Annotated in this window: 53 protein-coding genes and 1 tRNA gene (1 of these 54 running past the window's edge); 22 read left to right on the top strand and 32 right to left on the bottom strand. The window is 65.5% G+C overall.

The genetic code is table 11. The features are described 5' to 3' along the window. The first annotated feature begins 161 nt into the window (after window positions 1-161). Complete coding sequence (gene htpG / locus DVB37_RS24950) at window positions 162-2,060, top strand: molecular chaperone HtpG (protein WP_120157061.1); 1,899 nt, start codon at window positions 162-164, stop codon at window positions 2,058-2,060. Window positions 2,061-2,219: 159 nt separating this feature from the next. On the opposite strand, the gene DVB37_RS24945 is transcribed toward htpG, so the two are convergent. The 5 genes from DVB37_RS24945 to DVB37_RS24925 form a co-directional block, all read right to left on the bottom strand. Further along, window positions 2,220-4,451 (bottom strand): acetate--CoA ligase family protein, encoded by a 2,232-nt coding sequence (locus tag DVB37_RS24945; RefSeq protein WP_120157644.1) that lies wholly within the window; start codon window positions 4,449-4,451, stop codon window positions 2,220-2,222. 126 nt (window positions 4,452-4,577) lie between these two features. Continuing rightward, window positions 4,578-5,573: an acryloyl-CoA reductase gene (locus DVB37_RS24940; RefSeq protein WP_120157060.1), complete on the bottom strand. Its 996-nt coding sequence runs from the start codon at window positions 5,571-5,573 to the stop codon at window positions 4,578-4,580. Between the two features lie 89 nt (window positions 5,574-5,662). After that, window positions 5,663-6,826: an acyl-CoA dehydrogenase family protein gene (locus tag DVB37_RS24935; protein WP_120157059.1), complete on the bottom strand. Its 1,164-nt coding sequence runs from the start codon at window positions 6,824-6,826 to the stop codon at window positions 5,663-5,665. 149 nt (window positions 6,827-6,975) lie between these two features. After that, window positions 6,976-7,959: a tripartite tricarboxylate transporter substrate binding protein gene (locus DVB37_RS24930; protein ID WP_120157058.1), complete on the bottom strand. Its 984-nt coding sequence runs from the start codon at window positions 7,957-7,959 to the stop codon at window positions 6,976-6,978. A gap of 64 nt (window positions 7,960-8,023) precedes the next feature. Beyond that, entirely contained in the window at window positions 8,024-9,190 is a 1,167-nt protein-coding gene (locus DVB37_RS24925) for an acyl-CoA dehydrogenase family protein (protein WP_046806690.1), read from the bottom strand. 215 nt (window positions 9,191-9,405) lie between these two features. Between DVB37_RS24925 and DVB37_RS24920 the strand changes: the two genes are divergently transcribed. The 3 genes from DVB37_RS24920 to DVB37_RS24910 all read left to right on the top strand — a co-directional run bounded on the left by DVB37_RS24920 (window position 9,406) and on the right by DVB37_RS24910 (window position 12,471). Beyond that, entirely contained in the window at window positions 9,406-10,203 is a 798-nt protein-coding gene (locus tag DVB37_RS24920) for an IclR family transcriptional regulator (protein WP_120157057.1), read from the top strand. Next, window positions 10,193-11,125, top strand: a complete 933-nt coding sequence (locus tag DVB37_RS24915; RefSeq protein WP_240433996.1) for an IclR family transcriptional regulator — start codon at window positions 10,193-10,195, stop codon at window positions 11,123-11,125. The genes DVB37_RS24920 and DVB37_RS24915 overlap by 11 nt, the downstream gene beginning before the upstream one ends. A gap of 146 nt (window positions 11,126-11,271) precedes the next feature. After that, the gene (locus DVB37_RS24910) at window positions 11,272-12,471 is read left to right on the top strand and encodes an MFS transporter (RefSeq protein WP_120157056.1); all 1,200 of its coding nucleotides are present in this window, start codon (window positions 11,272-11,274) and stop codon (window positions 12,469-12,471) included. Between the two features lie 66 nt (window positions 12,472-12,537). Here DVB37_RS24910 and DVB37_RS24905 read toward each other — a convergent pair whose 3' ends face one another. The 5 genes from DVB37_RS24905 to DVB37_RS24885 all read right to left on the bottom strand — a co-directional run bounded on the left by DVB37_RS24905 (window position 12,538) and on the right by DVB37_RS24885 (window position 17,328). Continuing rightward, window positions 12,538-12,846 (bottom strand): DNA-binding protein, encoded by a 309-nt coding sequence (locus DVB37_RS24905; protein WP_046806687.1) that lies wholly within the window; start codon window positions 12,844-12,846, stop codon window positions 12,538-12,540. Between the two features lie 151 nt (window positions 12,847-12,997). Next, a complete protein-coding gene (locus tag DVB37_RS24900) occupies window positions 12,998-14,308 on the bottom strand; it encodes an MFS transporter (RefSeq protein ID WP_104141794.1) in 1,311 nt (436 codons plus the stop codon). 145 nt (window positions 14,309-14,453) lie between these two features. Next, on the bottom strand, window positions 14,454-15,602 hold the full coding sequence (gene dgoD / locus DVB37_RS24895; protein ID WP_046806685.1) for a galactonate dehydratase: 1,149 nt from the start codon (window positions 15,600-15,602) through the stop codon (window positions 14,454-14,456). Next, window positions 15,599-16,252 (bottom strand): 2-dehydro-3-deoxy-6-phosphogalactonate aldolase, encoded by a 654-nt coding sequence (locus tag DVB37_RS24890; protein ID WP_104141796.1) that lies wholly within the window; start codon window positions 16,250-16,252, stop codon window positions 15,599-15,601. Before DVB37_RS24890 ends, dgoD begins: the two co-directional genes overlap by 4 nt. Next, a complete protein-coding gene (locus tag DVB37_RS24885; RefSeq protein ID WP_120157055.1) occupies window positions 16,249-17,328 on the bottom strand; it encodes a 2-dehydro-3-deoxygalactonokinase in 1,080 nt (359 codons plus the stop codon). The genes DVB37_RS24890 and DVB37_RS24885 overlap by 4 nt, the downstream gene beginning before the upstream one ends. Window positions 17,329-17,659: 331 nt before the next feature. Between DVB37_RS24885 and DVB37_RS24880 the strand changes: the two genes are divergently transcribed. Next, complete coding sequence (locus tag DVB37_RS24880; protein ID WP_104141799.1) at window positions 17,660-18,478, top strand: IclR family transcriptional regulator; 819 nt, start codon at window positions 17,660-17,662, stop codon at window positions 18,476-18,478. Between the two features lie 16 nt (window positions 18,479-18,494). On the opposite strand, the gene DVB37_RS24875 is transcribed toward DVB37_RS24880, so the two are convergent. The 4 genes from DVB37_RS24875 to DVB37_RS24860 all read right to left on the bottom strand — a co-directional run bounded on the left by DVB37_RS24875 (window position 18,495) and on the right by DVB37_RS24860 (window position 20,971). Continuing rightward, window positions 18,495-19,115, bottom strand: a complete 621-nt coding sequence (locus tag DVB37_RS24875) for a glutathione S-transferase family protein (protein WP_120157054.1) — start codon at window positions 19,113-19,115, stop codon at window positions 18,495-18,497. Between the two features lie 19 nt (window positions 19,116-19,134). Then, the gene (gene ampD, locus DVB37_RS24870; protein WP_046806680.1) at window positions 19,135-19,713 is read right to left on the bottom strand and encodes a 1,6-anhydro-N-acetylmuramyl-L-alanine amidase AmpD; all 579 of its coding nucleotides are present in this window, start codon (window positions 19,711-19,713) and stop codon (window positions 19,135-19,137) included. A 144-nt stretch (window positions 19,714-19,857) separates the two neighbouring features. Then, window positions 19,858-20,127 carry a PP0621 family protein gene (locus tag DVB37_RS24865; protein WP_120157053.1) on the bottom strand — a complete coding sequence of 90 codons (270 nt, stop codon included), beginning with the start codon at window positions 20,125-20,127 and terminating at the stop codon, window positions 19,858-19,860. Between the two features lies 1 nt (window position 20,128). Next, the gene (locus tag DVB37_RS24860) at window positions 20,129-20,971 is read right to left on the bottom strand and encodes an inner membrane protein YpjD (protein WP_120157052.1); all 843 of its coding nucleotides are present in this window, start codon (window positions 20,969-20,971) and stop codon (window positions 20,129-20,131) included. Window positions 20,972-21,077: 106 nt separating this feature from the next. Between DVB37_RS24860 and ffh the strand changes: the two genes are divergently transcribed. Next, entirely contained in the window at window positions 21,078-22,484 is a 1,407-nt protein-coding gene (gene ffh / locus DVB37_RS24855; RefSeq protein WP_050445692.1) for a signal recognition particle protein, read from the top strand. A 120-nt stretch (window positions 22,485-22,604) separates the two neighbouring features. On the opposite strand, the gene lysM is transcribed toward ffh, so the two are convergent. The 4 genes from lysM to trmB all read right to left on the bottom strand — a co-directional run bounded on the left by lysM (window position 22,605) and on the right by trmB (window position 25,445). Continuing rightward, window positions 22,605-23,051: a peptidoglycan-binding protein LysM gene (lysM, locus tag DVB37_RS24850; RefSeq protein WP_046806676.1), complete on the bottom strand. Its 447-nt coding sequence runs from the start codon at window positions 23,049-23,051 to the stop codon at window positions 22,605-22,607. A 415-nt stretch (window positions 23,052-23,466) separates the two neighbouring features. Beyond that, a complete protein-coding gene (thiS, locus tag DVB37_RS24845) occupies window positions 23,467-23,667 on the bottom strand; it encodes a sulfur carrier protein ThiS (RefSeq protein WP_006222389.1) in 201 nt (66 codons plus the stop codon). Window positions 23,668-23,679: 12 nt separating this feature from the next. Next, window positions 23,680-24,621 (bottom strand): prolyl aminopeptidase, encoded by a 942-nt coding sequence (pip, locus tag DVB37_RS24840; protein ID WP_120157051.1) that lies wholly within the window; start codon window positions 24,619-24,621, stop codon window positions 23,680-23,682. After that, window positions 24,621-25,445, bottom strand: coding sequence for a tRNA (guanosine(46)-N7)-methyltransferase TrmB (gene trmB / locus DVB37_RS24835; RefSeq protein WP_240433995.1), 825 nt, complete (start codon window positions 25,443-25,445; stop codon window positions 24,621-24,623). The genes pip and trmB overlap by 1 nt, the downstream gene beginning before the upstream one ends. A gap of 183 nt (window positions 25,446-25,628) precedes the next feature. Between trmB and DVB37_RS24830 the strand changes: the two genes are divergently transcribed. The 3 genes from DVB37_RS24830 (at window position 25,629) to DVB37_RS24820 (ending at window position 27,618) form a co-directional block, all read left to right on the top strand. Next, window positions 25,629-25,702, top strand: a tRNA-Gly gene (locus DVB37_RS24830). Window positions 25,703-25,966: 264 nt separating this feature from the next. Further along, window positions 25,967-26,392, top strand: a complete 426-nt coding sequence (locus DVB37_RS24825) for a helix-turn-helix domain-containing protein (protein WP_370638736.1) — start codon at window positions 25,967-25,969, stop codon at window positions 26,390-26,392. Next, window positions 26,392-27,618 (top strand): type II toxin-antitoxin system HipA family toxin, encoded by a 1,227-nt coding sequence (locus DVB37_RS24820; RefSeq protein ID WP_120157050.1) that lies wholly within the window; start codon window positions 26,392-26,394, stop codon window positions 27,616-27,618. Before DVB37_RS24825 ends, DVB37_RS24820 begins: the two co-directional genes overlap by 1 nt. 26 nt (window positions 27,619-27,644) lie before the next feature. On the opposite strand, the gene DVB37_RS24815 is transcribed toward DVB37_RS24820, so the two are convergent. Continuing rightward, entirely contained in the window at window positions 27,645-28,403 is a 759-nt protein-coding gene (locus DVB37_RS24815; protein ID WP_223264681.1) for a Crp/Fnr family transcriptional regulator, read from the bottom strand. Window positions 28,404-28,552: 149 nt separating this feature from the next. Here DVB37_RS24815 and DVB37_RS24810 point away from each other — a divergent pair, with 149 nt between their 5' ends. Both DVB37_RS24810 and DVB37_RS24805 read left to right on the top strand, forming a co-directional pair. After that, entirely contained in the window at window positions 28,553-29,767 is a 1,215-nt protein-coding gene (locus tag DVB37_RS24810) for an ABC transporter substrate-binding protein (protein ID WP_120157642.1), read from the top strand. Between the two features lie 13 nt (window positions 29,768-29,780). After that, on the top strand, window positions 29,781-30,695 hold the full coding sequence (locus tag DVB37_RS24805) for a 3-keto-5-aminohexanoate cleavage protein (RefSeq protein WP_104141810.1): 915 nt from the start codon (window positions 29,781-29,783) through the stop codon (window positions 30,693-30,695). A gap of 50 nt (window positions 30,696-30,745) precedes the next feature. Here the strand turns inward: DVB37_RS24805 and DVB37_RS24800 are convergent, their stop codons facing one another. After that, window positions 30,746-32,014, bottom strand: coding sequence for an NAD(P)/FAD-dependent oxidoreductase (locus DVB37_RS24800; protein ID WP_120157049.1), 1,269 nt, complete (start codon window positions 32,012-32,014; stop codon window positions 30,746-30,748). 257 nt (window positions 32,015-32,271) lie between these two features. Here DVB37_RS24800 and DVB37_RS24795 point away from each other — a divergent pair, with 257 nt between their 5' ends. Genes DVB37_RS24795 through DVB37_RS24775 form a run of 5 tightly spaced genes read left to right on the top strand, consistent with a single transcriptional unit; the run spans window position 32,272 to window position 36,510 of the window. Continuing rightward, window positions 32,272-33,375 carry an ABC transporter ATP-binding protein gene (locus DVB37_RS24795; RefSeq protein ID WP_223264682.1) on the top strand — a complete coding sequence of 368 codons (1,104 nt, stop codon included), beginning with the start codon at window positions 32,272-32,274 and terminating at the stop codon, window positions 33,373-33,375. An 8-nt stretch (window positions 33,376-33,383) separates the two neighbouring features. Next, entirely contained in the window at window positions 33,384-34,382 is a 999-nt protein-coding gene (locus DVB37_RS24790) for an NAD(P)H-quinone oxidoreductase (protein WP_240433994.1), read from the top strand. Between the two features lie 51 nt (window positions 34,383-34,433). After that, window positions 34,434-35,054 (top strand): glutathione S-transferase, encoded by a 621-nt coding sequence (locus tag DVB37_RS24785; protein WP_120157048.1) that lies wholly within the window; start codon window positions 34,434-34,436, stop codon window positions 35,052-35,054. A gap of 12 nt (window positions 35,055-35,066) precedes the next feature. Then, a complete protein-coding gene (locus DVB37_RS24780; protein ID WP_120157047.1) occupies window positions 35,067-35,540 on the top strand; it encodes a type II 3-dehydroquinate dehydratase in 474 nt (157 codons plus the stop codon). Window positions 35,541-35,553: 13 nt separating this feature from the next. Next, window positions 35,554-36,510 (top strand): glyoxylate/hydroxypyruvate reductase A, encoded by a 957-nt coding sequence (locus DVB37_RS24775; protein ID WP_120157046.1) that lies wholly within the window; start codon window positions 35,554-35,556, stop codon window positions 36,508-36,510. Window positions 36,511-36,514: 4 nt separating this feature from the next. On the opposite strand, the gene DVB37_RS24770 is transcribed toward DVB37_RS24775, so the two are convergent. From DVB37_RS24770 to DVB37_RS24760, 3 genes are all read right to left on the bottom strand, one after another. After that, complete coding sequence (locus DVB37_RS24770; protein ID WP_046806665.1) at window positions 36,515-37,336, bottom strand: ABC transporter permease; 822 nt, start codon at window positions 37,334-37,336, stop codon at window positions 36,515-36,517. A 1-nt stretch (window position 37,337) separates the two neighbouring features. Further along, complete coding sequence (locus DVB37_RS24765; RefSeq protein ID WP_046806664.1) at window positions 37,338-38,192, bottom strand: ABC transporter permease; 855 nt, start codon at window positions 38,190-38,192, stop codon at window positions 37,338-37,340. 97 nt (window positions 38,193-38,289) lie between these two features. Beyond that, window positions 38,290-39,315 carry a PotD/PotF family extracellular solute-binding protein gene (locus DVB37_RS24760; protein ID WP_046806663.1) on the bottom strand — a complete coding sequence of 342 codons (1,026 nt, stop codon included), beginning with the start codon at window positions 39,313-39,315 and terminating at the stop codon, window positions 38,290-38,292. 223 nt (window positions 39,316-39,538) lie between these two features. Here DVB37_RS24760 and DVB37_RS24755 point away from each other — a divergent pair, with 223 nt between their 5' ends. The 5 genes from DVB37_RS24755 (at window position 39,539) to DVB37_RS24735 (ending at window position 45,693) form a co-directional block, all read left to right on the top strand. Continuing rightward, complete coding sequence (locus tag DVB37_RS24755) at window positions 39,539-39,952, top strand: RidA family protein (protein WP_120157045.1); 414 nt, start codon at window positions 39,539-39,541, stop codon at window positions 39,950-39,952. Window positions 39,953-40,070: 118 nt separating this feature from the next. Continuing rightward, complete coding sequence (locus tag DVB37_RS24750; protein WP_046806662.1) at window positions 40,071-40,742, top strand: DUF1028 domain-containing protein; 672 nt, start codon at window positions 40,071-40,073, stop codon at window positions 40,740-40,742. Window positions 40,743-40,849: 107 nt separating this feature from the next. Beyond that, window positions 40,850-41,827, top strand: a complete 978-nt coding sequence (locus tag DVB37_RS24745) for a LysR substrate-binding domain-containing protein (protein ID WP_104141821.1) — start codon at window positions 40,850-40,852, stop codon at window positions 41,825-41,827. Between the two features lie 131 nt (window positions 41,828-41,958). Next, window positions 41,959-43,950 carry a phosphatase PAP2 family protein gene (locus DVB37_RS24740; protein WP_120157044.1) on the top strand — a complete coding sequence of 664 codons (1,992 nt, stop codon included), beginning with the start codon at window positions 41,959-41,961 and terminating at the stop codon, window positions 43,948-43,950. A gap of 174 nt (window positions 43,951-44,124) precedes the next feature. Continuing rightward, on the top strand, window positions 44,125-45,693 hold the full coding sequence (locus DVB37_RS24735) for an argininosuccinate lyase (protein WP_120157043.1): 1,569 nt from the start codon (window positions 44,125-44,127) through the stop codon (window positions 45,691-45,693). A gap of 5 nt (window positions 45,694-45,698) precedes the next feature. Here the strand turns inward: DVB37_RS24735 and DVB37_RS24730 are convergent, their stop codons facing one another. Next, window positions 45,699-46,601, bottom strand: a complete 903-nt coding sequence (locus DVB37_RS24730) for a LysR family transcriptional regulator (RefSeq protein ID WP_120157042.1) — start codon at window positions 46,599-46,601, stop codon at window positions 45,699-45,701. Between the two features lie 235 nt (window positions 46,602-46,836). Between DVB37_RS24730 and DVB37_RS24725 the strand changes: the two genes are divergently transcribed. After that, a complete protein-coding gene (locus DVB37_RS24725; RefSeq protein WP_120157041.1) occupies window positions 46,837-48,213 on the top strand; it encodes an MFS transporter in 1,377 nt (458 codons plus the stop codon). Between the two features lie 23 nt (window positions 48,214-48,236). Here DVB37_RS24725 and DVB37_RS24720 read toward each other — a convergent pair whose 3' ends face one another. The 8 genes from DVB37_RS24720 to DVB37_RS24685 all read right to left on the bottom strand — a co-directional run. Next, window positions 48,237-49,646, bottom strand: a complete 1,410-nt coding sequence (locus tag DVB37_RS24720) for an FAD-dependent oxidoreductase (RefSeq protein WP_205571639.1) — start codon at window positions 49,644-49,646, stop codon at window positions 48,237-48,239. Window positions 49,647-49,815: 169 nt separating this feature from the next. Continuing rightward, window positions 49,816-50,178: a DUF805 domain-containing protein gene (locus DVB37_RS24715; protein WP_046806655.1), complete on the bottom strand. Its 363-nt coding sequence runs from the start codon at window positions 50,176-50,178 to the stop codon at window positions 49,816-49,818. Window positions 50,179-50,329: 151 nt separating this feature from the next. Further along, window positions 50,330-51,112: a cache domain-containing protein gene (locus DVB37_RS24710; protein ID WP_046806654.1), complete on the bottom strand. Its 783-nt coding sequence runs from the start codon at window positions 51,110-51,112 to the stop codon at window positions 50,330-50,332. Window positions 51,113-51,156: 44 nt separating this feature from the next. Further along, complete coding sequence (locus tag DVB37_RS24705) at window positions 51,157-51,903, bottom strand: FadR/GntR family transcriptional regulator (RefSeq protein WP_120157039.1); 747 nt, start codon at window positions 51,901-51,903, stop codon at window positions 51,157-51,159. Between the two features lie 44 nt (window positions 51,904-51,947). Beyond that, window positions 51,948-52,742, bottom strand: coding sequence for a nuclear transport factor 2 family protein (locus DVB37_RS24700; RefSeq protein ID WP_046806652.1), 795 nt, complete (start codon window positions 52,740-52,742; stop codon window positions 51,948-51,950). 13 nt (window positions 52,743-52,755) lie between these two features. Continuing rightward, complete coding sequence (locus tag DVB37_RS24695) at window positions 52,756-54,186, bottom strand: gamma-aminobutyraldehyde dehydrogenase (protein ID WP_120157038.1); 1,431 nt, start codon at window positions 54,184-54,186, stop codon at window positions 52,756-52,758. 203 nt (window positions 54,187-54,389) lie between these two features. Continuing rightward, complete coding sequence (locus DVB37_RS24690) at window positions 54,390-55,355, bottom strand: tripartite tricarboxylate transporter substrate binding protein (protein WP_120157037.1); 966 nt, start codon at window positions 55,353-55,355, stop codon at window positions 54,390-54,392. 110 nt (window positions 55,356-55,465) lie between these two features. Continuing rightward, window positions 55,466-55,553, bottom strand: the final stretch of a protein-coding gene (locus DVB37_RS24685) for a CaiB/BaiF CoA-transferase family protein (protein WP_120157640.1). The gene runs 1,160 nt beyond the window's last position; 88 of the gene's 1,248 nt are visible here — the last part of the coding sequence; the start codon falls outside the window, past its right edge; its stop codon occupies window positions 55,466-55,468.

Genomic DNA, 55,553 nt, shown 5'->3' with positions numbered 1-55,553 from the left:
AGCGGGGATCGCGCCGCTGCCGCGACGGGGCCTTGAAAAGTTCCCGATAGCCCCCACCTCAGTAGGGTTTCCCGGATTCCGCGCGGGCTCCTCGCCCCGGGATCCCGGTATTTGCGGTCCCTTTTTATTTGTCCCTAATTTTTTTTACTTCACGTAGAACCATGAGCCAAACCGCCACGTCTTCCACGTCCGAAACCCTGGGGTTCCAGGCCGAGGTGAAGCAACTGCTGCACCTGATGATCCATTCGCTGTACAGCAACAAGGAAATTTTCCTGCGCGAGCTGGTGTCGAACGCCTCGGACGCCTGCGACAAGCTGCGTTTTGAAGCCATCGACCAGCCCGAATTGCTGGAAGGCAATGGCGAGCTGGCCATCACGGTTAGCTACGACAAAGCTGCCCGCACCATCACCATCTCGGATAACGGGATTGGCCTGTCGCGCGATGAAGCCGTCGCCAACCTGGGCACCATCGCGCGCTCCGGCACGCGGGAATTCTTTTCCCAGCTGACGGGCGACAAGCAAAAAGACGCGCAGCTGATCGGCCAATTCGGCGTGGGCTTTTACTCGTCGTTCATCGTGGCCGACAAGGTCACCGTGGTCAGCCGCCGCGCCGGCGCCACGGACGCAATCCAGTGGGAATCCGACGGCCAGGGCGAATTCACGATTGCCGCCGCCGAGAAGGCCACGCGCGGCACCGACGTGACCTTGCACCTGCGCGCCGACGAAGATGAATTTCTGAACGGCTGGAAGCTGCGCGAAATCTTGCGCCGCTATTCCGACCACATCTCCTTGCCGATCCGCATGGCCAAGGAAGAGTGGGACCAGGAAAAGGGCGAGCAGGTCAAGACCGAAGAACTGGAAACGGTGAACCAGGCCAATGCGCTGTGGGCCCGCAGCAAGTCGGAAGTTACTGAAGAGCAGTACCGCGAGTTCTACAAGACGGTGTCGCACGACTACGACGACCCGTTGGCTTGGACGCACAACCGCGTGGAAGGCCGCAGCGAATACACGCAGCTGCTGTATGTGCCCAAGCACGCGCCCATGGACATGTGGGACCGCGACGGCCGCCACGGCGTGAAGCTGTACGTGAAGCGTGTCTTCATCATGGACGATGCCGATCAGTTGCTGCCGTCGTACCTGCGCTTTGTGCGCGGCGTGATTGATTCGGCCGATTTGCCCCTGAACGTGTCGCGCGAAATCCTGCAAGAAAGCCGCGATGTGCGCGCTATTCGTGAAGGGTCGGCCAAGCGCATTCTGTCGCTGCTGGAAGACCTGGCCGAGAACAAGCCGGAAGACTACGCCACGTTCTGGACGGAATTTGGCCAGGTGCTGAAGGAAGGCGCGGGCGAAGATTCCGCCAACCTGGAACGCATTGCCAAGCTGATGCGCTTTGCGTCCACGCATTCGGGCGACCAGGCGCAGACGGTGTCGTTTGCCGACTACGTGTCGCGCATGAAGGAAGGCCAGGACAAGATCTACTACGTCACGGCCGACACGTTCGCCGCCGCCAGCAACAGCCCGCATCTGGAAATCTTCCGCAAGAAGGGCATCGAAGTGCTGCTGCTGTCGGACCGCGTTGACGAATGGATGCTGTCTTACTTGCGCGAATTCGACGGCAAGTCGCTGGTGTCGGTGGCCAAGGGCGGCCTGGACCTGGCCGAGCTGGCCGACGAAGAAGAAAAGAAGCATCAAGCCGAAGTGGCTGAAGACTTCAAGCCCTTGGTCGAGCGCCTGCAAAAGACGCTGGAAGATCAGGTGAAGGAAGTGCGCGTCACGCTGCGTCTGGTGGATTCGCCGGCGTGCGTGGTGGTGGGCCAGAATGAACTCAGCCCGCACCTGCTGCGCATGCTGAAGGCCGCGGGTCAGGAAGCGCCGAACGTGAAGCCGGTGCTGGAAATCAACCCGGAACACCCGCTGCTGGCACGCATTCGTGCGGCTGAAGATGGTGAATTTGATCAGTGGGCGCGTCTGCTGCTGGATCAGGCCCTGCTGGCTGAAGGTGCACAAATTGCCGACCCGGCCGCGTTTGTGAAGCGCTTGAATGCCTTGCTGCTGAAGTAAGCGGCGGGGTGGTGGGATGAGAGGGCGCCTGAACGTAAGGCGCCCTCTTTTTTATTGCGCGAGGCTGCGAGGGAAGTGAATATTCCCGATCGGTAATTTTGGAGGCCTTCATGTCTGCTTGGGCTGGAAGTGCAGGTCGTGCCCAAGCGCCCAAGATTGTCATGACCGCCCAGCGCTGGGAATAAGCACCGCATCCAAGGCCAGCACCCCCTGCCCATCCGGCAGCGCCAACAAGGGGTTGATCTCCACGGAACTGAAATCTTCCCGGCGCGCATCCGCGAAACGCGACAGCGCCACCAAGGCATCCGCTAGCGCATGGATGTCGCAAGGCGGTGCGCCGCGTGCGCCTTGCAGGAGCGCGTAGCCCTTGATTTCGCGGATCATCGACAAAGCCTGAGCATGGCCAAAGGGCGCCAGGCGGAAGCTGACGTCTTTCAGTACTTCGACGAAGACGCCGCCCAGGCCGAACATGACGACGGGGCCGAAGACCGGGTCGCTGTGCATGCCCACGATGCACTCCACGCCTTTGGGCGCCATGGGCGCGACCAGCACGCCGTCGATGCGGGCAGTGGGGCAGTGCGTGCGTACGCTGTCCAGGATGGCGGCGTGGCCGTGGCGCACGGCGTCTTCGCCCGACAGGTTGAGCTTCACGCCGCCTACATCGCTTTTGTGCAGGATGTCGGGCGACACCACTTTCAAGACCACGGGGCCGGCCGCGCGGGCAGCGGCGGCCACGGCGGTGTCGGCGTCGGTGGCAAGCGTGCAGTCGGGCACGGGCAGGCCGGCTTGGCGCAGGACGTCCATCGCCTGCACTTCGTTGTAGGTGTCGCGCAGCGGCTCGGTGCTTGCATTAACAGACGGCACGGAGGCGTGGGCATTCGGGCCGGCGTTGGAGGTGCCGTCAGTGTTGCCGCTCGTGGTTCCTGTCGTGCTTCCATTCGTGCTGCTGTTCGTGCTTCCAGTCTTGCTTCCATCCGACGCAGCATCCGACGTGGCCCCCGACGCCGCAGCTAACCCCGCCACCGCGCCTATCGTCCGTATCGCGGCGCTGGGGTCTTCGAACACCAGCGTGCCCAGGCGTTCAAGTTCGCGTCGGCGCTCAGGCGGGAACAGCGCGCAGAAGGCCAGTGGCACGTCGGGGTGGCGGGCGCGCATTTCGCGGGCAAAGGTCTCGAAGGTGGGCCACAAGGCTTCCGACGACCCGGCGGCGGCCAGGAAGACCGCCAGCGCATCGTAGCGGCCGTCGGCCAGCATGTCGTCGGCGGTGGCCAGCAGCAGGCCGGGCTCGGACACCACCTGGCCGGTGACGTCGACCGGGTTGCGCGGGCCAGCGAAGGGCACGCGTTCCAGCAGCCGGGCCTGCGCGGCCGCGTCGGGTTCGGGTAGCGACAGGCCGGCTTCCTCGGCCTCGTCCGCCATCAAGGCGCCAACGCCGCCGGATATCGTGAAGATGCCCAGGCGCTTTCCATTGGGGCGTTGCTGCCAGGTGTCCAACGCATAGCCCAGGTTGAAGAAGTCTTCGATGCTGCGCGCGCGCAGCGCGCCGTATTGGCGAAACAGCGCGTCGTAGACGGCGTCATCGCCCGCCAGCGCGGCGGTGTGTGACGCAGCGGCCTGCGCGCCGGCCTGGGTGCGGCCGATCTTGGTGACGACCACGGGCTTGCCGGCGTCGCGCGCGGCGGCCAGTGCACCGCGCAGCTTGGCGCCGTCGCGGCAGCCTTCCATGTAGGCCATGATGACCCGCGTGTCGGCGTCGTGCGCCAGCCAGTTGATGCAGTCGGCCACGTCGATGTCGGCTTCGTTGCCGGTGCTGATCCAGTGCGACAGGCCGAGTCCGCGTTCGCGCGCCATGCAATAGGCATAGGCGCCGAACGCGCCGCTTTGCGACACCATGCCGATGCCGCCCAACGCCACGGCGCCGTTGGCGGGCGCGGGCGAGAACGTGGCGTAGACCTTGTGGCGCACGTTCATGTAGCCCAGGCAGTTGGGTCCCAGCAGGCGGATGCCGCGCTCGCGCGCGATGGCGCATAGCGCCTCTTGCATGGCGACGCCTTCCGCGCCCGTTTCCGAAAAGCCTGACGTGAATACGACCGCGCCGCCAACCTGACCAGGGCGCGCGCTTTGTAGCGCCTGGGCGGCATGCGCGGCGGGCACGGCCAGGATGACCAGGTCCACGTCGGTATCCAGCGCGGCCAGATCGGGCGCGGCGGGCAAGCCCTGGATGCTATCGGCGCGCGGGTTGATGGGCAGGATGCGGCCGTCGTAACCATGCTGACGCAGCAGGCTGACGGGCATGGCGCCGATCTTGCCGGGCGTGGCGGACGCGCCCACGATGGCGATGCTGCGAGGGGTAAACAGGCGCGTCAGCGAGGAGTCGGATTGCAGGGTCATGGTGGCGACGGATTCAGGTTTGGTGAGGACGGCGCGCCGCTTCAAACGAAGCGAAGCGCGCATGCTGTTCGCATTCGGGCGCACTCGCGCGCGCTCGTGTGTCGCCGCGCGCAGCCGAGGTTGCGTTCAAGAAAAGCGCACGACGGTGCGGCCGGTGCTGCCGCGTTCCAGCATCGCGGTCAGGGCGCGTGGCAGGTCCGCCAAGGCGATCTCGCGTGATGCCAGGTCCAGCCGCGTCGGGCGGTAATCGGTGGCTAGCCTTTGCCATAGCGCGCGGCGCAGCGGCATCGGGCTGTTGGCGTTGATGCCCAACAGCTTCACGCCACGCAAGATGAAGGGGATGACGGATGTGGGCAGGTCCGCGCCGCCCGCGTTGCCGAAGGCGGCGGCCACGCCGTCGGGGCGCAAGCCGGCCAGCGCATGCGCCAGCAAGGGTCCGCCCACGGAATCAATGACGCCGGCCCAGCGCGCGCTCATCAAGGGTTTGATGGGCGCGGACAAGTCGGGTGGGGCGATGACGTCGGCCGCGCCCAGGGATCGCAGGTAATCCGCCGCCTGCACCTTGCCGGACATGGCGCACACGCGATAGCCGCGTTGGCTCAGGATGTCGATGGCGATGCCGGCCACGCCGCCCGTCGCGCCGGTGACCAGCACGTCGCCTTGCTCCGGCGTCAGCCCGCAGTGTTCCATCCAGTGCAGCGACAGTGCGGCGGTGAAGCCGGCGGCGCCCAGCACGGCGGCATCGCGCAGGGTGATGCCGTCGGGCAGGGGCAGGACCCAGTCGTGCGGCACGCGCGCATATTCCGCGTAGCCGCCGTCGCAATCCACGCCGATGCCAAAGCCGTGCACGACAACTTGCTGGCCGGGCACTAGCGCAGGGTCGGCCGAGTGCACCACGGTGCCGCTCAGGTCGATGCCGCCGATGCGGGGATAGTCGCGGACGATGTTGCCGCGTCCGGCTTGCGCCAGCGCGTCCTTGTAGTTCAGGCCGGCGTACGCGACCTTGATGAGCGTGTCGCCGGGCGATAATTCGCCTTCGGACATCGTGTCGAATCGCCCCTGCGGCGAGGCCCCGTCGGGGCCGGCGTGCAAGCGGTACGCCTGGAATGTCGAGATGGGCATGCAAGTCTCCAAAACGGGTCGACAACGCGTGTCGACATGGCGGGTTCTCAGACCGGCAACGTCGATCCGCAACCGGTCCTGCACAACAATCATCGTGGCGCCAACAATCGCCGAGCCAGTGTTGCGCGGTGCAGTTCATTGGCGCCGTCATAGATACGAAACGGCCGCATCTCCTGCCAGATCATGGCCACGGGTGTGTCGTCCGACAGCCCCGCAGCCCCCATCATCTGCACGGCCCGGTCCGCCACGCGGTTGACGGCTTCCGACACGAACACCTTCGTCATCGCACTGTGCTGTTTGACGGACAGCCCTGCGTCCATGCGGGCTGCGCAGTCCAGCGTCATCAGACGGCTGGCGTGCAGGTCGATGTGCGAATCGGCGACCATGGCTTGAATCTGTTGCAGGTCGGCCAGGCACGCGCCGAAAGACTCGCGCTGCGTGACGTAGGCTTGCGCGGTGTCCAACGCGCGGCGGGCGCGGCCGATGTAGCGCATGCAGTGCGACAGGCGCGCCGGCTCCAGCCGCAGCTGCGCGTATTCCAGGCCACGGCCGGGTTCGCCCAGCACGGCGTCGTCGCCGACCTCGCAGTCCTGCAACTCGATCTCGGCGTGGCCGCCGATCTGGTAGCCGGTGACCATGCCGATGTCGCGGATGACGCGGTAGCCCTTGGTGTCGGCGGGCACGATGAAAAGCGTGGCGCCGGCATCGGTCTGCGCCAGCAGCAACGCGAAGTGCGCGCCGACGCCGCCGCTGATGTATTGCTTGTGGCCGTTCAACACCCAGCCTTGACCCCGCCGCGCGGCGCGGGTGCGCAGCATCGACGGGTCGGACCCCGCACCGGGCGCGGGTTCTGTCATGGCGAAGCAGGCGCGTTGTTCGGCGCGCACCAGCGGCAGCAGATAGCGCTCGCGCTGCGCGGGCGTGGCCAGCCGCAGCAGCGTCAGCATGTTGGGTTGGTCGGGGGCGGCGCAGTTCAGGGCAGCCGGCCCTAAGAAGCCGCGCCCGGCCGCTTCCAACACCTGGGCCAGCGCGCGCCAACCCAGACCCAGCCCGCCAAATTCGACGGGCAGTTGCGGCGCGTACAGGCCGGCATCCCGCGCCTTGAGGCGCAAGCGCGCCACGCATTGGTCCAGCGCCGCCACGTTGCGGGCGATGGCGGGCGATTCTTCGGGGATGGCGATGTCATCGACGAAGCGGCGGACCCGTTCGCACAGGTCTTGGATCGCGGCGTCGTCGTAGGGCTGGGCGGGCATGGGCTGTGTCTCTTGGCAGTGGCTTGCGAATAACGGCGAGCATGTGAAGGCACGCATGTGAAGGCATGCATGTGAAGGCGAGCCTGTGAGGGCACCCTCACGCAGGCATCGTCACGCAGGCACCCTCACGCCGGCACCTTGGTAGCGCCTTACTGGATACGCGTGTTGGTGGACTTCACCAACTTGCCCCACCACACGGTTTCGTCGGCGATCTGCTTGGCGAATTCCGCCGGTGTGCTGCCCAGCGGTTCAGCGCCCAGCTCCTGAAAGCGCGCGCGCAACTGCGGGTCTTGCAGCGCCTTCACAACGGCGGCATGCAGGCGGTCGACCACGGCGGGTGGGGTGTTGGCGGGCGACATCAAGCCCTTCCATGCCATCACTTCAAAGCCCGGCATGCCCGCTTCGGTAAAGGTGGGCACGTCCGGCGAGGCGGTGGCGCGCGCGTCGCTGGGTACGGCCAGCGCGCGCAGCGTGCCGGCTTTGACCTGTGGCAGCAGCGCGGGCATGTTGTCGATCATGAAATCGATGTGGCCAGCGACCAGGTCGGTGATGGCAGGGCCGGAGCCCTTGTAGGGCACGTGTTCGGCTTGCAGCCCGGCCTTCTGCTTGAGCAATTCGCCGGCCAGTTGCGCGGGCGACCCGTTGCCGGGCGAGCCAAAGGACAGCTTGCCGGGGTGGTTGCGGGCGTATGTCAGAAATTCCTGCAAGGTGGTGACGGGCATCGACTTGGTCACCACCATCAGGTTGTGTTCGCGTTCGATGCAGGTGATGGCCGTCAGGTCCCGCGCGGGGTTGAACGGCATGTTGGCGTACAGGCTGGGGTTGATGACGGTGGGGCCTGCCGCTGCCAGCAGCAGCGTGTAGCCGTCCGGCGCGGCGCGCGCCACGAAGTCCCCGCCGATATTGCCGCCGGCGCCCGGCTTGTTTTCCACGATGACCGGCTGGCCCAGGATGGGGTGCAGCGCTTCGGCCAGCAGGCGGCCCAGGATGTCGGTGGATCCGCCGGGGGCGAACGGGATGATCAGCCGAATCGGCTTGTCGGGGTAGGCGGCGGCCGCTTGGGGCGGCAGGGCAGCGCAGGCGAACGCGGCCGCCAGGGCGCCGATCCACTTCGGCAGGTGCTTGTGCAGCATGTCAGTCTCCTTGGGGTTGTGGGCCGCGCGCTTCTTGTGGCGGCGGTCCCGAAAACGCTCGGACCTAACGGCCGGGCGTGTAGCCGGCCTGCGCCAGCGTGTGCCGCGCGATGGTCAGTTGATGGATCTGGCTGGTGCCTTCGTACAGGCGAAACAGCCGCACATCGCGGTAGAAGCGTTCAATGCCCTGGTCCGCGATGTAGCCATAGCCGCCATGCATCTGCACGCAGCGGTCGGCCACGCGGCCGCACATTTCCGACGCGAAGTATTTGCAGATCGACGCGTTCATGGTCACGTCCTGGCCGGCGTCGCGCTCGCGCGCGGTTTGCAGCACCAGCGCCAGCGCCGCCTGGATGTCGGTCTGGCAGTCGGCGATCATGGCCTGGATCAGCTGGAAGTCCATCAACGCTTTGCCGAACTGCTGGCGTTCGGCCACGAAGCGCAGGGTGTCGTCCAGCATGCGAATCGCCGGGCCGATGCACAAGGCAGCCAGGTGAATGCGCTGCTTGTTCAGCACCTTCATGGCGGTCTTGAAACCCATGCCTTCCTGGCCGCCGATCAGGTTGGCGGCGGGCACGCGGCAGTCGTTGAAGTACACGGCGGACACGGGCGAGCCCGCCTGACCCATCTTGTCGTAAGGCTGGCCGGTGGTCAGGCCGGGGGTGCCCCGCTCGACGATGAAGGCCGAGATGCCCTTGGCGCCTGGCGCGTCGGGGTCCGTGCGCGCCATGACGGTAAACAGGCCGGCAATGGGCGCGTTGGTGATGAAGCACTTTTCGCCGTTCAGCACGTAGCTGTCGCCGTCGCGCACGGCGGTGGTGCGCAAGGCGGTGGCGTCCGAGCCCGCTTGCGGCTCGGTCAGCGCGAAGCAGCCGGTCAATTCACCGGACGCCAGGCGGGGCAGGTAACGGTCTTTCTGCTGTTCGGTGCCGTCGGCGACCAGGCCCTCGGAGCCGATGCCGGTGTTGGTGCCGACTCGGGCGCGAAACGCGACCGAGCATTGCGACAACTCGATGGCCGCCCGGATCAATTCTTCGGTGCTCATGCCCGCGCCGCCGTAGGCTTCGGGGATGGAATAGCCGAACATGCCCTGGGCGGCCATGGCGCGCACCAAGTCGTCGGGCACGGCATCCAGGCGCGCAACCTCGGCTTCGCGCGGAATCAATTGCTGCCGTACAAAGCGCCGTAGCGAATCGATGAAGGCGGCATAGCCTTCCGGGTCCCTGATCATGGGCTGTCTCCGATTGTTTTTTTGTGGGCCGGGCCGATATTTCACACCGGGCGGCGCGGAATCCAAGGTAGCAAAGCAGCGCGAAATGCGAGACAAGTGTTTTGATATCTTGAACGCTTTATGAGCGCGCGGGCTGCGGTGCAGGGGGCGCCTGCACTATCATCGACCTCACTGCCCGGCGCCTGTCCGCGCGCCGTCCCACCCGGAATGCGACCATGACCACGCCCTTGGGCGGCCGCCACCCCGACCCTGATTTCGCCACCACGCTGGCCCACGGCCTGTCGGTGCTGCAAACCTTTCGCCATGGCGAGCCGGCGCTAAGCAACCGCGAGCTTGCCGACCGCACCGGGCTGTCCAAAGCCACGATTTCGCGGCTGACGTACACGCTGGTGCAGCGTGGGCTGCTGCGGTATGACGCGGGCCTGCGCCGCTATCGCCTGGGCACGGCGCTGCTGTCGCTAAGTTATCCCTTGCTGGCCAGCATCAAGCTGCGGCAGATGGCGCGTCCGCTGATGACGCGGCTGGCCAACGCGGCGGGCGGGTCGGCGTCGCTGGGCATGCATCACGGCACGCACATGGTCTATGTGGAAACGTGCCGGGGCCATGACGCGGTGGCGTTTCGGCCGGACATCGGCGCCATGCTGCCGTTGCTGGCGTCCGCAATGGGCCGCGCGTGGCTGGCGCAGGCGGACCCGGCCGAGGCGCAAGCGCTGTTGCGTCAGCTGCGCGAACAAGACCCCGCTGCATGGCAACGGCATGCACCCGGCTGGGAAGAGGCGCAGCGGGATTACGCCGCGCATGGCTATTGCGTGGCCGAGGGTGAGTGGCACGCGGACGTGCACGCGGTGGCGGTGCCGATGCGGCGCCGCGTGGATGGCCAGGTGTTTGTCTTTAATTGCGGCGTGCCGACGCGGCGATTGCGCGCGGGCGACCTTCGGCGGCGCATTGCCCCCCGTCTGCTGACGCTGGTGGCGCGCGTGGAAAAAATGCTGGAGCGTTCGGATGCCGGTTGAACTTGACGGTGGCCACGAGCCCCGCCGTGACCGCAAGCGCGACCCCCATGGGGTCGGCGGCCAACATCAGGACGGCCCCCAACATCGGGACGGCTCCGCACATCGGGACGGCTCCGCACATCGGGACGGCAGCCAACACCGGGACGGCGTCGACCCCACCCGCGACCGCGACTTCGCCACCACGCTGGCGCACGGCATCGATATCCTGGGCTGCTTTCGGGCGGACCGACCCGAGCTGGCCAACAAGGACTTCGCGCAGCAGACGGGCCTGTCGAAAAGCGCCGTGGCGCGCTTGACGCATACGCTGGTCGAGCTGGGCTTCTTGCAACGCGTGGGCTCGCCCGCGCGCTACCGGCTGGGCGCGGCGGTGCTGGCGTTGAGCTACCCGTTGCTGGCCAGCATGCAGATCCGCCAGCTGGCGCGGCCGCTGATGAAGCAGCTGGCCGACCACGCACGCGGCGCGGTGTCGCTGGTGGTGCGCGACCGCCTGCAAATGGTGTACGTGGAAACCGCTCGCTCGAACGACGCCTTGCAGACCCGCCCCGATATCGGCGCGTCGCTGCCGCTGCTGTCCAGCGCGGCGGGCAAGGCGTGGTTGTGCCGCGTGCCGGATGCCGAGCGGGCGGTGGTGCTGAACCAGCTACGTGTGGCCGACGCGCGCCATTACGCCGAGCATTTTCCCAGCCTGGCGGCGGCGGCACGCGACCTGGAGCGCAAGGGGTATTGCGGCAACAACGTGCAGTGGCGTCCCGACGCGTATGGGTTTGCGGCCCCGTTGTGGCGGCCGTACCAGTCGCTGACGTACGTTTTCAACTGTGGCGTGCCTTCCGGGGACGGCCCCTTTCGTGAGCGCGCGGCCGATATCGGCTCCCGGCTGGTGGCGCTGGCGCGCGAGACGGAGCGCCTGTTGGGGCTGACCTAGCGCGGGGCTGTGCATCCCTGAACCCCACCCCGCGGATCGATTTGTGACCCCAAGTCAAAAGTGTTTGCCCGCCAGACGGCTTTTTCCGCAAGGATGGCGCCGTCATACTGCACGCCTGTCTTTCCGACGTGCTCCAAGGAATTCGCATGAACCCGCAAGATAATCAACCGGTCAAATCCGGACTGCCGCTACTGGCGCTGGCCGTCGGTGCGTTTGGCATTGGCGTGACCGAGTTTTCACCGATGGGTCTTTTGCCCGTTATCGCCGATGGCGTGGGCGTGTCCATTCCCAGCGCCGGCATGCTGATCAGCGCGTACGCCATCGGCGTGATGGTGGGCGCGCCGCTGATGACGCTGGTGTTTTCGCGCTGGTCGCGGCGCAAGGCGCTGATTTTGTTGATGTTGATCTTCACCATCGGCAACGTGCTGTCGGCCCTGTCTCCCAATTACACGACGCTGCTGCTGGCGCGGCTGGTCACCAGCCTGAACCACGGCGCGTTCTTCGGGCTGGGCTCGCTGGTCGCCGCCAGCGTGGTGCCGCGCCACAAGCAGGCCAGCGCGGTGGCCACCATGTTCATGGGGCTGACCATCGCCAACGTGGGCGGGGTGCCGGCCGCGACGTGGCTGGGGCAGGTGATCGGTTGGCGCATGTCGTTCGCCGCCACCGCCGTGCTGGGCTTGATTGCGATGTTGTCGCTGTGGTTCGCCTTGCCGGGGGGCGAAGCCGGACGCCGCCCCGACGTGCGCCATGAACTGGCCGTGCTAAAAAGCCCCGTCGTGCTGTTGGCGCTGTTGACCACGGTGGTGGGCGCGGGCGCGATGTTCACGCTGTACACCTACATTGCGCCCACGCTGGCCGAGATCACCGGCGCGTCGCCCGGCTTCATTACCGGCATGCTGGTGTTGATTGGCCTGGGCTTCACGCTGGGCAACGGCCTGGGTGGCCGCATGGCCGACCGTTCGCTGGACGGCACGCTGATCACGTTCCTGGTGATCGTCATCATCGACCTGCTGGCGTTCCCGTGGATCGCTTCCACCCAGATCGGCGCGGCAATTTCCCTGCTGATCTTCGGCATCGCCACCTTTGCCGTGGTGCCGCCTTTGCAGATGGGCGTGATGCGCGCGGCGACGGCGGCCCCGGGGCTGGCATCGTCGGTCAACGTGGGCGCGTTCAACCTGGGCAACGCGGTAGGCGCGGCAGCGGGCGGCGCGGTGATTTCGGCCGGGCTGGGCTACGCCGCCGTACCCATCGCCGGCGCCGTCATCGCCACCGCCGGCCTGGCCCTGGTGCTGGTGCAACGCGCCGGCAACGTGCGCCGCCGCAAGCTGGCGATGCAGGGCTGCTGAGGGGCGCGTCGACCATTAGCATTAGCTGGGCGGGTTGGGCGTTGTCGCCCAACCCGCCCATTCGCATTATCTGGCGCCCACGGGTGTCAGCGGTTGTACCGCCAGCCGCAGGCCCAAGGCTTTCAGGATTGCCGTCAGGCTGCTCAGCGCGGGGTTGCCCTGGGGTGACAGCGTGCGGTAGAGCTGGGTGGGATTCAGGTGCGCCTGCGCCGCCACGGCCTGCACGCCACCAAAAGCCTGCGTCAGTTGCCGCAGCGCGATCAAGAGCTCTGCCTGGGTCCCGTCTTCCAGCACGCTGTTGATCAGGTCAACGGCCAATGCGGGGTCATCACGGTACAGCTCGGCCATCGCTTCATCGTGGGGTCTGCTTTTCATGGTGTTCTCTGGTTCCAGTCTTGCCAAGCGCGTACCGCGCGCTTCGCTATATTCGTCTATAGACGAATATAGCTCAAGTTGACTACTTGCACAGCGCACAAAAAAAGGGTGCCGCTCGTCCGGCACCCTTCATCTCACGCACACACATCAATCAAGCCTCTATCCGTTCCACCTTGCCGACCAGCAGGATGTACGACAGCGCACCCAGCAGGGCTAGCGACGAAACGTAGACGATGGCAGGGGCGAAGTTGTCTTTGGACACCAGGAAGCCGATGACGATGGGTGTGCAGATGGACGACAGGTTGCCCACGAAATTGAACACGCCGCCCGTCAGGCCCAAGAGCCGCACCGGCGCCAGCGTTGACACCAGCGACCACGTGATGGATGCCAGGCCGTTGCCGAAGAAGGCCAGCGCCAGGAAGAAGATGACCCAGGGCGTGGAATCGGTGAAGTTGGCGCCGATCATCGACGTGGAAATCAGCAGGCCCAGGATGATGGGCAGCTTGCGCGCCAGGCCCACGGTGGCGCCGCGTCGCACCAGGAAGTCGGACAGCACGCCCGAGCACAACACGCCCACGAACGCGGCCAGGAAGGGCACGGATGCCAGGAAGCCCGACTTGATGAAGTCCATGCCGCGGTACTTCACCAGGTAAGTCGGAAACCACGTCAGGAAGAACCACAGCGTGGACGTCAGGCAGAACTGGCCCAGGTACACGCCCCACAGCTTGCGCTTGGACATGACCAGCCCCAGGTCATTCCAGTTGAACGGCGCCTTCTTGGCGCGCGCGTTGCGGTCCAGGTCGACCACGCCGCCGCCTTGCTGGATCAGTTCGATCTCGGCGGCGTTGGCGCCCTTGAACTGGCGCGGCTCGCGATAGATCAGGTACCACAGCACGCCCCAGACGATGCCCAGTAAGCCGGTGCTGACGAACACCATGTGCCAGCCGTAATGGTGTTGCAGCCAGGCCAGCACGGGCGTCAGAAAGGCCAGGCCCACGAACTGGCCCGACGTGTAGAAGCCGATGGCGGTGGCGCGTTCTTTTTCCGGAAACCAAGTGGTGACGACACGGTTGTTGATGGGGTAGGCGGGCGCTTCCAACGCGCCTACCGCCAGGCGCAACACGAACAGAATGATGAAGCTGCTGGCAAAGCCCATGAAGAAGGTTGCCGCCGACCACAGGATCAGCGCAACGGCATACAGCACGCGGGGCGATACGCGGTCCACCAGCCAGCCGCCGGGGATCTGCATGGCGGCGTAGGTCCAGCCGAAGGCGGACAGGATCAGGCCTTCATGCCAGGTGTCCAGGCCAAACTCGTCTTTCAGCGCGGGCGCGGCGATGGACAGGTTGCTGCGGTCCAGGTAGTTGATGACGACGGTGATAAACAGCATCACCATGATGATGTACCGGCTGCGCGTGGGGCGCTGGGTGTGTTGCAAGCCGGCGTGGGTGGCGGTTGACACGGATTGTCTCCTCGTGCGCCCTGCTAGGGGCGGGGGCCATCGGCTTGGATGCCGATGGGTTATCGATATAAAGAAGAAAAAAGCGGCGCTCGTGACAGAAGCAAGAGGCGCCGCATGGCGGTCAGTCAGCGTGATCGGGCTTGCCTTACCATTCGGCGAAGCTGCCGTCGGCGTGACGCCAGATCGGGTTGCGCCAGCGGTGGCCCACGGCGGCGCGCTCCTTTACGTATTCCTCGTTGACCTCGATGCCCAGGCCCGGGCCTTGCGGAATGGCGACCATGCCGTCTTCGTACTGGAAGACTTCGCGGTTGCTGACGTAGTCCAGCAGGTCGTTGGCGGCGTTGTAGTGAATGCCCAGGCTTTGTTCCTGGATGAAGGCGTTGTAGCAACCGGCATCGATCTGCAAGCAGGTGGCCAGGGCGATGGGACCCAGCGGGCAATGCAGCGCCAGCGCCACGTCATAGGCCTCGGCCATCGCCGCGATCTTGCGCGTTTCGGTGATGCCGCCCGCGTGGGACGGGTCGGGCTGGATGATGTCCACGTAGCCTTCGGACAGCACGCGCTTGAAGTCCCAGCGCGAGAACAGGCGTTCGCCCAGCGCGATGGGGGTGGACGTCAGCGGCGCCAGTTCCTTCAAGGCTTCGTAGTGTTCGCTCAAGACGGGTTCTTCGATGAACATCAGCTTGAACGGGTCCAGCTCTTTCATCAGGACCTTGGCCATGGGCTTGTGCACGCGGCCGTGGAAGTCCACGCCGATGCCCACGTTGGGGCCGACGGCATCGCGCACGGCGGCCACGTTCTCCAGGCACTTTTCAACCTTGTCGAACGAATCGATGAATTGCAGTTCTTCCGTGCCGTTCATCTTCACGGCGGTAAAGCCGCGGTCCACCGCGCTTTTGGCGGCGGCGGCGGTATCGGCAGGGCGGTCGCCGCCGATCCACGAATACACGCGGATGCGGTCGCGCACGTTGCCGCCCAATAGTTGCGACACCGGCACGCCCAGGTGCTTGCCCTTGATGTCCCACAGCGCCTGGTCGATACCGGCCAGCGCGCTCATGTGGATGGCGCCGCCGCGATAAAAGCCGCCCCGGTACAGCACCGTCCAGTGGTCTTCGATGTTGCGCGGGTCTTTGCCGACCAGGTAATCGGACAGCTCTTCAACGGCGGCGGCCACCGAATGCGCGCGGCCCTCCACGACGGGCTCGCCCCAGCCGACGATGCCTTCGTCCGTCTCGATTTTCAGGAAGCACCACCGGGGCGGCACGATGTAGGTGGTGAGCTTGGTGATCTTCATGCTTGGGTCTCCTGGGCGGAATAGGCGCGTTGCCAGGCGGCGGCGAATGCGCGCGCGTTCTGGCCGACTTCGGTGGCCGTCAGGCCGGGTTTGTACAAGGCGGAGCCCAGGCCGAAGCCGCTGGCGCCGGCCCGGGCAAAGTCGGAAAGGTTGTCGGGCGTGATGCCGCCCACGGGCACCAGCGCGATTGGCGGGCGCATCACGGCGCGCCATGCGCGCAGCACGTTGGGGCCCAGCTGTTCGGCGGGAAACATCTTCAGCACGTCGGCGCCGGCTGCCAGCGCGGCGAATGCCTCGGTGGGCGTGGCAACGCCGGGGCAGGACGCCATGCCCAGCGTCTTGGCCGCGCGGATGACGGCGGCGTCGCTGTGCGGCATGACGATCAATTCGCCACCCGCATCCTGCACGCGCGCGCAGTCGTCGGGGTCAAGCACGGTGCCGGCGCCGATCAGGCAATCAGTTGGCAGCGCGGCGCGCATGGCGCGGATGCTGCCCAAGGGGTCCGGCGAATTCAGCGGGACTTCGATCAGGCGAAAGCCCGCCGCGTACAGTTCGTTGCCGATGTCTTCGGCTTCGTGCGGCTGGATGCCGCGCAGGATGGCGATCAGGCCGCAGTGGGCCATGGCGGTTTGCAGTCCGGTGTGGTTCATGTGGGTTCCTGGACGGATGCCGAAGGGGTGGGGGTGGCGTAGCGCTGCCCGGCCGCGCCCGATTCGGCCTTGACCAGCCCGGCGCAGACGGCCAGGTGCCACAAGCCGCGTTCGGTGGCGTTCTGCGCTTGTTCGGGCGTGCCCAGGCCGTAGTGCTGCATGGCCAGGATGTAGCGTTGGCACAGCGCCGGGTCGCCGCAAAGCACGATGCGGGGCCGCTCGCCTTGCTCGTGCAGCATCTGGGCCAGTGCGGCGATTTCGTGGCCGATCAGCAGGCCGGACAGATAGTCGGCTTGCGACGTGGCCGCCAGATCGCCGGTCAGGCCCAGTGCGCGCGTGCTGAAGATGGTGGACAACACGCCGGCGCGTCCGGCCGGTGCGCCGGCTACCTTCACGCCGCGCTCGAAGGCGGCCATGTCGGCGGCGGGCGCGTCGCTCATCGTGCGGCCCAGGATGGTGTGGCCACGCAGCGCGGCGTAGACCTCGCCGGTCATGAAGGTGTCGAAGTGGGTGACGCGGCCTCGGCGGGCGGTGACCCATTTGGAATGCGTGCCGGGCAAGCCGATCAGCACGCTGTCGGCGGCATTGGCGCCGGATTTTTCAGCCTGGTCGAACATCACACCGAAGACCTGCGTTTCTTCGCCGCGCATGACGTTGGGCAGGCCGTGACGCTGGATCAGGCCGGGCACGATATGCAGCGGCGTGGCGTCGGGTCCGGCGCCGGTGCGTTCCACCACCGTCAGCAGGGTGCCGATGCGCGCCAGGTCGACGGGCACGTCCAGGTAGGCCGCTTCGCGCCAGCCTTGCGCGCTGCCAACCATGCCGCAGGCGATGACGGGCAAGCTCGGTTCCGCGCGCAGCCAGTCGCCACAAGCCTGGTCAAACGCCAGGTCGAAACCAGACAAGGCGGTGCTGGCCGCGCCATCCTGCAAAGGTTGCGGCAGGCGCATGATGCCCCAGGGCAGATGCCGCGTATCCAGCGTGCGGCCCATGCCGTCCAGCCGATACGCGCGTAGCGAAGAGGTGCCCCAATCCAGCGCGATAAGCGCCGCGCGGGCGGGCGTTGCGGGTGTCATCTGATGTGTCTCATCGTTGGCTGCCCTGCCTGATGCGCCCGTCCGGCGCGGGGATGCGTCAGACGGGCGGGGCCGGGAAACCTTGTTGTGTCGGTGCGCACCGGGCTTGTGCAAAGCGTGGCGCGCGCTGGAAAAAATTCTAGATCAGAGCTTGAAAAATCTCAAAATATAGAATTAAATCCCACATACAGGGAATGTGTCACGGTAGAAGGCGCGCTTTGGACGGTGCCCGAATCGGATGGCCGGTTGCCCTGTGTCGCGCCCTGGCCCTTGTCATCCCGGGTATGCTTGCCCCGTTTCCGCCATTGCCTCCCCGTTTCATCCCCGTTTCATGACCTTCCCCTTGCCCGCAAATCCCATTCCCTCCCTGGACCCCGACGCCGCCGCGCCGGCCGGCACGCAGACGCTGATGCGCGGTCTGGCCGTTGTGCAGGCGGTGGCCGACGGCGCGCGCGACCTGAAGGAAATCTGCGCCCGCATCGGCGTGGCGCGCAGCACCACGCACCGGCTTGCCAGCTGCCTGGTGCAAGAGCGCTATCTGCGCGCTTTGCCGGGGGTGGGTTATGTGCTGGGGCCCAAGCTGATCGAGCTGGGTTTCCAGGCGCGTGAAGCGTTTCCCATGGCGACGCTGGCGCGGCCCTACCTGGATGCGTTGGCCGCGCAGACGGGCGACACCATTCATCTGGCCGTGCGCGACAACGACGAAGTGCTGTACCTGGAAAAGATTCCTGGCAAGAAGGGGCTGGAAATGCGCTCGCGCGTGGGCCATCGGATGCCGCTGGCGGCAACGGGCGTGGGCAAGGCGCTGCTGCTGGATACCGAAGAACCGCAATGGAAGGCGCTACATCGCATCGGCGCGCCGGTGTCCTCGCGCGCACCGGGCGGCCAGCAGAGCTGGGAAGCGTTTCGCGACCGCATGCGTGACTATGCGGCGCAGGGCTATGCGTTTGACCTGGAAGACAACGAGCCGTCGATCCGCTGTGTGGCGGCGCCGGTGCGCGATGCCTCAAGCGGCATCGTGGCGGCAATCAGCGTGTCCAGCACCGTGCCGTATATGTCCCTGGACCGCATGCGCGACATGGTGCCGGTGGTACAGGAAGCCGCCGCCGGTATTTCGGCGGAAATGGGCTGGAAGGTGGACCGCGGCTGACGCGGTCCGGCACGCCTTATTCCAGCGGAAGCGTCAGCACGCCTTGTGGGGCGGGGCGCATCATCACGCGGCGATACCAGGCGGACAGCGCCGGGGTATCGGGGCGTTCGATGGGCAGGGCCAGCCAGCGGTGCGCCGAGCTGACCAGCGCAATGTCGCCCATCGTCAGGTGACGGCCCGCAATGAATTCGCGGCCTTGCAACGCCTGGTCCAGGATCTGCGCGCGGACGTTGGAGCGCTTGACCGAATTTTCAATCGCGGCGTGGTCGCGCTTGGCTTCCGGCGTGCGAATCAGGCCCAGAAATGCGGGACCCATCGCGGCTTGCCATTCGGTGGTCTGCCAGTCCATCCAGCGGTCGGCGTCGGCGCGCATGCACGCGTCTTCCGGCCACAAGGTGCCCGCGCCGTAGCGCGCGGCCAGGTAACGCACGATGGCGTTCGATTCCCACAGCACAAAGCCGCCGTCATCAATCACCGGCACGGTGCGGTTCGGGTTCAGCTTGGCGAATTCCGGCGTATCCACCACGCCGAACGGTCCGCCTGCCTGGGTAAAGGTGTGCGGCAGCGCCAGTTCGCGCACGGCCAGCATTACCTTCTGCACGTTGACGGACGTAAGGCGTCCCCAGATCTTCAACATAACCAGTCCTTGAGTAGTGTCAGACGGGCGGCAACTGCCGCCGCGCAAAGCCGCTGTCGCGCGAAAAACGCGTCCAGTTGAAAGCGGGCCCGGGGTCGGTCTTGCGCCCCGGGGCAATGTGTTCGTGGCCCCAGGCCGCAGCCAGCGGATAACGCGCGCGCAACACCGGCGTCAGCTTGCGCAGCGCCAGGTACTGCTCGTCGGCGTACGGCAGGGTATCCGTGCCTTCAAGTTCGATGCCGATGGAAAAGTCATTGCAGCGTTCGCGCCGGCCAAAGCGCGACACGCCGGCGTGCCACGCGCGCTGGTCGGTGGACACGAACTGCATGATGCGCCCATCGCGGCGAATAAAGAAGTGGGCCGACACGCGCAGGCCGCGCAGGCGTTCCAGCCAGGGGTGCGAGGAATAGTCCAGCGTGTTCGTGAACAGCCCGGCAACTTCCGGGCCGCCGAATTGGCCGGGCGGCAGGCTGATGTTGTGCAGCACCAGCAAAGAGACCTGCGCGCCGTCGGGGCGCGCGTCGCAGTTGGGCGAAGGCAGCAGGGTGACGCCGGGGGCCGGCGCCAGCCAGCCATGTCGATCCAGAAGCAGAGCCATAAGAGAGAACATGCGTGTTGAAGCCAACGGGCATTATGCCGTGGTCGCCGCCGCCTCCCAAATTGGCGTTTTTGCCGGGGGGCGTGCGTAAAACGCAGCCCATGCGCCGTCGCGGGCGCCCGGTTCCCCCGCCCCGCTTTCCGCCTACTTCCTGGCGGGACCCAGCGTGGAATGTTCGGTGCTGCACCAGGTCATGCCGTTCAGCAGCACGGCCTCGGAGCGGGGCAGGTGGATGCCGCAATGCGCGCAACGCACCATGGATTCGGGGGCGGCCGGCGCGGGCGCCGAGCGTGCCGCCTTGCCGCGCCCCTGGGTGGGCTCGCCGGCCTGGCGGGCGGCCGCCATGCGGGCGGCGATGCGGGCCACGAACAGCACCGCGATGATCAGAACGATCCAGAACAACAACTTGCCCACGTCAGCCTCGATGCAGAATCATTTCCAGCACGAACCGGCTGCCGGTGTACGCCAGAATCAAAAAACCAAAACCCGTCAGCGTCCAGCGCAGCGCCACGCGGCCACGCCAGCCCCATACATGGCGGCCAACCAGCAACACGCCAAATGTCAGCCAGGACAGCAGCGTGAAGACGGTCTTGTGGTCAAACGGCAGGATCTTGCCCGTCAGTTTCATGGACGCCACCGACCCCGAGCCCACGGCCAGGGTCAGCACGATGAAACCGATCCAGATAATACGGAACAGCAGTTGTTCCTGCACCAACAGCGGCGGCTGCGAGTCCAGCACGCGGCCGATGATGCTGCGTTCGGCGGGGGCGTCCAGCGGGCGGTGCAGGTGGCGGTCAAGCAGCGCCATCATCATGGCGTGCAGCGCGGCGATGGTGATCAGGCCATAGGCGGCCAGCGCAATCAAAAGGTGCACGCGCAGCCAGGCGTCGTCGGCGTGCGGCACGAACTGGCCTTGCGGAAAAAGGGCGGCCAGGGCGCTGGCCAGGGCGGCGGCGGGCAGTAGCAGCAATTGCAGGCCGTCGATGCGCACCAGCAGGCTTTCCAGCCAGAACACCACCATGCCCAGCCAGATGGCGGCGGACAGGGCCAGTGCCCACCCAATGAACAGATGCTGGGCGCCCAGCATCGCTTGTTGCAGGCCGATTCCTTGAAGAACCAGGGCCCCCAGCAGGCAAAGACGGCCGATTTTGCCCGTCTGCTCAACTTCCCCGGCGCCGGCCAGGCGGAGCCAAAGTGACCCCCCTAGCACTGCGTACGCCAAGGCAGCCGCTGTGTGAAATACAATGCCGAGTGACATAGAAACCGTTGTCTGGATGGGGCCTTGGGGTGCGTGCCACCCGAAAGCGCAGAATCCGCGCCTGCGGCCACCGTTCAATCAACTAGTTTAAGCGGAAACGCCTCTCATGCTCGATAACCTAACTCAACGCCTATCGCGTGTCGTCAAGACGCTGCGCGGTGAAGCCCGCCTGACCGAGGCCAACACCCAGGAGATGCTGCGCGAAGTGCGCATGGCGCTGCTGGAAGCCGACGTGGCGCTGCCCGTCGTGCGTGAATTTGTCGCCCGCGTGAAAGAAAAAGCGCTGGGCGAGGAAGTGGCCGCCAGCCTCAGCCCGGGCCAAGCCCTGGTCGGCGTCGTCCACAAGGAACTGACCGCCTTGATGGGCGGCGACCTGGGCGCCGATTCCAACGAACTGTCGCTGGCCGTGCAGCCGCCCGCCGTCATCCTGATGGCCGGCCTGCAAGGCGCGGGTAAAACCACCACCACCGGCAAGCTGGCGCGCTGGCTGTCCGAAGGGCAGCACACGCAGCACGGCCGCAAGACCGGCAAGAAGAAAGTGCTGGTGGTGTCCGCCGACGTCTATCGCCCCGCCGCTATCGACCAGCTGAAAAGCGTGGCCGCGCAGGTCGGCGTGGACTTCCTGCCGTCCGACCCCAGCCAGAAACCCGAAGACATCGCGCGCGGCGCGGTGGACCATGCGCGCCGTCACCACTACGACGTGCTGATCCTGGACACGGCCGGCCGCCTGGGCATCGACGAAGCCATGATGCGCGAAATCCGCGCATTGCATGACCTGGTCAAGCCCGTGGAAACGCTGTTCGTGGTGGACGCCATGCAGGGCCAGGACGCGGTCAACACCGCGCGCGCCTTCGCGGACGCGCTGCCCCTGACCGGTGTGGTGCTGACCAAGCTGGACGGCGATGCCCGGGGCGGCGCGGCCCTGTCGGTGCGCCACGTCACCGGCAAACCGCTGAAGTTTGTCGGCGTGTCCGAAAAGCTGGACGGCCTGGAACCTTTCTACCCCGACCGCATGGCGCAACGGGTGCTGGGCATGGGCGACATCGTGTCGCTGGTCGAGCAGGCGCAGAAGAACATCGACATCGCCGATGCGCAAAAGCTGGCGGCCAAGATCAAGTCGGGCAACAAGTTCGACCTTAACGATTTCCGCGAACAGCTAGGCCAGGTGAAAAAGCTGGGCGACATGGGTTCGCTGCTTGAAAAGCTGCCGGCCCAGTTCCAGCAGGCAGCCGGTCAGCTGCAAGGCGGGCAGGCGGAAAAGCAGCTGCGCCGTACCGAAGGCATTCTGAATTCCATGACGGCCGCCGAACGCGCCAAGCCTGAACTGATCAAGGCGTCCCGCAAGCGCCGCATCGCCACCGGTTCCGGCGTGCCGGTCCAGGAAGTCAACCGCCTGCTGGCTCAGTTCGAGCAGATGCAGGGGATGATGAAGCAGATGAAGAAGGGCGGCATGGCCAAGATGATGCGCGCCATGGGCGGCATGAAAGGGCTGGGCCGCTTCGGCATGAAGTAGGCAAAAAAATGGCCAGACATTGCGTCTGGCCAAGCAGTCGCGGCAGGCAGGGGGCGCCGTGCCGCGACACAATCCGGAAAACGCATGGGTGTTCTCCGGCTTGTCGAGTTCAGTGGCCGCTTACGACAGCGGCGGAATGCGCAGCACCTGGCCCGGGTAGATCTTGTCCGGGCTGGTCAGCATGGGTTTGTTGGCTTCGAAGATCAGCGTGTTCTTGGCGCCCTGGCCCTTGCCGTATTGCGCTTCAGCGATCTTCCACAGGTTGTCGCCCTTTTGCACCGTGTACATCTTGGCTTCCGGCGTGGCCTGCTTGACCTTCAACTGGTTGTCCACCGCCGCCACGCCCACCGTGTTGCCCAACGCCAGTGAAATCTTCTCGGCGTCTTCGGTACTGAGCGCCTCGCCGGCTACCGTGACTTTGTCGCCGTCCACGGTGATCTGTAGGCCGTCGGCGTTCAGGCCGTGCTTATCCAGCTCTTTCTTCAGTTCGTCAGCCGTCGCGGCCTTGGCCTCGCTGGCGCCGAAAAGCTTTTCGCCTACGTCCTTGATGAAATTGAGCAGACCCATAGTGTTTCCTTTATCTGTGCTGCGGTGAGAAAACCAAGTCCCTGGCGAGCGCGCGCGGTGGGCAACATGCCCTGGAATGCCGCAGAGGGCGGGTGACGCAAAGCCCCCCGCTTGACCCGCAATTTGCCGCGTAACGAGCCAACAGCAACGATTATTACTCGCACAATTGCCGCCAGACGAGGGGTTATCGTGTAACAGGTTGCTAGTCGCTCGCCAGACTACGCAACAATGCTCGTCACTTTGCACGGTGACTCGCGCGCTTGGCGCAAACCCCATCGGACAAGCCGTGCAATGAAGAAAGGTGTCGGCGTTACGTTGACGTCACCCCCTGCGTCAAACATCCGTCCCAACGCAAAGGGCCGCTGATCATCAGCGGCCCTTCGTCTTTGCAAGCAGGTCAATGCGTGGCGGACGTTCAGCCTCCGCCCACCGCGACCACGATCTCGATCTGGTCGCCGTCCGTCAGCGTGGTTTGCTCGTGCTGGCTCTTGGGCACGATTTCGCCATTGCGTTCCACCGCCACGCGCTTGCCGGCGTAGCCCAGCGTTTGCAGCAGTTCGATCACGGTCGTGTCCAACGGGAATTCGCGCGCGTCGCCGTTCAGGGTGATGTGCATGTCAGGGTGTCCTCACTGTTTTGCGTAAGCGTCGGTGGCGGCGATCAGGCGCGCCAGCGTGCCGGGTTCATCAAAGGCGTGGCCCGCGTCGGGCACCAGGTGGAAGTCCGCTTCGGGCCAGGCGCGATGCAGGTCCCAGGCCGTACGCGCGGGCGTGCAGACGTCGTAGCGGCCCTGCACGATGGTGCCCGGTATGCCGCGCAGCTTGTGCGCGTCGCGAATCAGCTGGCCTTCTTCCATGAAGCCCGCGTTCACGAAGTAATGGTTTTCGATGCGGGCAAACGCCAGCGCGGCGCGGTCGGCGGCGTGGCTTTGCTGATGGCGCGGGCTGGGCAGCAGCGTGATGGTGCTGTCTTCCCATTTGCTCCACGCCTTGGCCGCGCGCAACTGCTCGGCCGGATCATCGCCCGTCAGCCGCTTGTGATACGCCGCGACCAGGTCGCCGCGCTCGGCTTGGGGAATGGGCGCCAGATATTCTTCCCACCGATCCGGAAACAGCCACGACGCGCCTTCCTGGTAGAACCACTGGATTTCCGCGCGCCGCAAACCGAAGATGCCGCGCACGATCAACTCGCTGGTGTGCGACGGGTGCGTCTGCGCATACGCCAGCGCCAATGTCGAACCCCACGATCCGCCAAACACCAGCCACTTTTCCGCGCCCATGATTTCGGTGCGCAGGCGCTCGATGTCGGACACCAGATGCCACGTCGTGTTGTTGTCCAGGCTGGCATGCGGCTTGGACCTTCCGCAACCACGCTGATCGAACAGCAGCACGTTGTAGCGCTGCGGATCGAACAGCTGGCGATGCACGGGCGAACAACCGCTGCCCGGCCCGCCATGCAGGAACACGGCGGGCTTGCCGTTCGGATTACCCGACATTTCCCAATAAATCTGGTGTCCGTCTCCGGTATCCAGCATGCCGTGGCGGTAGGGTTCGATCGGCGGATAGAGCATCAGGCGACTCGCTTGAAGATCAGGTCCCAGACGCCGTGGCCCAGGCGCAGGCCGCGTGTCTCGAATTTGGTCAGGGGGCGGTAATCGGGGCGCGGCGCGTAGCCGTCGACCGTATTGGCCAACAGCGGTTCGCCGCTAAGCACTTCCAGCATCTGCACCGCGTAGTCTTCCCAGTCGGTGGCGCAATGGATGTAGCCGCCCGGCGCGATGCGGCTGGCCAGCAGCGATACGAAGGCCGGTTGCAGCAAGCGGCGCTTGTGATGGCGCTTCTTGGGCCACGGGTCCGGAAAGTACACGTGCACGCCGGCCAGCGAATCCGGCGCGATCATGTCGCGCACGACCTCGACCGCGTCGTGCTGGATGATGCGCAGGTTCTGAATCTTGGAATCTTCAATGCGGCGCAGCAGCGAGCCGACGCCGGCGTTGAACACTTCCACGCCCAGGAAGTTGTCGTCCGGACGCGCCAGCGCGATCTTCTCGGTGGTCTCGCCCATGCCGAAACCAATCTCCAGCACCGTCGGCGCTTGTCGGCCAAACGCGGCGGCGGGGTCCAGGCGGCGGGGCGCGTACGGAATGGACCATTCGCCCATCAACCGTTCCAGCGCGGCCAACTGACCTTGGGTGATGTGGCCACGGCGGTGCACAAAGCTGCGGATATGCGTCGCGCCGGGGCTGTTCGGCGCATGCGCGGTGCTGGCCAGCGCAGCCTGCGTCTCGGGGGAAACGGGGGCGGCGGTGGACGCCGAAGCAGAGGAATCGGCGGTCGTGTCGGAGGGGTTCACGGGGGGCGTCGCGGGCTTGTCCGCGGGGTTGTTCGTATTCATAGCCCCGAATTGTAGTGGCAGGTGCCGGCCGGCGGAGTCGGTCGGATGCACTAAATAAGGGACGCATTAATTCGCCCCGACCCGCAAGCGCGGCGGCAAGCCAAAATTCCTGCCCGAATCCAAAAAAAGCCGCGCTATAATCGCCGACTCTGCCAGGGACCCGCGCCCTGGCACGACACCCGAGCGGGTGTAGTTCAATGGTAGAACGGCAGCTTCCCAAGCTTCATACGAGGGTTCGATTCCCTTCACCCGCTCCAACTCCCAGGCTTGCACGCTATTCGCGCGACGATCGATCCCGTCTGTTTGACGCCCGTCGACGCTCGTGCCCGCCCCTTGCGTCCGGCGGCACGTTGAAGGCGTAGTTCTCATATCGCCAAACCGAACCGTCGCAAGCGCAGTCAGCCAAATATGAATCTATGAATCAATTTAAACCTTATATTTGAATAGTTAACGGGACTTGCTTGTCTGGCGAACCGCGATATGTTCATATATGACCGTCTATGGGCAATTTGCCTTCATATTTGACCAAGAACCCCGTGCCTTCCACCCCAAAATCTGCCGAGCACCGTGTTGCTATGCCGCGCCCCGTCGAGCGTGCACTGCATCGCCTGGGACAGGATATCTCGTCCGCTCGCCGTATGCGCCGGCTAAGTCAGGAAGACTTGGCCGAGCGCATTGGAACCTCACTTAGTACCGTCAGGCGCATGGAAGACGGCTATCCCGGCACCGCCCTGCACACCTTCCTGCGCGCGTTGCATGTGCTTGGGCGCCTGGACGCCGTGGCCGAGGTTTTGGCCATGGAAAAGGACGCGCTTGGCATGGCGCTGATGCGTGAAAATTTGCCGCAGCGGGTTCGCACATCGCGTGGCCGAAAATTGGGCATGTCCGATTCTCAGCCCGGGCAAACCCAATCGACGAATGACAACGAAGAGCTGGAGGGTTTCTGATGGCGCCGAAGGTGATCCGGCGTGGAGACCTGGAGGTTCATCTGGGTTCCAGCGGGCAAGTGGTAGGACGGCTGTATTTGGGTAACGGCAAGCGCAGCGCGTTCCAGTACGACGAGCGTTGGCTGCAAAGCCCGCGTTTTTTCACGCTATCGCCCGACCTGTTGCCCGTCTCGGGCATCCAACATCCTGAACAGACGTTTTTTCGCGCGCTGGAAGACACTGCGCCCGACTCCTGGGGCGAGCGTGTAATCCGGCGCGCGCATGCGAGGTTCCGGCAGAAAGACCGGGACACGCCTGCGCTCGAGCCTGTCGACTTCTTGCTATGGGTTGACGACGAGGCCCGTGTCGGGGCGCTGCGTTTGTTTGACCTTTCCGCTCAAATCTATCTTCGCGCCGACGACACGCATGGAAAAGTGCCGCCATTGCTGAAGCTGGATAACGTTGTGCGAGCCGCCCGAGCGCTAGAGGCCGGAACGGAGAGCGAGCAGGACCTGCAATACCTGCTGGGGCAGGGCACCTCGCTTGGCGGAGCCCGGCCCAAATCGACGGTGTTAGACCACGATGGACGTTTAGCCTTGGGCAAGTTTCCTAGCCAGGCGGATCAGCGCGACATTATCCGTGGCGAAGTGATGGCAATGCATCTTGCCAGCAAGGCTGGCGTCAATACGGCAGTTGCGCGTGTGGCGGTTGTTGACGGAACGGCGGTGGCCATTATTCGGCGTTTTGACCGTACCGACAATGGCGGGCGCATCCCCTACGTGTCCGCCGCGACAATGCTGCAATCCGATGGCCGGGACACGGTGCATGCGTATACCGAATTGGTGGATGTTCTGTTGCAGAGCGGCGCCAACCCTATTGCCGATATCCACCAGTTGTGGCGACGCCTGGCTTTCAATTTTCTGATCTGCAATACCGATGATCATTTGCGGAATACGGGTCTGCTGTACGACGCGCGCAACCATGGATGGCGATTGTCGCCGGCGTTTGACTTGAATCCGATGCCTGGCGACCGTCGCGAGAGCAAGACATGGCTGACCGAGGATTCTGGGCCAATCGACAGCCGCGCCATGCTGATGGAGGGTGCCGCCTATTTCAGGCTGGATGCGCAGAAAGCAGCTGCAATCTGGACAGAGGTGGCTCAGGCGGTGGATAGCTGGCGCGAGGTGGCAAAGGGGCTGGGCATGCAACGCTCCGGCTTGACGGATTTTGAGCCCGCATTTCTATGAAGGCATTGCCCAGCCTCGGCAGGCTGCTATCGATTTCCGGCATCATCCTCGATCATCGCCCGCCGATACAGCGCATCCTTATCCAATATCGTCATGCCGCCGTAGTGCGTTCGTAGCACGCCCGCGCGTGCCAGCCTGGTCAGGGCGGCGTTGCAGCGTTGGCGGGACACGCCGCACAGGCTGGCGATTTCTTCCTGGGATATCTTCAAACGCCCCTGCGTATCGGCATGGCGTTCGGCATCGAATTGCGCCGCCACGGCGCGGGCTACGGTGGTGTCGACATCCAGCAATACGTTGCCGGTGTAGCAGGCCATCAGCCAATTGACGCGCTGCGCCAAATGCATCGTCACGGCCTTGGTGAATTCGATGTTGTGGTTCCACAGCCGTTCGCAGGTGTCGCGCGGCAGGATCACGATGCGGCTGGGGCGCAGCGCCACGACCTCATATTCGAAGCGCTCGCGGCGCAGCATCGTGGCTTCGCCGAACCAGCTGCCGATGCTGAAACCGGCCAGCGACAGGCACTTGCCGTTCGCACCCGGCGACGTCCATTTCACCAGCCCTTCGACCACGCCGTACCACCCCAGCGACTTCGACCCCGCGCGAAAAAGATATTCGCCGGTGGCCAGCGACACCGTGCGCAATTCCGAGCGGACCAGATTGCGTTCAAGTTCGGGCAAGCCGTTGTACCAGGGCACAACGCTCAACATCCTGTCCACCGGACATGCGGCCGGCTGGCGCCCGGGAGCACCGGTCTGGCTGCCTGCGCTTGCGGTGGATGCACGCATGGTTACTCCGTTAAACCAAAAGGGGGAAGGCGCTCAGGTAAACCCTAGGCCGCTTTGTCACCATGATGACTGTACGGGCCAGGGGGCGGTCCCAGAATAGTTGAGGCATCAAGAGCCAAAAAACATAAGAGGAGACAGGTATGTTGTCAATGCCACGCATCATGTCCGGCAGCGCGCTCGCCTGCGGCGTCGCCGTGTCGCTGCTGCACGCCGCCGCCGCCCACGCCCAGATTTCGGACGATGTCATTCGAATCGGATTCATCACCGACCTGTCCGGCGTGTACTCGGGCCCCGACGGCCCCGGCGGCGCCGAAGCCATCAAGATGGCCATCGAAGAAATGGGCGGCGAGATCAACGGAAAGAAAATCGAACTGTTGACGGCGGACCACCAGAACAAGGCGGACATCGCCTCGGCCAAGGCGCGGGAATGGTTCGATCAGCGCGGCCTGGACATGCTGATCGGCGGCACCAATTCCAGCACCGCGCTGGCCATGTCGCAGGTGGCGGCCGACAAGAAGAAACCCATCATCGTGGTGGGTGCCGGCGCGCCCGCGCTGACCAACGAGCAATGCACGCCCTACACGCTGAACTACGCGTACGACACCGTCGCGCAAGCGCGGGGCACGGGCGCCGCCGTGGTCAAGGCGGGCGGTAAAAGCTGGTACTTCCTGACGGCCGATTACGCCTTTGGGAATGCGCTGCAAGCCGATACGACGAAGGTGGTCGAGGCGGGCGGCGGCAAGGTGGTGGGCGCGGTCAAGCACCCCTTGTCGGCCAGCGATTTTTCATCGTTCCTGTTGCAGGCGCAGGGCAGCAAGGCGGACATTCTTGCCTTGGCCAATGCCGGCGCGGACGCCACGAATGCGATCAAGGCCGCCAATGAATTCGGCGTGACCAAGACGATGCGGCTGGCGGGCATGATCATGTTCATCAACGACATCCACGCCATGGGCCTGCCGGCCACGCAAGGCATGTACCTGACCGACAGCTGGTACTGGAATGCATCGGACGCCACGCGCGCCTGGGCTCAGAAGTTTTTCGAACGCCGCAACGCCATGCCGTCGTCGCTGCAAGCCGCCGATTATTCCGCCGCGCTGCAATACCTGCGCGCCGTCAAGGCCACCGGCACCGACGACGCCGACCGCGTGCTGGCGTATCTGCGCCAGAACAAGCTGAACGACATCTACATCAAGGACGGCGTAGTGCGCCCCGACGGCCGTGTCGTGCACGACATGTACCTGCTGCAAGTGAAGACGCCGGACGAGTCCAAGCAGCCTTGGGATTACTTCAAGGTGCTGCAAACCATCGACGGCAACGAGGCCTTCACCAAGCAGTCGGAAAGCCGCTGCACGCTGTGGAAATGAACCGGAGACAGCCATGGCCAAACGCAAAGTCATCGTAACCATCGCCCCAACCGGGGGCATGGCATTCAAGACCCAGAACCCGCATCTGCCCACGCAGCCGGCAGAGATCGCCGAGGACGTCTACCGCTGCTACAACGCGGGCGCCAGCGTGGTGGCGCTGCATGCGCGCCGGCCCGACGACCAGGCGACGTGCGATGCGGCGATCTATCGCGACATGAACCAGCGCATCCGCGAACGCTGCGACATCGTGCTGAACAACTCCACCGGCGGCGGCGTGCATGGCGACATGGTCAAGGAAACGTCGCCGGGCACCTGGGAAATCCTGTGGGAAGAACGCCTGAAAGGCATGGATGCCGGCGCCGAAATGTGCACGCTGGACGCCACCACGCTGAACCTGGCGTTTGGCGATCGCGAATATCTGATGAACACGCCGCTGACCAAGGCGCGCGAACTGGCGGCCGGCATGAAGGCGCGCGGCATCAAGCCCGAATGGGAGGTCTTCAGCCCCACGCACATCCTGCAAGACGCCACCACGTTGATCGATGAAGGCCTGGACGAAGGGCCGCATTTCATCAACCTGGTCATGAACGTGCACCGCAATTTTCAGAATGCGATGCCGTTCTCGCCGCGCCATTTACAGATGATGGTGGACCTGCTGCCCAAGAACAGCATCTTTTGCGTCAGCGGCATCGGCCCGTCGCAACTGGAAGCCAACATCAGCGCCTTGCTGCTGGGCGGCCATGCACGCGTGGGCCTGGAAGACAACCTGTACTACCGCCACGGCGAGCTGGCCACCAACGTGCAACTGACCGAGCGCATCGTGCGCATCATCCGCGAAATGGACATGGAACCCGCCACGCCCGCCGAAGCGCGCGAGATCCTGGGGCTGCCCCTGCAAAGCGGTATCCGGCCCGAGTTTTCGGTGTGATCGGATCTGTGGTCGCAAGATCACAGGACCCATGCCCGGGCCAAACGGATTCACCGCCCGGGCATGCCCCCGTTTTTCTCATACGCCAGATAATCCAGGTGTATTCCGATATGGTCCGCGATGTACTTCGCGTCGTGCCACACGCCCCAGATGAACGATGAAGACCGGTTTGACTGGTTTGGCAGGCCCAGAAAGTAGATGCCTTTTTCACCGGTGATGCCGCGCTTGTGCACGGGATAGCCGTTGTCGTCGAAGACGTCCACTTCCATCCAGCGGTAGTCCACCTTGAAGCCGGTTGCCCAGACGATGCTCTTGATGCCGGCCTCGGCCAGATTCAGGCTAAGGATGGGGCTTGTCAGGCAGTCGGGGTCGTCCAGCAGCTGCCAGGCCTCGGGTTCAGGCGGCAGGTCCAGTCCGTTCTGTTCGATGTAGGCGTCGGCCTCGCGCAGCACTTCAAAGTAGTCCGCGTCGCCTTGCGCCACGTTTTCGGCCAAGCCCTCCTGGAACGCCATCACGCCGTTCTCAAAGCGCTGCGTGATGCCGACCAACTGAATGCCCGCGTGCGCCAGCCGCCGAAAGTCGATGGTCTTGCCGTTGTCGTAGCCGCTGACCGCAAAGGCGACGTGCTCGCGCTTGGGCTTTTTCTTGACCTCGTCCCACATGCCCAGCGCGCCCAGCCACCAGCAGTAATCGCGTTCGCGATACGAGCGGGGCGGGCGGTAGTGTTCGCCCACGGACAGGTACACCGTGCGCCCGGCGCGTCGCAGTTCTTCGGCAATCTGCGAACCGGAAGCGCCCGCGCCCACCACCAGCACCGCGCCGTCCACCAACTGGCCCGGGTTTTTGTAGGCGGACGAATGCACTTGCTGAATGCCGGCATCCTCGGGAACGATGGCCGGGTAGCTGGGGATCTGGAACGCGCCGGTGGCGGTGACGACGTGCAACGCTTCGAACACCCCGTCCGACGTGGTGACGGTAAAGCCCGGGCGCTTCTGGTTGCGCGTCACGCGCAGCACCTCGACGCCGGTGCGCACGGGGGCGTGGATCATTCGGGCATAGTCCTCGAAGTATTGCGCCATGCGTTCCTTCGGTGGAAACACATCCGCGCCGATATCGTCGAACTTCAGGCTGGGAAAGCGGTCGTGCCAGGCGGGGCCATTGGCGACCAGCGAGTCCCAGCGTTCAGAACGCCAACGCTCGGCGATGCGTTTGCGTTCCAGCACGATGTGGTCAATGCCCATCGCGCCCAGGTGCTCACTCATCGCGATGCCGGCCTGGCCCGCGCCGATCACCAAGGTATTGGTTTTTTCCACTGACATTGCGTTTCCTAAGTAGGTTCAAGACCACGTTCATGCTTCGATGCGGCGCAGTGTGAGCCAGATACCAGGGCTTGATAACTTGGTTTTTTGGACGCTGGGCTTAGGAAAAAGCAAATCACTCGGCCGGGGCCGGTCCGGCGCCTCGTTTCGTTTTTTCCGATGGACCGCATCAATATCCACAAACGGCCGGCGCAACCCCTTCGGCGTATTCTGCAAAGCATCGCGCAACACACAGAGCCGCCATGCAGAACAGCCCCATGCCCCCGAAATCGTCCAGCGCGGTAAGCCTGGAAGGAGTGGTCAAGAAATACCGCCAGCAAACGGTGTTGCAGGAGCTGTCGCTGAAAATCCGGCGGGGAGAATTCCTGACGCTGCTGGGTCCGTCCGGTTGCGGCAAGACCACCTTGCTGAACCTGATCGCCGGTTTTGCGCAAGCGGACAACGGCGAGATCTTCATCGAAGACCAGCTGGTGACGGACACGCCTCCGTATCAGCGGCAGATCGGCATGGTGTTCCAGAACTACGCGCTGTTTCCGCACATGACGGTGGCGCGCAACATCGGCTACGGCCTGCGCATGCGCCGCATGCCGGCCGACCAGATCGCCCAGCGTGTGCAGGAGGCGATGGCGCTGGTCAAGCTTGACGGCCTGGGCGAACGCCGCCCGCGCGAATTGTCCGGCGGTCAACAGCAACGCGTGGCCTTGGCCCGCGCCTTGGTGATTCGCCCCAAGGTGTTGTTGCTGGACGAGCCGTTCTCGGCGCTGGACAAGGGGCTGCGCGGCGCCATGCAGGTCGAGATCCGGGAGATCCAGCGCAAGCTGGGCGTGACGACGGTGTTTGTCACCCATGACCAGGGCGAGGCGCTGGCCATGTCGGATCGCATCGCGGTGATGTCCAGCGGCGTCATCCGCCAGATCGCCACGCCTGACGAGCTTTACCGCAATCCGCAGGACCCGTTCGTGGCCTCGTTCCTGGGCGATGTGAATATTCTGCCCGCGCACTATCACGGCTCGGACCCCGACGGCCTCCTGCTGCGCCTGGGCGCGGGCTTGATCCGCGTGGCGCGAGACCGGCTGGTGGGCGGTTCGCACGAAGGCCGGCGGCTGGACATTTACGTGCGGCCCGAACAGATCCGGCTGGAAAACCTGCATAGTGAATCAGTCTTGAGCGGCACGGTCGTGAACCATGTGTTCCAGGGCGATCACATCGATTCCTACATCGACGTGGACATCCCGGTGGCCGGGCATCAGCGCGTCATGGTGCGCAGCGCGGGGCTGGACGCCTTGCGGCAATGGCCCGTGGGTGCGGTGACCGGGCTGGCGCTGCCCGGCCAGGGCATCAGCGTCTTCAACGTGTCGTAACGCCGGCCATGACCGCTATCCCCACCACCATGCAGGCCATCGTCGCCCGCGAGCCCGGCGATGCCGGCGTGCTGACGCTGGCAACCCGGCCGGTGCCGACCCCCGGCCCGGGCGAAGTGCTGTTGCGCGTGCGCGCGGCGGGCGTGAACCGGCCCGACATCATGCAGCGGCAAGGGCTGGCCAAACCCGCCGACGGCGTCACCGATGTGCTGGGCCTGGAGGCGTGCGGCGACGTGGCCGCGACAGGGCCGGGTGTGCCGACGGCGCTGCTGGGGCAACGGTTGATGAGCCTGTTGCCCGGCGGCGGCTACGCGCCCTGGTGCCTAGCGCGAGTCGACCATTCGCTGGCCGTGCCGGACGGCCTGGACGACGACGCGGCGGCCGCCTTGCCCGAAGGCCTGTACACCGTGTGGCACAACCTGTTTGAGCTGGGACGCCTTTGCATGGGCCAGACGGTGCTGGTGCACGGCGCGGCCGGCGGCATCGGCACGCTGGCCGTCCGCATGGCGTATGCGGCGGGCGCCACCGTCATCGCCACGGCGGGCCGCGTGGATCGTTTGCCGGCGCTGCGCGAGATGGGCGCGGCACGGGCGGTCTGCTATCGCGATACGGATTTCGTGCAGGCCTGTCTGGACGCCACGCAGGGGCGCGGTGTGGACGTAGTGTTGGATATGGTGGGAGGCGACTACGTGCAACGCAACCTTCAGGCGCTGGCGTTTGGCGGTCGCCACGTCAGCCTGTCCTTCCTGCAAGGGTCGGTGGTGACGCTGGACCTGCTGACCCTGATGCAAAAACAACTGAGCCTGCACTCGTCGACGCTGCGGCCGCAAAGCGCGGCCGAGAAAACGCGAATGGGGCAGGCCATCGCGCGCCATGTGCTGCCGCTGCTGGCGGACCGGCGCATCACGCCGCGCGTCCATGCAAGCCTGCCGCTGTCCCAGGCGGCGCACGCGCACCGCATGCTGGAGGCGGGCGACGTGTTCGGCAAGGTCGTGCTGCGTCCTTGATTCCCTGGATCCCTGGTTCCTGTCGCACGCGCGACAAAGGCATGGTCTTCTATGTTCAAGCTGCTTTACGCGCCCACGTCGCCCTACGTCCGCAAAGTGATGGTCTGCGCCCACCTGGCGGGCGTGGCGGACCAGATCCAGTGGCTGGACAGCGCGGCAAACCCCATCCGACGCGACGATCGCATCGCGGCCCACAACCCCTTGGCCAAGGTGCCGACGCTGATCCTGGCCGATGGCCATGCGCTTTACGACAGCCGCGTCATCTGCGAATACCTGGCCCACCTGGCGCCCCAGGCCGGTCTGTTTCCCGACATCGGGCCGCGCCGCTGGCTTGCCCTGGCGCAACAGGCGCTGGGCGATGGCCTCTTGGACGCGGCCTTGCTGGCACGCTACGAGCGCACGGCGCGGCCGTCCGAATATCAATACGCCGCCTGGCGCGACGCGCAACTGGTGAAGGTAGCTGCCTGCCTGGATCAGATCGAGCAACAGGCGCCCGCGCTGGCAACCCAGGCGCCCACCATCGGCGAGGTGACGTTGGGCTGCGCGCTGGGTTACCTGGATTTTCGCTTTCCTGAAATCGATTGGCGCGCCCGCCATCCCGGCGCCGCGCAATGGGAAGCCGCGTTTCGTACGTTGCCCGCCATGCAGGCAACCCTTCCCCATGAAGCCTAAAACCGTACCGCCATGACCGAACCCACCGCCGCTATGCCAACCGCCGCCACCGTCTGGTTTCTGAACGGGCCGAACGCCAATCTGTACGGGCTGGACGCCAACAAGACCTACGGCACCGAGAGCTTTCCCGTGTTGCGCGAGCGTTGCGAGCGCAAGGCGGCCAGCCTGGGCCTGACGCTGAATTTCGTGCAATCGAACCATGAAGGCCAGCTGATCGATTGGATCCAAGAAGCGCGCGGCGACGCCCAGGGCATCATCATCAACGCCGCCGGGCTGACGTATTCGTCAATCCCTATCCTGGATGCGCTGCTGTCGTTTCCCGGCCGCATTATTGAAGTCCACATGAGCAACATCTGGCGGCGCGAAGCGTTTCGCCATCATTCCTATATTTCCAAGGCGGCCGACGGCGTCATCGCGGGGCTGGGCGGCGAGGGCTACGAGCTGGCCATCGACGCCATGGCGCGCCTGATCGCGCGCACCGCTTGATAAGGCCATTTCCATGAACGCCAGCAATACGACGCCCTCGGGCGCGATGGTTTTCTACAGCCAGTTCGATGACTTCTCGGCCTGGAAACAGGCACTGCAAGCGCGCATGCCGCATTTGCGCGTGCTGCACGCCGACGACATCGACGACCCGGCCGACATCCATTACGCGCTGGCCTGGAAGCCGCCCGCGGGCTTCTTCGACCGCATGCCCAACCTGCGCCTGATCGTCAACCTGGGCGCGGGCGTGGATTCGCTGGTGGGCCGCACCGATCTGCCCGCCGGCGTTCCCATCACACGCATCACCGATCCGCGGATGGCGCGCATGATGGCAGGCTACGTGCTGTTCGCCACGCTGCGCCACGCGCGCGACATTCCGTGGTTTGAACAAGCTCAGCGCCGTGGCGAATGGGCGTATCGGCATCCCCGTTCGCCCGAGGACACGCGCGTGGCGGTGCTGGGCCTGGGCGAGCTCGGCGCCTGCGCCGCGCACGAACTGCAACGCCAGGGGCTTACCGTGCTGGGTTGGTCGCGCAGCCCGCGCCAGATAGCCGGCGTGCAATGCCATGCGGGCATGGAGACGCTGGACGCGGTCATTTCGCAGGCGGACATCCTGGTCGTCATGCTGCCGCTGACGCCGCAAACGCGAGGCCTGCTGAACCGAGCGCGGCTGGAAAAGCTGCCGCGTGGCGCCGCGTTGATCAACGTAGCGCGCGGCGCCCTGGTGGACCAGGCAGCCATGACGGCGCTGCTGCAAAGCGGCCATATCGGCGCGGCAACGCTGGACGTCTTCGAACGCGAACCCTTGCCCGGTGACGACCCGCTGTGGCGCATGGACAATGTGCTGATAACCCCGCATCTGGCGTCGGTTGCCATCCCGGCATCGGCGGCGGCGCAGATCGCCGAGAACATCGCCCGTGTGTCGCATGGCGATGCCCCGGCAAATCAGATCGACCCGGCGCGCGGGTATTGAACGCCTAGTCGGTGTCTTCGATATTCAGGATCTTGCCCAGGCCCAGAAAGGCATTGGCCACGGCCAGCAGGGTCGCCGTCACCACGATGTAGACCACCGATAACGCCGCCAGGGTCGGGTCGGCAAATTCGCGCACGTAGTTGTACATCGACACCGGCAGCGTCTGCGTCAACTGTGTCGTGACGAACAGCGACGCGGTGAACTCTCCAAACGACATGATGGCTGCGAACAGCCAGCCGCCGAACAGGCCTGGCGCCAGCAAGGGCACCGTCACCGTGAACATCACCTTCAAGGGCGACGCGCCCAGGCTGGCCGCCGCCTGCTCCAGACGTTCGTCGATGTTCTCCATGGAAACGTAGACGCTGCGCATCACGAACGGCAGCACCAGCATCACGTGGCACAGAATCACCAAGCCGTAGCCACGGTCCATATCAAATTGCGCCACCAGGATCAGCAGCCCCAGCCCCAAGGTGAAATGCGGAATCACCAGCGGCGACAGCAACACCGCTTGCAGCATGTCCTTGCCCGGAAACCCCATGCGCTTGACCGCGATAGCCAGCGCGGTGCCGATGAACAGCGCCAGCAACGAGGCCCAGAACATCACGATCAGGCTGGCACGGAAACCCTGCTGGAAGTCTGGATAGGTGAACACGCGTTCGAACCAGCGCAGCGACCAGGTTTCAGGGGGAAACGTCAGCAGCGCCTTGTCATTGAAGGACGCCACCGTGACCACCACCACGGGCAGCAACACAAACGCCAGGATCAGCGTAACGAGCAACGGGGCGCCGATGCGCAGCGGCAAGGGCAGGGAATGTTTGATGGCCATGCTAGTGCGCTCCCATTGCGTTGAGCCGCTTGGTTGCCCGGCCGAGCAGCATCAGCGACACAACCGTCAAGGTCAGGCCGGCAACGCTCAGGCTCGCGGCCAGGGGGAAATTCATCGACGAAAAGCCCAGCTGGTAAACCAGTGTCGATACCGTGGGCACGCGACCGCCGCCGATCATCTGCGGCGTGGCGAACGCGCTGAACGTCCACGCGAACGACGTGGTGATGCTGGCGATGATGCCCGGCATGGACAGCGGCAACGTCACCGTGACGAACGTGCGCACGGGGCCGGCGCCCAGGCTTTGCGCGGCCTTTTCAAAATCGCGATTGATGTGCGAAATGGCGGTGGCCAGCATCAGCACCACGACCGGTATCGTCACGTGCACCAGCGCGATCAGCACACCCAGGTGCGTGAACATCAGGTTCAGCGGCAGGTCGATCAGCCCGATCTTGCGCAGCACCGTATTGATGAACCCGTTATTGCCCAGCACGATGATCCACGAATACGTGCGCACGATTTCACCCAGGAACAGCGGCGTGATCGACACGATCAGGATGAACGACTTCAGCACCCGCTGACGCACCCGCACCATTGCGTAGGCCAGCGGGTACGCCACCAGCAAAGAGCAGATCGTGGTTTCGATACTAAGCAGCAGCGTGTTGGCGAAGGCGGACAGGTAGACCGACTTGCCCAGGCCGGTGAAGTTTTCCAGCGTCAGCCCGCCCACGTCCAACGAGCCGGGAATGAAGGCGCGCACGCTGAATTGCAGCACCGCCGCCATCGACACACAGATGCAAACCGCCACAAGGCCGGCGGGCGAGATCAACCAGCCTCGCAAACTGGAACGCGTATTCATAGGTCGTGGTCACTTCCAAGTGCGGGGATGCGGTGTGGAAATGCCCGTGTCCCGCCACAGGCGTGGCCGGTACACGGGCGGCGCGACGGCGCGCGTTTCAGTTCATGATGTTCTCGGTGAACCACTTGCGCCATTGCGCCGTCTTTTCGGCGCGCAGCTTGTCGTCGATGACGATGGCCTGCTTGTCCCACTGTTCCTTGGTGGTGAAGACGCCGGGCAGCGCCGCGTCCTCGGCCGATACCTTGGCGTTGGTGACGACCGGGCTGGCCTTCTTGTAGGCCACGATCTTGGACTGCACCTCGGGCGACAGCGCGATGTTCATGAACTTGTAGGCCAGGTCCGCCTTGGCGCTGCCCTTCATGATGCCCATGGTGTCGATGCCCAGCACCGCGCCTTCCTTGGGCATGACGACCTTGATGGGAACGCCCTGGCCGATCATGTAGTAAGCATTCATTGACAGCAGGATCTGCACGGGCGTTTCACCGGTGGCGATCAGCTGCTGGCTGTTGGCGTCGTTGGTGTAGAACGCCTTGAAGTTGGGCTTCAGCGCGCGCAGCTTGTCCTGGCCTTTTTCCCAGGTCTTGGCGTCACCGCCGGACAGCATGGCCGACACGTCGATGATGTGGCTGGGGTCGAAATCCGGCGCCGACAGCTTGCCCTTTAGCGCGGGGTTCCACAGGTCGTTCCAGCTGTCGAACTTGATGTCCTTGGGGGTCAGGTCAGGCCGATAGCCGATCGTGTACACGTAGGCCCAGCTGCCCACGTGAAAGGGGCTGACCTTGGCGCGGTCCACCAGGTTGGCGTAGTTGGGCAGCTTGGCGGTGTCCAGCTTTTCGAACAGGCCGCTGTCCACGTACAGCCAGCCGATGTGCGACGTGGTGAACGTGACGTCGCTTTCGGGCGTCTTGGTCAGCTTGGCCTTGTTCAAGCGGTCGATCGTGCCGCCGGTAATGTATTTGACCGGCACGCCCGTCTGGCGCGTGAATTCCTTGCCGATGTTCTCGTCGATCAGGTCGCGGAAGCTGCCGCCCCAGGTGCTGACCACCAGCGCGTCCTCGGCCACGGCCACGTTGGCGACCAGCGCGCTGGCAAGAAGCCCGGCTACCGTAAGTTTGCGAATCATTGAATTCCCCTTGTCTGTGTTGGTTCCGCCGAGCGCTTCCGACTGGAAGCCAGATGATGGAAGAGGGCATGGCAGGGGCCAAGTCGGAAATTCCGAGAGAGGGCAAAGGAAAAAACAAATAGGCGTCGGGGCGGCCCGAGTCTGACCATGGATGCCATGCAACGCGCCGCACGCTTGCGGCGCCACGTTCCCGATACCAGCCTCCTTCACCCTTCTTGCCGCCATGAAACACACGCGCATTCGCACCTTCAATACCAAGATCACGTACCCGGAGCAGAACCTGGATAACGACCTGTGCCAGGCCGTGGTGGCCCGGGGCAGCACGGTGTTCCTGCGGGGACAGATCGGTCAGAACCTGGACACCTCTGAAAGCGTGAGCATTGGCGACGCCGCCGGCCAGGCCGAGCAGGCCATGGCGAACATCGCCATGCTGCTCAAGGAAGCGGGCGGCGAGATCCAAGACATCTGCAAGATCACGATTTACCTGATCGACCCGCGCTATCGCGAGGCCGTCTACCGCGTGGTGGGACGCTGGCTGAAGGGGGTTTACCCGGTGTCCACCGGCATTGTGGTGTCGGCCTTGGCCCGGCCGGAATGGCTGGTCGAGATCGACGCCACCGCGGTTATCCCGGATTGATGGATACCGGGCAGGCAGCCGCGACGGCATCGACGCCACGGCATCGACGCCATCCCTACGCTATGACTTCCTCGACCTGACCTCATCGACCCGAACTCATCGACCCGAACTCATCGACATGACCTTTTCCATCATTGCCCGTTGCCCTGCTACCGGCCAGTTCGGCGCGGCCGTTTCCTCGTCTTCGCCGGCCGTGGCGTCGCGCTGCATTCGGGCTCGCGCGGGCGTGGGCGCCGCCGTCAGCCAGAACATCACCGACCCCGCCCTGGGGCCGCTGACCCTGGACCGGATGGCGGCGGGGCGCAGCCCGCAACAGGCGCTTGAAGATATGCAGGCGCGTCCCTTTATTGCGTATCGCCAATTGATGGCTATCGACGCCTCGCATCCGCCTGCCATCTACACCGGCGCCAGCGCCCTGGGCGTCCTGGCCAGCGCAGCGGGCGAACATGCCGCCTGCGCGGGCAATATGCTGGCCAGCACCGACGTGCCGCACGCCATGCTCGCCGCCTTCGAGCAAGCGCAGGGCGAGCTGGCCGAGCGATTGATGCAGGCCTTGCTGGCCGGCCAGGCCGCCGGCGGCGAAGCGGGGCCAGTGCATTCCGCCGGCGTTCTGGTCTATCAGGATCTGGACTGGCCCATCGTCGACTTGCGACTGGACTGGGTGGAATCCGACCCGGTGCAGGCCCTGTACGACGCCTGGAAGATCTACCAGCCCCAGGTTGCCGCTTACGTCACCCGCGCACGTGACCCGCGCGACGCGCCCAGCTTCGGCGTGCCCGGGGACCTGTGAACCGGCGGCGGCCATCCCGGCTGCCATGGCCCACCGAGGAAACTGTTGCCCGCCGCCACGGGTAGACCGGATACTGTGCAACATTCTTTGTTTGCTCAAGTTGGACCATGCTCAATCGCATTTCCTTGCGCCAGATGGAATACCTCGTGGCGACTGCCAAGCACGGCAGTATCGCGGCGGCGTCGGCCCAGATCCATATTTCACCGCCATCCATTTCGGCGGCCATCGCCCACATCGAGACCGAACTGGGCGTGCAGCTGTTCGTGCGGCATCCGTCCAAGGGCCTGGCGCTGACGCCGTTGGGCATGCAGGTCATGCAGGAATGCGAAGACCTGCTGGAACGCGCGACCAAGCTGTACGAGATTGCCTCCAATTCGAACGACATGATGCAGGGCGTGCTGCGCGTGGGCTGTTTTCAGCCGCTGGCGGCCATGATCGCGCCCGAAGTCATCTTCGGTTTTTCACGCGCGTTCGAGAAAGTCGAACTGCATATGGCAGAGGGCGACCAGCAAGAGCTCATCAACAAGCTGCATACGTTGGACGTCGACGTGGCTATCACGTATGACCTGCAACTGGGCGAAGAGATCAGCTTTGAAACGCTGGCCCATATGCCCCCGCACGTGCTGGTCAGCGAATTGCATCCCTTGGCGCAGCAAATTGCGGTCACGCTGGACGAGCTGGCGCAACTGCCCATGGTCTTGCTGGACCTGCCCATGAGCCGCGAATATTTCCTGTCGCTGTTTTCCAAGTCGGGGCTGGAACCCAATATCGTGGCGCGCTCGCGGTCTGAAGACGTGGTGCGGTCGATGGTGGCCAACGGCATCGGGTATGCGCTGTTCAACGTGCGCCCCAGGTCGACGCAATCGCTGGACGGCAAGCGCCTGGTACGCCTGCGCCTGGCCGGCGAGCACCGTCCGATGCTGCTTGGGCTGGCCACCTACAAGCCCATGAAGCCGTCGCGGCTGACGCAGGCGTTCATGCAGCGGTGCCGCGCGTATATCTCGGATCAATACATACCCGGCATGAGCGCGGCCAGTTTTTTTGATCCGTATATCTCGGGCATGGCCCCGGCAGACCCGGGCTGACGGCGCGCCGTGCAGGCAAGCCTATACCGGCGCACCGCTGCACGCGATGACAAGCGCCGCGCCGCCTGTCATCGCGCGTAAACAATAGCTACCTACCATGCGGCGTTCTGCAAACCGTTGGCTGAACGCTCATGATTCAAGCACGACCCTTGCGCAGGGGGCTTCCCGCCTATGCCCTGCGCGCCACGTCCCTGGCCGTTATCCTGGCCCTGTCCGCCTGCGGCGGCGACGACGATAACGACACCGACGCCCCGCAACAGAATGACGACGTTGCCTACGTGGTGCCGGCACCTCCTGCCGGCCTGGGTCGCGCCGATACCGCACCCGTGCCGGATGCGCCCGCGTTCGTGGATTTTGCCGCCACGAACCAGCGCGGCGATCCGCGTTACGCCACGTTGGAATCCAATGCCGGGGTGCGCGTGCTGAGCGGCTTCCTGGACATCTGGGAACCGCGCACGCGCCTGGTGGACGCGGGCGTCACCGCCGCCGGCGCCGACGGCTTCCCGGGCATCATCGCGTCGGACTGGACGGGCATACCGGGCGACGCCACCGATGGCCGCGTGAAGAACAAAGCCGTGCATGACGAGAACATCGACTTTGTGGTGCGCACCACCGCCAAGCGCACGCCCGAGCAGGCCAAGGCGGCCTACCTGGACGATCGTCGTGGCAAAAACTACAGCGTGACGGATGGCCTGGGGCCGCTGACGGCGGCATGGCGCACGGCGGCGCAGCAGACCACCAGCATCAACGACGTGGCACCCGACGCCATCACCGTCAAGTACGACGACACCGGCAACAACACAGGGGTGGGCGGCGCGGCCAACCCGGCCTTCGGCGATGTCATCGACTTTGTGAACAGCATGGGCGGCAACGCGTCCACCGAACCCAGCAAGCGCTTCTACAAGTACGCGCGCCCGTGGCGCTGGAGCGCCAACGTGCAGGTCGTGCCGGCGCTGGAACCGGCCAAGAGCACGTCCGCGCCCACCGACGGCGGCTACCCCAGCGGCCATACCGCCGAGTCCGTGCGCAATGCAATCGGCATGGCCTACCTGGTGCCGGAACGCTTCCACGAACTGCTGGCGCGCGGCCTGGAACTGGGCGAAAGCCGCATCATTGCCGGCATGCATTCGCCGCTGGACGTGATCAGCGGGCGCGTGTTGGGCCAGGCGTCCGCGCTGGGCAACATCTATGCCGCCAGCGAAGGCACGCGGTCGGTCGCTTATGCGCAGGCGCACCAGACGCTGATGGCCGCGGTGGGCGCCAGCACGCCCGAGCAGTTCCTGGCGTTCGCCCACTCTCAGGACGTCAGCCAGGACCGCTTCGCGGATCATGCGGCCAACAAGGCCGAGTACCGCCGTCGCCTGACATTCAGCTTTACGCAGATTGGCGACACCGGCAAGCCGGCCGTCGTGCCCAAGGGCGCGGAAGTCATGCTGGAGACGCGCTTGCCTTACCTGAGCGCCGAGCAACGCCGCGTGGTGCTCAAGACCACGGCCTTGCCGTCGGGCTATCCCGTCATTGACGACGCCGAGGGCTTCGGCCGGCTGAACCTGTTTGCGGCCGGCGACGGCTACGGCGCGTTCAACGGCGACGTGGACGTCACCATGACGGCCAGCCGAGGCGGCTTCCATGCGCTGGACGTGTGGCGCAACGATATCGGCGGCGCGGGCAAGCTCACCAAGAGCGGCACCGGAACGTTGGGGCTGGCGGGCGCCAATACCTACACGGGCGGCACGCAGGTGGCGGGGGGCGTTTTGCGCGCCGACGCCGCCCAGGCCTTGGGCCAAGGCGCGGTGTACGTGGGTGGCGGCGCGTTGGCCCTCAACGCCACCGAGGCCGTGCAGGTGCAAGGCCCCTACACGCAGACGTCGGCGGGCACGCTGCAAACCTGGATCGGCGACGCTGACGCCGGCCAGATCGCGGTGACGGCCGATGCGGCCTTGGCCGGGCAATTGAACGTCGACTTCCGCCCGGGCTACACGCCGCAGGCGGGTACGACGCTGACGGTGCTGCGCGCGGGCAAGGTACACGGCACGTTCGACGGCGTGACCGTCAAGGGCTTCAAGGCCACGGCGATCTACAACGCCGACAGCGTGCAGGTGCGTCTGGACCCTGCCGTCTGATGGAGCGGCGCGGGCGGCGCAATGATGCCGCCTGCGCCTGCGCCTGCCATGCCCCTGCCTGATCCATGGCAGGGGCATTTTCTTTGGGGCCGCCGCGCCTATCCGTGAAATCGCGGGTTTTCCAGCGCCGGGGTTTTCCATAAACTGACCGGCCCACCCCATAACGAGAACGCCATGAGACAGAGTCTTCCCACCCTGGGCGCCGCCCTGGTCCTTTCAGTGTGCGCGCAGGCCGCGCTGGCGCAAGCAGCCCCGGCCGCCGGTGGCGCCGCGCCTGCCACGGCGTCCGCCCCAGCCGTCGCCGCCCCGACGCCGCGCGACCCCTTCTTCTGGTTGGGAGAGATCAACAAGGCCACCACCGTCATCAACACCGATGAAGGCTTGTTGGACAAGGCCATGGCGCCGCGCCTGGCGGCAGGCGTGGCCAAGGTCATCAACGACGGCAACCAGCCGGGCGCCAAGCGTCCCGCTACCGTCATCACGTTCGAACCGCTGCTGATCAAGGCGGCCGGCGAAGACATCACCTTGCTGCACGCCGGCCGCTCCAGCCAGGACATGCACGCCACCTACCGCAGCGCCATCCTGCGTGACAAGCTGCTGGACCTGGCGGACCAGTTGAACAAGACATCGACCACGCTGGTGGAGCTGGCGGCCAAGCATGCCGGCACCGTCGTGCCGAACTACACCAATGGCGTGGCCGCGCAGCCCAACAGCTATGGGCACTACCTGCTGGGCCAGGCGGCCGGGCTGGCGCGCGATGCGCAGCGCATACGCGAGGCCTATGCCCGCATCGACCGGTCGCCGATGGGCACCACGGTGCTGAACGGCACCAGCTGGCCGCTGGACCGCAAGCGCATGGCGCAATACCTGGGCTTTGAAGCGCTGGTGGACAACGCGTACGACGCCTCGCAGATTTCGTCGATGGACCAGCCGGTGGAAGTGGCGTCGATTGTGACCAGCATCGCGCTGCGTACCGGTAATTTTGTTGAAGACGTCATGACGCAGTACGCGCAGTCGCGCCCGTGGATCCTGCTGGAAGAGGGTGGCGGCAACACCTACGTGTCCAGCGCCATGCCGCAAAAGCGCAACCCCGGTCTGCTGAACGACACGCGCAGCGATGCGTCCACCGCCATCACGCTGGCGATGGGCCCCGTGATCCAGACGCACAACATCACGCCCGGCATGAGCGACCCGAAAGACGTGAAGCAGAATTCAGCGATGGTCGATAGCGGCATTTCGGCGCTGAAGCGCTGGGACCGCGTGCTGCGCGCCATGGTCATCAGCCCCGACCGCGCGCTGGAAGAGTTGAACAGCGATTGGACGGCGTCGCAGGAATTGGCCGACGTGCTGATGCGCAAGTACAAGCTGCCGTTCCGCGACGGCCATCACTTTGCGTCCGAAGTGGTCAGCTACGCCAAGGCCAACAACATCAAGCCCTTGGACTTTCCGTATGAGCAGGCGCGCCGCATTTACGCCGACGCGATGAAGGATTCCAAATACGGCAACGAGCTGCCCATGAGCGAAGCCGAGTTCCGCGCCACGCTGGACCCCGTGGCCATTGTGAAAAACCGCGCGACCATCGGCGGCCCTCAGCCGGCGGAAATGGAACGCATGGTGAAGGCCGCGCGCGAACAGCTGGCGGCGCAAGGAAAATGGATCAAGGACCGCCGCGATCACATCAACCAGTCGCTAGCCAGCTTGGACAAGGCGTTTGACGCGCTGGCGGCCAGCGCGGGCAAGTAGGCGCGCTATCTCGCGGTGTCGTGCTGGACGGCGTCCAGCAGGCAGCTCCGCAGCCAGCGGTGAGCGGCATCCGCGTCCATGCGCGGATGCCACAGCATGGACACGGTGAAGGGTGGCATCGCGAAGGGCAGCGCGAAAGTGTGCATGCCGCTGCGCAGGCTGCCCGTGTGCCGCTCGGGTACGGTTGCGATCAGGTCTGACCCGCGCGCCAGCGCCAGCGCGGCCGAAAAGCCGCTCGCGCTGGTGGCGATGCTGCGTTCCCGCCCTGCGGTGGCCAATGCGGCGTCCACCGGCCCGCTGTCCCGGTTGCGCCGGGATATCTGAATGTGGCGCGCCTTGGCATAGCGGGCCAGTGTGATCTTGCTGGCTGCCAGCGGATGGCCCTTGCGCACCACGCCAACGAATCGATCTTGAAACAAGGCGCGTGTGCGCAGTTCGGGGCTGGCCGCGTCGCCGACCACGCCGGTTTCCAGGTCGACGTTGCCTTCGCGCAGTGGGGCGCTGTCCTTGTCGGTTTTCTGTACAAAGCGCAGCCGCACGCCGGGGGCTTCATGGGCGGTACGCGCGAGCAGGCGCGCCCCGAAATTCTCGACGAAACCGTCGCTTGCGCGCAGCGTGAAAGTGCGCGTCAGCCGCGCCAGGTCAGGCTGCGCGGCGGGACGCAGCACCGCTTCCACCTCCTGCACCAGCCCATGAACCTGACCGCGCAGTTCCAGGGCGCGCGGCGTGGGCACCAGCCCGCGTCCGGCACGCACCAGCAGCGGGTCGCCGGTGGTGTCGCGTAGCCGCGCCAGGGCGCGGCTCATGGCGGACGGGCTCAGGCGCAGGCGCCGCGCCGCGCGCGCCACGCTGCCTTCATCCAGCAGCACGTCCAGCGTGATAAGCAGATTCAGATCGGGATGGTCCATGCGGCAAACGTAGCATGCCGCCGGGTGCTGCGGGAGTTTTGACATGGCGTCTGGTGCAGGTATTCAGTGCAATTGCTGCGTCTTCCGCTTGGTGTGGCGCACGCCTAGGATGTGCGAAAGGGCGCCGTGTTGGCGTCCCGCCTTTCTTGCAGGCCCGTTCATGCCCACCACTTGTCCCGCAGTTCCTGTGCCGCCCCGACCAGCCCCCCGGCTGTTGGCGTGCCTGTCTTTATGCATGTTGTTGCCCGCGCTGGGCGCCAGCATTGCCAACGTGGCCTTGCCGACGCTGTCAGTGGCGTTGGATGCGCGCTTTCAGGACGTGCAGTGGATTGTGCTGGCCTACCTGCTGGCCATCACCACGCTGATTGTCAGCGTGGGGCGGCTGGGAGATCTGCTGGGACGGCGGCGGTTAATGCTGGCGGGAATCGGGCTGTTCACCGTGGGGTCGCTGGCCTGCGGCGCGTCGCTCGGCTTGGGCGGATTGATTGCGGCGCGCGCGGTGCAGGGCCTGGGCGCGGCGATCATGATGGCGCTGACCATGGCGTTCGCCAGCGCGTCCGTGGCCAAGGAGAAGACGGGTAGCGTCATGGGGCTGATGGGGACGATGTCGGCCATCGGTACCGCCTTGGGGCCGACGTTGGGCGGGCTGTTGATCGGGGCGTTTGGCTGGCCTTCGATTTTTCTGATCAACGTGCCGCTGGGCGTGTTGGCATTCGGGCTGGCGTGGGTTCATTTGCCCAAAGACGGCGCGCAAGGCGGCCCGGTGCACTCGCTGCAAGCCGTGCCTTCAAGAGCACCCTTCGATGTGCCCGGCTCGGCGCTGTTGGCGTGCGGCATCGCCGCCTACGCATTGGCGATGACCGCCGGTGGCGGCTTCGGGGCCGCCAATGCCGCGCTGCTTGCTGCGGCGGCCATGGCCGGCGGGGCGTTCGTGTGGCGTCAAGCTCGGGCAGCGTCCCCGCTTATCCAACTGTCGCTGTTTCGCCAACCCGCGTTAAGCGCGGGCGTGGCGACGAACGGGTTGGTGTCTACCGTGATGATGACGACGCTGGTCGTGGGGCCGTTCTACCTGGGCGGCGCGTTGGGCCTGGACACCGCGGGGGTAGGCCTGGTGATGTCGTGCGGCCCTGTCGTCGCGGCGCTGGTGGGGGTGCCGGCCGGGCGGGCGGTGGACCGGTTTGGCGCGCAACGTGTGATGCTGGCCGGCTTGGTGGCGATGACCGCCGGCGCGGCGGTGCTGCCGTGGGTGCCGGCCGCCTTTGGCATTGCGGGGTACGTGGCGCCGCTGGCTGTGATCACCAGCGGCTATGCGCTGTTTCAGGCCGCCAACAGCAGCGCCGTCATGGGCAGCGCGCAGGCGGACCAGCGCGGGGCGGTGTCGGGCGTCTTGAACTTGTCGCGCAACCTGGGGTTCATTACGGGCGCGTCGTTGATGGGCGCCGTGTTTGCGTGGGGCGCTGGCAGTGTCGACCTGCGGTTGGCGTCGCCCGCCGCGTTGGCGGCGGGCATGCGGTGGACCTATGCGCTGGCCGTGGTGCTGCTGTGGGTGGCGGTAGCCATAGCCATCAAGGGCCGCGACCGCGCGCGGTCTGCCGCCCTGACCGGAGCCTGATCGGCAGGCGCCAGGACGCGCGGCTAGAACGACACCATGTCGGCCGGGTTCAGGATGCCCATCACACCCAGCGCACCCTTGATCAGCGGGATGGCCACGGGCGACAAGTGGCGTCCCAGCGGGATGCCCGCATGGTCAAAGCGCGTCAGCATGGCGTAGTCGGTGTTGCGGCCGGTGACGTCATCGCTGATGGCGCGGCCGATGCGCACCGTTTGCGCCACGCCGTGGCCGCTCCAGCCGTGCACCATGTACACGGGCACATCGCCCGCGCTCTTGCGGCTGTCGGTCGCGCCGTTCAGCGTCAGGTCGCTGATGCCGCTCCAGGAATATTCCAGCGCCGGGTTTTCCAATTGCGGGAACACGGTCTTGATGCGATCCAGCAGGTAGTTGTTGACGTCGCGCGGCGACCACGAGTTACCGGTGCCCTGGCCTCCGAACAGCAGCCGGTTGTTGCGCACCGGCCGGTAGTAGTCGATTTGCAGCTGCGTGTCGTAGATGGGCAGGCCGGACGGGATCAGCGCGTTCAGCGTATCGCCCAGCGGCGGGGTAACGGCCACGTAGGTGAAGAACGGCACGGTGGTTGAGCTACCCGGCATGAACTGGAAGGTGGCGCTGTGCACGGCCAGCACCACGGCGCGGCGTGCCTTGATGGCGCCTTGCGCCGTGGTCACGCGCGTATTGCCCGGCGATTCGTCGATGGCTTGCGCGGCGGTGTTGTCGTAGACGCGGCCGCCCAGTTTGACGAAGGCGTGGATCAGACCTCGCAGCAGCGCCAAGGGCTGCACCTGGCCGCCGCCGCTGTCGATGGCCGCGCCGAAATAGATGTCGGACTTCACGTACTGTTCTTTCAGTTCGTGCCTGCCGATGATCTTGACGGCGTCGTCGCCCAGCCGCCGGCGCGCGTCGGCATTTTCAACCAGCGCGCCCATATGGCCCGCATGCACCGCCGCCGTGACGTGGCCGCGCTTGCGGTCGCAATCGAAGCCGTAGCGCTCGCGCAGGCCGTCCACCGTTTCCATGGCTTCGACCGAGGCAAAGCGCCACAGCCGCCGCGCGTCGTCCAACGGCAGGTTGTCCAGCATCGTGCCCGCTTCCCAGCGCGCCAGGCCCGGTGTCATCTGGCCGCCGTTACGGCCCGATGCGCCCGAACCGATATGGTCTTTTTCGATCAGCACCACATCGACGCCGGCTTCGGCCAGGTGCAAGGCGGTGGACGCGCCCAGCAGGCCGCCTCCGATGACGACCACTTCGCAGTCCACATCGCCCGGCAGCGGGCCGAAGGCGGGCCACTCGGACAGCGAGGCCTCGTAGTAGTTGGCGGGCATGGGGTCGGTGGGTTTGGCGTCGTGCCGCCAGTTCCAGATGCGCGGATCAATGCCCAGCCGGGTGGGTATCGGCTGGGCATCGTGCAGCAATTGGGCGGGCGGCAGCATGGTGTCGCGGGGCGGCACACTGGCGTAGGCGGTGGTCAAGGCGTGCGAGGTCGCGGGCCACAAGCCCAGTGCGCCGACGGCGGTGGCCGTCGTTGTGGCCGCCGCTGTCTTGAGGATGAATTCGCGTCGATTCAATGTCATGTCGATGTTCCTGGAATCGGAAAAGGGCTCAGGCCGTGGGGGCCGGGCCGAAGCGGTTGCGGCCGGGAGCGCCGGCGGGCAGCATGAAGGGCTGCAACAGCAGCGTGCCGATGACGGGCACGGCATGCAGCAAGCCCCACCAGCCGCTGCGGCCGGTGTCGTGCAGGCGGCGGATGGTGACGGCCAGCGCGGGCAGCAGCGTCAGCAGCAGAAAGCCCGCCGTGTACCAGCCAAACAGGATTTCAGGGTTGGCGATGGCCAGCGCGCGTTCCACCGCCGAGATCGCCAACACGGCCATCAGCTGGAACAGCACGAAGTACCAATATTCGCGACGCCGTGCGCGGCCTTGGAAGACGGCGTAGTGTTTGAGGGCTTGCAGATACCACTTCATGGGGGGTCTCCTGGTTTGTAAAGATGTGCGCCATCCGCGCCGGGCGTGAGCGCGGGCGGCGTCATCGGCGCGCGGGGGCGCCAAGGGATTGCAAAGAATTAAGGGAAGGGGCGTGGGCGCGGGCGGGCGTCGTGCCGGCGCGTCGGACCCCTCAGCTGCCGGGGCTGTGCGCCAGTCCGGGCAGGCTGGGCTGGCCGGCGTGGCCGCCCGCCGCGTGTGATGGCGGGGCGGGCAGCACCGCCAGGCGTAGCGCGCCGGGGGCGCCGATAAGGCGGTCACCGTGTTGCGGCTGCCACAGGCTGCCGGTGCGAATGCGGTGGGCGGTGGACATGACCACGCGCGAATCCGCGTTCAGCACCAACGCGGGCTTGCCGATGCGCCGCAACGCGGGCAGCAGCATGCGGTCCAGCGTGGAGACCAGGACATCCACGGCGGCTACGCCGGCGAACGCCTGGCGGACCAGCACGGGGTGCGCGGCGGTGATGGTGTAGGCGCCGTTGCAGATGTAGTCCACGTAGGGGCCTTCGATAACGGGAAGATGGCGGCGCGCGGGCTGGTCGAACCAGGCGAACGCGCGAAAATCCAGCCGCCGCCGCGTTTCCTGATTGCGTTCCAGGGGGACGTGTTGCAGGGAGCGCCCCTCTTGCTGCCACCATTCCAGCGTCCAGTAGCCGTCATCGGTGTCGGCATGCGCTTCAAAGCTGGCGAAGCCCGCGCCGTTGCACCAGGGGTTCAGTTGCAGCGCCACCTGGATGTGGGTTTGCAGCGCGCGGCGATGGTCCGCCGACAGCCGCAGGCCGCTACCGGGCGTCGGGGTCTGGCCCGACAGAATCTGCGCGGCGGCCTCGGCCAGCGCGGCGGCGGTGTTCCGGGCGTCGTTCACGACGCAGTCCAGAATGCCGTGGGCCCGGTCGATATGCGCGTCTTCGTTCATCTGCCGTCTCCTGTAGCCAAGGTTGCCGCCGGCGTTCAGCGGCCCTAGGTCTGTTGTGGCGGCGGCGCCGTGGCGTCCAACCGCAGTTTGTGTTCAAGCAGGTGGTCCGTCTGCGTGCTGATCATGTCCAGGGCAAGCGCGCTGCCGGCAAGATCGTCGCCCGCTTGCAGCGCCGCTTGCAGCCGGCGATACGCCGCCACCATCTCGGCGTGCACTGACCCGTGCGGATACAGCGCGGCAACCAGCGGCGCCCATTCCGCCTGGATTTCAAGCTCTTGGTTGGCCAGCCGCGCCGACTGCGCGTGCGTGGCCAGCAGCAGCAGGCAACGCATGTCCGCCTGCGCGCGCGCCTGCGCCGCCTTAGCCGCTTCGAACTGGTCGATCTCTTGCGCCAGGCGCCGGTGATCGTCAGCCGTTGAACGCTGCGCGGCCAGCTTGGCGCTGTGGCCGATCACGGCGCAATGCAGCTCGCCCAGGTCGGCCAGATCGCCCGGCGTGGCCAGGCGCAGCGGATGGCGGTCGTGCATCATCTGCGCCGGCACGGGGCACACGAAGCTGCCCCCATTGCGCCCGCGCCGGGTGTCGATCAGCTGGCGCGCGCGCAAGGTGTTCAAGGCCTCGCGCACGGTTACGGGCGACACGCCCATCAGGCGCGACAACTCGTTCTCGTTGGGCAGCTGCTCGTCGGGATGCAGCAGGCCGGCGACGATCGCGTTGCTGAGGCGTTCGACGACCTGCTCCGAGCGCGTGCCTTGGCCAATCGGTGCATAGACGATGGCGTGGGCGGTCATGGGGGGCTCCGGCGCGAATGGAAAACGTGCATCATGCCACGGCGCTAGAAGATGCCGTGGCGATGCAGCGCCTGGCTGTCGTCGGGCACGGGCGCGATGGCATCCCAGAGTTCGACGACCTTGCCGTCTTGCACGCGCCACAGTTCAAAGTAGGCGTGGCGCTGGTCGGCGATGCTGCCCTCGGAATGCGTCAGCACGAAGTCGCCTTCGGCCACGCAGCGATGGATGCGGCTGTATTGCAGGCCCTGGCCGGATTCGCGCAGCTGGTTCAGAAAGCCGATGACGGCTGCCGTGCCGTCGGCAATGTCCGGGCTGTGCTGGTGGAAGGCTTCGCCGTTGCAGTTGTCGATGAACGCTTGATAGTCGCCTTCGATCAGGGCGCGAGTGAAAAAGCCCAGCACCAGCGCTCGGTTTTCATCGACGTCCTGGTCGGCGCGCGGTTGCGTCGGGCCGTCCAGCTGGGTGCGGCCACTGGCGTTGGGCGGCGCTTCGGGCACCAGGCCGTCCCAATGTTCGACGATGCGGTTGTCGGCCACGCGATAGATGTCAAAGCCGACCAGCGGCTGTTCGCCCAGGCCGGTGTAGCGGCCGTGGATGGCGACCAGGTCGCCGTCCACCAGCACGCGGTGGGCCTCGTGCTTCAGGTCGGGATGTTCCTGGACCAGCATGAACAGGCCGTCCAGCCCGTTTTTGACCAAGGGGGAATGCTCGATGAAGCGCGGCGAGAAATAGCGTTCCAGCGCGCCGGTGTCGCGCAGCGTGAACAATTCATGGTGCGCGCGGGCAACGCGTTCGCGCAGCGCATCGGCTTGGGTGGTGGGCGTGTGTTGGGTGCTCATGATGTTTCCCCGGTCAGTCGTGCGCGCTCATCACGTGCTTGACGCGCGTGTATTCCTCGAAGCCATAGGCGGACAAGTCCTTGCCATAGCCCGACCGCTTGAAGCCGCCGTGCGGGGCTTCGGCGGTCAGCGGAATGTGCGTGTTGATCCATACCGTGCCGAAGTCCAGCTCGCGCGACAGGCGCTGCGCACGGCCGTGATCGCGTGTCCAGACGCTGGCGGCCAGGCCGTATTCCACGTCGTTGGCCATGGCGATGGCCTGTTCTTCGCCAGCAAACTTCTGCACCGTAATGACGGGGCCGAAGACTTCGGTCTGGATGGCTTCGTCCTGCTGTTGCAGGCCGGTGATGACGGTGGGTTCGAAGTAGTATCCGGCGCGCGCGGCCTGGCGGCCGCCGGTTTCAACGCGGGCGTGGGCAGGCAGGCGGGTGATGAAGCCCTGCACGCGTTCCAGCTGCGCGGCATTGTTCAGCGGACCGTACAGCGCCTCCTGATCGTCGGGGTCGCCAAAGCGGGTGTCGATAGCCGCGGCCACCAGCTTGGTGACGAACGCGTCGTGCACGGATTCAGCCACGATGACGCGGGTGGCGGCGGTGCAATCCTGCCCCGCATTGAAGAAGCCCGTCAGCGCAATGTGTTGCGCGGCGCGGTCCAGGTCGGTGTCTTCAAAGACGACGACCGGCGCCTTGCCGCCTAGTTCCAGATGTGCGCGGGTCAGGTTGGCGGCGGCGGACGCGGCCACTTGCAGGCCGGCTCGCACCGAACCGGTGATGGACACCAGCGCGGGGGTCTTGTGCGACACCACCTTGGCGCCCGTGGCGGCATTGCCCAGCACCACGTTGAACGCGCCGGCGGGGAAGAACGGCGCGGCCAGTTCGGCCAGCAGCAAGGTGCTTTCGGGCGTGGTGTCGCTGGGCTTGAGCACTACCGTGTTACCCGCTGCCAGGGCCGGCGCGATCTTCCAGACGGCCATCATCAGAGGATAGTTCCAGGGGGTGACCTGGCCCACCACGCCCAGCGGTTCGCGGCGGATGCTGGACGTCAAACCTTCCATGTATTCGCCCGTGGCCTTGCCCTCCAGAAAGCGCGCGGCGCCGGCAAAGAAACGGATCTGGTCGACGCAGACCGCGACTTCTTCAGAGGCGATCAGGTGCTTGAGCTGACCGGTGTTGCGGCTCTGGGCTTCGACCAGGCGGTCGCTGTTGGCCTGGACGGCGTCGGCCAATTTCAATAACGCCTGCTGGCGCGCGGACGGCGTGCTGCGGCCCCAGATCTTGAAGGCCGCGCTGGCGGCGGCGTAGGCGGCATCGACGTCGGCGGCGTTGGCGTTGGGAGAGCGGGCGATAGGCTGGGCGGTGACCGGGCTGATCAGGTCGAAGTATTCAGAGCCCGTGGATTCGGCGTACTGGCCGTTGATGAAATGCTTGAGGGTGGGCAGCGCCATGGTTTGTCTCCCGGAGGGTTGTTCTGGTTTGGGTTTTTCTAGCGGGTGGGCCAGCGCATTGGCTGACGGGTGGGCTAGCGATAGTTATATTCTCTGAGGTTATAGGTATTTATTCTGCTGGGGTTAACCCTGGATGTGAGCCCCATGCAAAGCGCCCGGGCGCGAGGCCCGGGCGTTGGGTGCAAAGCAAATGCGGGGAGAGGCTATTCCGCTTTCAGTCCGGCCTGGATGATCAGCGGTTGCCACTTCAGCCGTTCGCTACGCGCAAAGGCTTCCAGTTCAGCGGGCGTGCCGCCGCCGGGCTCGTGGCCAAGTTCCAGCAGGCGTTGGCGCACTTCGGGCTGCGCCAACGCCTTGGCAAGTTCCGCGTTCAACTTCTGCACCACGGCGGGCGGCGTGCCCTTGGGGGCGTACAGGCCGTTCCACGCAATTACCTGGAAGTCGGGCAGGCCTTGCGCCGACACCGGTTTCACGCCCGGCAACAAGGCGGATTCCTTCAACGACGTGACGGCCAACGCGCGCAGCTTGCCGCTGGTAATGAACGAGCGCGCGGCGCTGACGGTGTCGATGCCCAGCTGCACCTGGCCGCCCATCAGGTCCGTGGTGGCGGTTGCCGAACCCTTGTACGGAATGCCCCGGATGCTGGCCACGCCTTGTTGCTTGAGCAATTCGAACACCAGCCGCGCCGTGGTGCTGGGCATGCCGACATTGACGCTGTCGGCCTTGGACTTCGCGGCGTCTTGCAGGTCGGACAGGCTGTTGTAGGGCGAGCCGGGCGCGGTCAGCAACACCATCGGAAACGAGCTGACCAGCATGATGGGCGCGAAGTCTTTCGCGGGGTCGAAATTGGTGGACGCATAGATGTACTGATTCAGCACGTGCGTGCCGTTGGTGCCCATCAGCAAGGTGTAGCCGTCGGGGGCGGCGCGAGCCGCTTCGGACGCGCCGATGTTGCCGCCCGCGCCCGGCCGGTTTTCGACAATGAACGGCTGGCCCATGCTGCGCGCCAGATACTCGCCTAGATACCGGGCGGCCACGTCGGTGCCCTGTCCCGCCTGGTAGGGCACGATGATGCGCACCGGCTTTGAGGGATAGCTGTCCGCGGCCGACACCGGCTGTGCGAACAGAACGGATGCCGCCAGCGCGGCGATCATGCGTAAGGGTTTCATGGTGGTCTCCTGGATTTTTTTATAGGGTCGTGATGCCGCGGACGCGGATGCTGCCGTTGCCGCGGTGCTGCTGCTGCTGCTGCTGCTGCCGTCGTTGCTGTTGCTGCCTGCTATCGCTTGCGCGCGGGCCCGAGCGGCAAGACGCCGTCTGCGCGCAACCCGGCGATGTGCGTGTCGTCATACCCCGCCTCCCGCAAG

This window comes from Achromobacter sp. B7, assembly GCF_003600685.1.
Taxonomy (GTDB): Bacteria; Pseudomonadota; Gammaproteobacteria; order Burkholderiales; family Burkholderiaceae_B; genus Achromobacter; species Achromobacter spanius_B.
The sequence above is the reverse complement of the archived record's forward strand: the minus strand, read 5'-3'. Positions and strand labels throughout refer to the sequence as shown.

Coding starts and splice junctions, on each gene's coding strand:
- htpG (WP_120157061.1), top strand. CDS start 162: ATGAGCCAAACCGCCACGTCTTCCACGTCCGAAACCCTGGGGTTCCAG.
- DVB37_RS24945 (WP_120157644.1), bottom strand. CDS start 4,451: ATGACCCTGCAATCCGACTCCTCGCTGACGCGCCTGTTTACCCCTCGC.
- DVB37_RS24940 (WP_120157060.1), bottom strand. CDS start 5,573: ATGCCCATCTCGACATTCCAGGCGTACCGCTTGCACGCCGGCCCCGAC.
- DVB37_RS24935 (WP_120157059.1), bottom strand. CDS start 6,826: ATGCCCGCCCAGCCCTACGACGACGCCGCGATCCAAGACCTGTGCGAA.
- DVB37_RS24930 (WP_120157058.1), bottom strand. CDS start 7,959: ATGCTGCACAAGCACCTGCCGAAGTGGATCGGCGCCCTGGCGGCCGCG.
- DVB37_RS24925 (WP_046806690.1), bottom strand. CDS start 9,190: ATGATCAGGGACCCGGAAGGCTATGCCGCCTTCATCGATTCGCTACGG.
- DVB37_RS24920 (WP_120157057.1), top strand. CDS start 9,406: ATGACCACGCCCTTGGGCGGCCGCCACCCCGACCCTGATTTCGCCACC.
- DVB37_RS24915 (WP_240433996.1), top strand. CDS start 10,193: ATGCCGGTTGAACTTGACGGTGGCCACGAGCCCCGCCGTGACCGCAAG.
- DVB37_RS24910 (WP_120157056.1), top strand. CDS start 11,272: ATGAACCCGCAAGATAATCAACCGGTCAAATCCGGACTGCCGCTACTG.
- DVB37_RS24905 (WP_046806687.1), bottom strand. CDS start 12,846: ATGAAAAGCAGACCCCACGATGAAGCGATGGCCGAGCTGTACCGTGAT.
- dgoD (WP_046806685.1), bottom strand. CDS start 15,602: ATGAAGATCACCAAGCTCACCACCTACATCGTGCCGCCCCGGTGGTGC.
- DVB37_RS24890 (WP_104141796.1), bottom strand. CDS start 16,252: ATGAACCACACCGGACTGCAAACCGCCATGGCCCACTGCGGCCTGATC.
- DVB37_RS24885 (WP_120157055.1), bottom strand. CDS start 17,328: ATGACACCCGCAACGCCCGCCCGCGCGGCGCTTATCGCGCTGGATTGG.
- DVB37_RS24880 (WP_104141799.1), top strand. CDS start 17,660: ATGACCTTCCCCTTGCCCGCAAATCCCATTCCCTCCCTGGACCCCGAC.
- DVB37_RS24875 (WP_120157054.1), bottom strand. CDS start 19,115: ATGTTGAAGATCTGGGGACGCCTTACGTCCGTCAACGTGCAGAAGGTA.
- ampD (WP_046806680.1), bottom strand. CDS start 19,713: ATGGCTCTGCTTCTGGATCGACATGGCTGGCTGGCGCCGGCCCCCGGC.
- DVB37_RS24860 (WP_120157052.1), bottom strand. CDS start 20,971: ATGTCACTCGGCATTGTATTTCACACAGCGGCTGCCTTGGCGTACGCA.
- ffh (WP_050445692.1), top strand. CDS start 21,078: ATGCTCGATAACCTAACTCAACGCCTATCGCGTGTCGTCAAGACGCTG.
- lysM (WP_046806676.1), bottom strand. CDS start 23,051: ATGGGTCTGCTCAATTTCATCAAGGACGTAGGCGAAAAGCTTTTCGGC.
- thiS (WP_006222389.1), bottom strand. CDS start 23,667: ATGCACATCACCCTGAACGGCGACGCGCGCGAATTCCCGTTGGACACG.
- pip (WP_120157051.1), bottom strand. CDS start 24,621: ATGCTCTATCCGCCGATCGAACCCTACCGCCACGGCATGCTGGATACC.
- trmB (WP_240433995.1), bottom strand. CDS start 25,445: ATGAATACGAACAACCCCGCGGACAAGCCCGCGACGCCCCCCGTGAAC.
- DVB37_RS24820 (WP_120157050.1), top strand. CDS start 26,392: ATGGCGCCGAAGGTGATCCGGCGTGGAGACCTGGAGGTTCATCTGGGT.
- DVB37_RS24815 (WP_223264681.1), bottom strand. CDS start 28,403: ATGCGTGCATCCACCGCAAGCGCAGGCAGCCAGACCGGTGCTCCCGGG.
- DVB37_RS24810 (WP_120157642.1), top strand. CDS start 28,553: ATGCCACGCATCATGTCCGGCAGCGCGCTCGCCTGCGGCGTCGCCGTG.
- DVB37_RS24805 (WP_104141810.1), top strand. CDS start 29,781: ATGGCCAAACGCAAAGTCATCGTAACCATCGCCCCAACCGGGGGCATG.
- DVB37_RS24800 (WP_120157049.1), bottom strand. CDS start 32,014: ATGTCAGTGGAAAAAACCAATACCTTGGTGATCGGCGCGGGCCAGGCC.
- DVB37_RS24795 (WP_223264682.1), top strand. CDS start 32,272: ATGCCCCCGAAATCGTCCAGCGCGGTAAGCCTGGAAGGAGTGGTCAAG.
- DVB37_RS24790 (WP_240433994.1), top strand. CDS start 33,384: ATGACCGCTATCCCCACCACCATGCAGGCCATCGTCGCCCGCGAGCCC.
- DVB37_RS24785 (WP_120157048.1), top strand. CDS start 34,434: ATGTTCAAGCTGCTTTACGCGCCCACGTCGCCCTACGTCCGCAAAGTG.
- DVB37_RS24780 (WP_120157047.1), top strand. CDS start 35,067: ATGACCGAACCCACCGCCGCTATGCCAACCGCCGCCACCGTCTGGTTT.
- DVB37_RS24775 (WP_120157046.1), top strand. CDS start 35,554: ATGAACGCCAGCAATACGACGCCCTCGGGCGCGATGGTTTTCTACAGC.
- DVB37_RS24770 (WP_046806665.1), bottom strand. CDS start 37,336: ATGGCCATCAAACATTCCCTGCCCTTGCCGCTGCGCATCGGCGCCCCG.
- DVB37_RS24765 (WP_046806664.1), bottom strand. CDS start 38,192: ATGAATACGCGTTCCAGTTTGCGAGGCTGGTTGATCTCGCCCGCCGGC.
- DVB37_RS24760 (WP_046806663.1), bottom strand. CDS start 39,315: ATGATTCGCAAACTTACGGTAGCCGGGCTTCTTGCCAGCGCGCTGGTC.
- DVB37_RS24755 (WP_120157045.1), top strand. CDS start 39,539: ATGAAACACACGCGCATTCGCACCTTCAATACCAAGATCACGTACCCG.
- DVB37_RS24750 (WP_046806662.1), top strand. CDS start 40,071: ATGACCTTTTCCATCATTGCCCGTTGCCCTGCTACCGGCCAGTTCGGC.
- DVB37_RS24745 (WP_104141821.1), top strand. CDS start 40,850: ATGCTCAATCGCATTTCCTTGCGCCAGATGGAATACCTCGTGGCGACT.
- DVB37_RS24740 (WP_120157044.1), top strand. CDS start 41,959: ATGATTCAAGCACGACCCTTGCGCAGGGGGCTTCCCGCCTATGCCCTG.
- DVB37_RS24735 (WP_120157043.1), top strand. CDS start 44,125: ATGAGACAGAGTCTTCCCACCCTGGGCGCCGCCCTGGTCCTTTCAGTG.
- DVB37_RS24730 (WP_120157042.1), bottom strand. CDS start 46,601: ATGGACCATCCCGATCTGAATCTGCTTATCACGCTGGACGTGCTGCTG.
- DVB37_RS24725 (WP_120157041.1), top strand. CDS start 46,837: ATGTTGTTGCCCGCGCTGGGCGCCAGCATTGCCAACGTGGCCTTGCCG.
- DVB37_RS24720 (WP_205571639.1), bottom strand. CDS start 49,646: ATGCTGCCGCCCGCCCAATTGCTGCACGATGCCCAGCCGATACCCACC.
- DVB37_RS24715 (WP_046806655.1), bottom strand. CDS start 50,178: ATGAAGTGGTATCTGCAAGCCCTCAAACACTACGCCGTCTTCCAAGGC.
- DVB37_RS24710 (WP_046806654.1), bottom strand. CDS start 51,112: ATGAACGAAGACGCGCATATCGACCGGGCCCACGGCATTCTGGACTGC.
- DVB37_RS24705 (WP_120157039.1), bottom strand. CDS start 51,903: ATGACCGCCCACGCCATCGTCTATGCACCGATTGGCCAAGGCACGCGC.
- DVB37_RS24700 (WP_046806652.1), bottom strand. CDS start 52,742: ATGAGCACCCAACACACGCCCACCACCCAAGCCGATGCGCTGCGCGAA.
- DVB37_RS24695 (WP_120157038.1), bottom strand. CDS start 54,186: ATGGCGCTGCCCACCCTCAAGCATTTCATCAACGGCCAGTACGCCGAA.
- DVB37_RS24690 (WP_120157037.1), bottom strand. CDS start 55,355: ATGAAACCCTTACGCATGATCGCCGCGCTGGCGGCATCCGTTCTGTTC.